This is a genomic window from Arcticibacter sp. (assembly GCF_045629565.1).
Lineage (GTDB): Bacteria > Bacteroidota > Bacteroidia > Sphingobacteriales > Sphingobacteriaceae > Arcticibacter.
In genome coordinates this window covers 1-57,671 of sequence record NZ_JAZQRL010000132.1, presented here as the reverse complement: position 1 = coordinate 57,671, position 57,671 = coordinate 1, and the positions used below count along the sequence as shown (strand labels likewise).

Genomic DNA, 57,671 nt, shown 5'->3' with positions numbered 1-57,671 from the left:
TATTGTCTGAGATCGGGGGTGGCACAATGCTCTTAAGAACATTTTCGATTTTTTCCTCTCTCGAAAGTACTTTCTCAGGAGAGCGGTTACAGGAAATAAAGTAAACAGAAACAAATAAAAGGAACAAACATCTTTTCATAATTCTTACAAATAGCAAGAACTAAGGTAAGATGTTTGTTCTTGATTAGCACAATACTGAACCGGAATTATTCAAATTGCAGCCAATCAACACCGACATCCCCTTCCCCTTTCAGACTAACAAACAGATGCTTAAGACCTGTTTGCGGCAGCTTTACTTCGGATTGCACCATTTTCCAGGAAGTATCTTTTGGAACCACGATCTCTGACATCAGGGGCCCGGAACGCGAGCCGGTACGCAGTTGCAGTGTACCCCCCCGTTTTGACGAAAGCTTGACTATAACTTTTTTAGGCGTACTTTTTCCGAAATCAACATGCGTATACTGCAGCCATGCGCCAGGGGACGAGAATTGGGCTTTCCAGCCTTTAAACCTGTCCGTGGTATCCAGAAACAGGGCAGACACCCCTCTTTCGCTAATCATACTGTAACGGTCTATCTGTATTTTTTTAAAAGCGTTGCTAACACCTACCCCCCGTAAGGTTGGCAGCACTTTCCTGATCTTACCATCAGGTTCAAAGAACAAGCTATCTATTCGGACAGAACGGTTCTTATCAAATTGAGGCGACAGGTCATTGTGATGATAAAATAAATACCATTGATCTTTAAAGTGCAAAAGGGAATGGTGGTTAGTCCAGCATCCGTCAGGTGATTCGTCCATGATAACGCCTGTGAATTTGAATGGACCGAGCGGACTACTGCCTATGGCATATTCAAGTCTCTCTGTTTTGTTTTCAACGTGCGGATAAGTCATGTAGTAGATTCCATTCCGCTCAAACAGAAATGGCCCTTCCTTTAAACCCTTTGTTGGCAGCTCTTGAAGTATGACCGGATCCGACGCAAGTTCGAGCATATTCTCTTTCAGCTTCGCTCCATATATATGACCTTGGGACCAATAGAGATACGCCTGACCGTCTTTATCAATAAAAACATTCGGATCGATGCCGTTGACGCCCTTAATTGCGGTTGGTTGAGGAATAAAGGGTCCGGAGGGTTTATCTGAAATAGCCACTCCAATTCTAAAACCCCTGCCGCCCGTGGTGTCGGAGGGAACACTTGGAAAGTAAAAGTAGTATTTCCCGTTTCTATATATGCAGTCAGGAGCCCACATGCTGTAGCTCTCGGGCTTCACCCAGGGGACTTTATTTTGATGAACGATCATTCCATGATCTTGCCAGTCAACTAAATTATCCGAAGAAAACACGTGGTAGTCTTCCATTAAAAACCAGTTGGGCCTTCCTTTCCCGGGCGACGGGGGGATATCATGGGACGGGTAGACGTATACTCTGTTTTCAAACACACGAGCAGTGGGGTCTGCAGAATACTGATCAGTGATGATGGGATTTTGAGCAATAAGGTCATTAGCGACTAAGCTAATGGCTATTGCGAGGATCATCCGGAGCTTTAATTTACACATATATAGGTGTTGTATGGGAGTTGAAAAAATGGATATCTGTTGAAACCGGCCGGACTATTTCGATTTTGTAATGCCTAAAAGCGAAAGCATCTTCGTGCCATAACGCTTTCCTAGTTCTCTATAGCCTTCTGCCGTAAAATGCAGATTGTCGGCGGCGTCCTCACATCCCTGGGATGATATTACATACGAATTAGGAATAACTGTGGGCAACCCAGCTATGATATTATTCATACTGGCGCAAATGCCCCCCTGATCCGCATGCACCACTTCGCCCGCTAAAAGAGGGACAGCATCCGGCTTAAGATTCAGGTCGTCCATCAGGTTGTCATAGACAGCTTTAACCTTCTGCGGCCATTTGCTGTCGTTTGTGTTGGATTCGCCCTGATGAAGCAGCACTCCCTTAATAACCCCTCTCTGTTGTGCCAGTCTGGCTAGCTCTAATAGGCGACCATACGGATTACCATCATATTCCTTGACGATATTCAGAAGCCAGCCCGGAGCGTCTGAAAGATAACTCTGATAGCCATCACGATCAAACAACTCAATTTTGCACCCGCCTACTGCCACATTGATGACCCCGACTTTGACATTCTCCGGTAGGTTTTCTATCAACGTGCGACCAAAATAGTCTACCGGTGTTAAGCCTGTTTTACAGCGGGTCAATGGGGGCACGGCTTTATACCAGTTACCCCTGGTTCTGTTCAATTCGGGACAGTCTACCGCCCCCATCACCTGAAAACGATCGCTAACTACCGTATCTTTCGCTTCAAACCTGGCGCTCCCTTCCATATTTGATTGGCCCAAGCACAAAAACACATAAAAATTGGGATCTTGGGAGAAAGCCTGAAGGCTGGCAAACGCAAGCGGAAGGGCAACATACAATCTTTTGAGAATTCCTTTGTAGTTCATACTGTGGTTTGATTAGTTTTTTTAGTTCAATGTTTCTCTGTTGTAATACTACTATGGTTGACTATGGCATCTGCTGTTGAAAGGTGTAGGTTTTACCGGCTTGGGTAGCAACGTCGAAGAGCAGGGTTTCACGCGTTTCGACAGGGCTGATTCTGGCTTTCGCGGATACCACAGGCTTAAGAGTTCCAGCTATTTTATAAAATGGATTGGGATTTTCTCCTGTCGCTTCGACCATAGATGCTTCTGAAAGTTCAATAGCGTTTGGCACCCTAAGCCGGAGATTACCTCCAAGGTGTGATTTCACTACCACCTTGACTAATTGAGCATCCTTCCATTTCAATTCTACTATTTCGAATCCCCCGATAGCCTTTATCCCACCGATCGAACCGGAAGCCCGCCAAACATCAGGAACGGCCGGAAGAAGATGAACAGCACCATCCGCACTTTGCATTAACATTTCGGTAATACCGGACACGCATCCAAAGTTGCCATCAATTTGAAATGGAGGATGGGCATCAAACAGGTTGTCATAGGTGCCGCCACCCCCTCTGTTTACGCCCACAGGCGTTAACTGATTTTGAATAAGCTTGTATGCATGATTTCCATCCTGCAATCTGGCCCACCAGTTGACTTTCCATCCCATACTCCAGCCTGTGGAGAGGTCGCCTCGATGAATGAGTGTCGTCTTCGCGGCCGAAAACAAGTCGGGGGTGCGATAGGCTGAAATTTGATTAGAGGGAAACAGTCCATATAAATGCGATATATGTCTATGATTATCATTAGGGTCATCAATATCGTCTAACCATTCCTGAATTTGCGCATGCTGCCCGATATGCATTGGTGCAAGGCGGTTTCTCGTGTGAACCAGTGTATCCATAAATGCCTGGTCTTTTTTCAACAGTTCAGCTGCCCGGATGGTAGAGCTGAACACATCGAAAATAATCTGGTTCGTCATTGTCACTCCTGCATCCAGAGATGAGCCCTGGTGTGCCGCAGGGGCATTTTCAGGAGACTCATCCGGATTGGCAACCAGGTAACCAAGCCTGGGGTGTTCCATTAAATAGTCGATATAGAACAGGGCGGCACCTTTCAAGATAGGATAAGCCGTTTGGAGAAAGGCGACATCTCCGGTATACAAATAATGCTCCCATAAATGCTGACTCGTCCAGCCCCCGCCGTTGGTCCATGCGCCCCAGAATGCGCCGTCTACAGCGCCCGTAATACGCCAGATATCCGTATTGTGATGTGCAACCCATCCACGTGCCCCGTACATATCTGCGGCCGTTTTTCTACCTGTAGCGGCAAGCTCTTTCACCATCTTCAAAAACGGCTCATGCAGTTCAGAAAGATTGGTTTTCTCGGCTGGCCAATAGTTCATCTGAGCATTTATATTGATGGTGTATTTGCTGTCCCATGCAGGGCGCAGGCTTCCATTCCAGATTCCCTGCAGATTTGCGGGCTGACCGCCCGGTTGGGACGACGAGATCAGGAGATACCGGCCGAACTGGTAATACAAAGCAGCAAACTCGGGATCATTGGTCGAACTGAAATTCTTCAACCGCTCATTGGTTGGAAGCTTTGCTGCTGAAGGCTCGGTCATTCCGAGATTTATTTTCACCCGGTTAAAATATTGCTGGTAGGCAGATACATGATCCCTGATGATTTTCGAGAATGGCTTTCGGGCGGCCCTGTTCAGGTATACGGCGGCCCGATTGCTTTCATCACCGGTGATGTCGTTATAGTGGTTGAAATTTGTAGCCACGGATATGTAAATCGTTACCGCATTGGCGTTTCTGACCGTAATGGAAGTGTCGGCCGAAAATATCTCTCCTCCCTCCGGATTAATTTGAGCGATTCCCTTGTATCTGACCATACCCTTAACTCCTTCATGATCGATCGTTGTACCGGCGAAGGTGAGCTGCCTGGAATGCAGGGTTTTGACCTCTACATTGGGTTGAGGTGATGAAAACGAGGCAGTGAACGAAATGCTTCGTGGACGGCTGGCTGTCAATCGAACCGCTATTATCCGCTCTGAAAGAGAGGCAATTACCTCCCTGGTATAGGTGACGCCCCCGACCGTATAGGATGTTTTGGCCACAGCCCGTTCAAGATCAAGTTCCCTGTAGTAATGGGTATAATGATCATGGCCGGGGAAAGACAAATGCACTTCGCCGGCGGGTCCGAAGATTTGTCCATGAGATTGCTTACTGATCAGGACCTTGTTGGCCAGGTTTTCTGCCTGCTTTTGTTTTCCTTCGAAGATCAATTTGCGGATCACTTCCAAAGAGTCTAGCGCCAGCAGATTATCGTTGCGGTTGGGACTACCGCTCCAAAGGGTATGCTCGTTTAACTGTATGGTTTCAGTCTGTACGTTTCCATACACCATAGCGCCTAGTCTGCCGTTCCCAACGGGCAATGCGCTTTCCCACACCTTGCCAGAAGGCTTATTATACCATAATTTCATGGAAGGCTGTGAGAGTGACGAGGGTTCGTCAGCTTTTGCTCCAGGTGTTGCGATGAAAATGGAGAAGAATCCTATTAATGTCAGGGAGTAATTTTTAGCTTGTCTGTGAAAGTACATAGGGGTTCAAAATAATGCATGAATCCTTCCAGCGCCTATTTAAACAGCACCTGGGAAAAGTTATAGAGATTATTACGCCACACGGGCCATGTATGTCCTCCCGGATATTCTGTATACGTGTATTTAAGATTCAGCGCATCAAATTTGGACATCATCTCCTTGCAGTTCTCGTAGGCTATATCCTCCTTTCCCCCCATGGCTATCCAGAGAGCTTTTAGATTACTGTTGATACGCGACTGGTTCTCCCGTATAAATTCGTACTGCGGACCAGCGAGTTCATTACGCCCCGAAAACCATCCGGAACTAAACACTCCTAAATAAGAAAACATATCAGAATTCCTGATGCCTGCATAGAGTGTTTGAAGTCCTCCCATCGACAAGCCGGCCAAAGCTCTTCGGGAAGGCTTTGGATCTGCCTTATAGTTACTTTCTATAAACGGAATAAGTCCTTTCAGTTCGCTCTCGAAGGCACGCAGCGACTGTTCGCCGAACGCGCCCTGACCAACATTTCCGTCCATCATGATAATCAGCATTGGCCTGGCTTTATTATCTGCAATCAGGTTATCCATAATCAAGTCTGTTTTACCTTGGGTTGACCAGCCTCTTTCGTCTTCACCTCCTCCATGAAGTAAATACAAAACAGGATATTTTTCAGTGGTATTTTCATGGTAACCTGGAGGCGTGTATATGAAAGCGCGGCGCCAGGAGTTAGAAACCCGGGAGAAATATCGCTTTATCCTAACCTCACCGTGCGGTACATCTTTCTCTGCATAATAGTCGCCCCCATCGAAAGGAATCTCTATTCCGCTGGCCATCCGTCCCATTCCATAGAAGGTTTCGCTGGCCGGATCGGCAACGGCAACACCATCCACCAGCAGAGAATAATAATGAAAGCCTTCTCCCATTGAATCAGTAGTAACCTGCCAAAATCCATCATTGCCTTTTGTCATGTCATATTTCTTGCCTAGATCGATCTGTACCCTTTGGGCTTCGGGAGCCTTTATTTTAAATATCACGCGGCTGTTGGGTAGTATCTGTGGATATTTGGCAGATCTTATGTTTGTAGCGGCAGGGAAGCCGAGCGCTGTGTATTTGGAGAAAGAAGCTTGATCCACCGGTTTGAAAAGAAGCTGAGAAAACATGTACAGATCGTTTTTCCAAACTTTAAAATCGTGATTGCCGGGTTCAATATAAAATATGTGAGGGACTTTCTCTTTCCTGAGATAGTCATGGGTACGTTTGCTGAACGAAATGAGATTGTCGTTGTCGCCGCATGATATCCATAGTAATTTCAGACGCCTTCTTGCTTCTTCCGGATTTGGAACAAGCAGTTGAGGGGGCTTTGTGTTTGGTGCAGAGGAGAAACCGCCAACCCAGGCGAACTTATCCAGATTTCCAAGACCAAAGTTCAAAGACTGCCCTCCACCCATAGACAGGCCGGCAATTGCACGGCTTTCTCTGTTTTTGATAACCGGGTACTTTTTTTCGACAAAAGGTATAAGATCATGGAGCAGGTCCTTTTCGAATGTAGCGAATGCCTGAACCTTCTCACTGTCCATAATATTGCCAACTGCCCGATCGTTTTTCATCGCCCTCCCGTTTGGAAGCACTACAATCATCGGTTGCAGTTTTTTCTGCGAATACAGATTATCCAGGATGACCTGAGGCTGGCCGTTATTTAACCATTCTTTTTCATCACCACCGATTCCGTGGAGGAGATAAAGCACCGGATATTTTTTATTCTTTGAAAAGCCAGGAGGCGTGTAAACCAGCGCTTTCCGGACAGAGCCAACCGTTTTTGATGTGTAGGAAAGAGTATCGATCTTCCCGCGTGGAATGTCAACACGCAAAGAATCGAAACCTATCGGTGCGGGTTGAGCATCCGTTTGGGACAAAGACGCTCCAGACACAAATAGGAGTGCTAAAGAAAAAAAAATATACTTCATAACAGGTATCGGTTTACAATTTAGGGTCAGTTGGCTTTCGCTGAAAATCAGTAAATCTCAAAACTAAGCTATGGAAGGGCTCGCATGGTATAAGAATCATTAAAAAAATAGCAGATTTGTCCAAACTCCCCTATTTTATCCTTTTATATACCACTCATCGGCGATAGACATTTATCCTATTCTTTTGGACAAGAAGATCATTGAAACGCTACCCACTTAAATAATTTAGCTCTGTACTAACTCGTCGATGTAACTACATATAGCCTAGCACATTGAACTAACCAATCATACATGAAACCTATTCAACTTGCGTGCGAGAAAAGGTACCTGTTTTTAACGTCAAGCGCCGTAACTCAGAACTCCCATTTTCTTAACAGCGCTGTCACGATCCGTGACGGATGAACGCTCCTATTAGCCTCAGGCAACAACAAACTAATCAAAAACAATCAACCCTCAACTCAAACAATATGCTAAAACTAAAACCAAGCTCAGGAGCTTTTATAGCATTCATTATAGCCATATTATCTATGCTATACCCCTGTCGAACCATGGCACAGGGGAACCAAATTACCGTTAGCGGAACCGTAAGCGACACATCGGGTGTACTGCCTGGAGTCAGTGTAAAGGTTAAAGGAACATCGGTCGGTACGATGACTGACGCAGAGGGAAGGTACCGACTTTCATCGCCCTCTACAGCTACTCTTGAATTTACCAGCATTGGCTTCACGAGTCAGGAGATTCCGGTCAGGGGCAGGAATGTCATCAATGTTGCATTAAAAGCAGACCAACGGGCCCTCGATGAGGTAGTGGTTATCGGCTACGGTACTCAGAAAAAGGTCGATCTTACTTCTTCAATTGCTACAGTAGACACGAAAGACCTCTTGAAAGTACCGGGTGGCTTTCAAGCTGCCCTGCAAAGTACTGTTCCGGGAGTGCAGGTAAATGCCGGAACGATACGTATCAGGGGTGTAGGGTCGATTAATAATACTGATCCGTTATATGTTGTGGACGGGATGATCGGCGGCGCAGTACCAGACGACAATAATATTGCAAGTATCCAGATTTTGAAAGACGCAGCTTCCAGTGCTATTTATGGATCCCGCGGAGCCAATGGTGTTATTCTGATCACCACAAAACGCGGTACATCAGGACCTGTAAAAATTGACTATTTCGGGTATGGCGGCACAAAGACTATCGCGAATAATGTGGAAACACTTAACGGGCAGCAGCTGGCGGAGTTGATTAACGAAGAAATGTACAATCAGAATCCATCAAGAACAGATTACCTTCCTGCCTTATCTAATCCTGCCAACATCGGCGAGGGATATAACATGGTTGATGCCTTACTACGGACCGGATCCTACCAGAAACACAATCTATCTCTAAGCGGGGGCAGTGAAAATGCTAACTTCCGCATCAACGGCATCTATTCAACGGATAAGCCTATCCTGATTCGTGACAACTCGAAATCCTATGGCACACAGTTCATTTCAGATTTCACAAAGGGTAAACTGAAAGTTGGAGAAACCGTTTTGTTAAGTTTTAACAGCCGGACATGGAGTGACAAAAATCTTATCGACGCGCAGAGATGGTCTTCTACGTTACCGCTTTATGATCCCAACAGTACAACGGGTTTCGCCGGCGCTGGAAACGGAACCGACGTGGCGAGTGCTTTGGCAAATGCCTACCTTAATGAGAACAACAACGAAACCTTTTTCGCTAATGGTAACATTTGGGCATCTTATGAGTTTATACCTGGTCTTAAATACAAGTTCAATCTGGGACTGGACTTGAACCGGTCCAGAAATCAGGGCTATATCTCCGCATACTCTGTAGGTCAGTATCAGAACCATGACCCGGATGAGCTGAACATATCAAGTAACCAGAACAACAGGTGGCTTTTCGAGCATACTTTGTCATATGACAAAAGCGTAGGCAAGCATAACTTCAGTGCGTTAGCTGGTATCACTTCCGAAGAGTCGCGATTCAAATCAGTCAACGCGGGTGCCAGGGCTCTGCCAAGTCCAGACTTACTGATCCTTGGGTTGAGTACCATGTCTTCATCGAGAATAGTAGGATCAGGCATCGGGCAGTTTGCCATGTATTCCATGCTTGGACGCCTTAACTATAGTTACGACAGTAAATATCTGATGACGCTAAACTTCCGCCGGGACGGATCGGCAAACTTTAGTAAGGCCCACAGATACGGTAACTTCCCTTCCATCTCTGCTGGTTGGCGGGTAAGTCAGGAAAACTTCATGAAAGATGTTTCCTTCATCAATGACTTGAAGCTGAGAGGTAGTTATGGTTTACTTGGAAATTCAGACATAGCCCAGTATCAATATCAGAGAACAGTGAGCTTTGATCACGTGTGGTATTACCTGAACGATGTAATGGTAACAGGAGCACTTCCACTTACCCCCTCTAATCCGAACGTTAAATGGGAGAGTCAATATTCAACGGACCTGGGTGTAGACCTTTCCATGTTCGGCAATAGGTTATCCCTTACCGTGGATTACTATGACAAAAAAACGGAAGACATGCTGGTTAACGTTCCTATATCTTACGTAGCCGGTTACATTGACAACTTCCCGGTGTTAAATTCAGGAAGTCTGAGAAACCGGGGTTGGGATATGCTTGCAACCTACAGGAATACGATTCGAAACTTCAGCTATTCTGCCTCTGCGAACTTTTCGCTGGTAGACAATAAAGTGTTAAGCCTGGGAAATGATAACGAAATCTTGTTTGGTAATGTGAACCCTGGCGGGGAAAATGTCACCAGAACAGCAGTTGGTCAATCCATCGGAGAGTTCTGGGGATACGTTACCAACGGACTTTATACCACTCAGGAGCAGCTGCAGCAAGACATCGCGTTTGCCCCCCGGGCTGGTTTAGGCGACATCAGATTCAGTGACTTAAACGGTGATAATGTTTTGAATGATCGTGATAAAGCCTTTATCGGCAGTCCGATTCCTGACTTCAGCTACGGCTTCAATTTCGACGCAAGCTATGCAGCCAGGTTTGGAACTTTGGATTTCTCTATGATATGGCAGGGTGTTCAGGGCAACGAAATTTATAACAACAGCAAATATTGGGGTGAAGGGATGTATCACTATTATAACAACTTCGCAACGACACTTGATCGTTACAGGGCTGAAGAGGTTGTTTTCACCAACCCGGCATCCGGTGTAAAAACCGTTTATCCTAAGAATGTCAACACCAATGTTCCGAGAGCGATACTTGGCGATCCGAATCAAAACCTTCGTGCGTCAAGCCGCTTCATTGAGGACGGTTCTTATCTGAGACTGAAGTCACTAAACCTGGGTTACTCCCTTCCGGAAGACGTTACCAGAAGGCTGAAAGTTGATCGCCTGCGCATCTATGTGGGAGCTAAAAACCTGTTAACATTTACCAAGTACTCAGGATACGATCCAGAAGTTGGATCAGATGATGCGAGATATAACCTGAGCAGAGGTATCGATGCACAAAGACCCTGGGGACGTACTTTTCCTAATTCTAAAGAATTTTTCTTGGGAGCACAGTTCACATTTTAATTGACTAAAGATGAAAAACGTAGCAAAAATTGCATATATAACATCGCTTACCCTGGCGCTGTCGTCAGGTTGTAAGCCCGATTTGGAACTGGTTAATCCGCAAGAGCTTTCTACGGATACCTATTACCAAACCGCTGACCAGCTTGAGGCATCAGTTATTCCGGCTTATCAAGCGTTAGTTGGACGAGTTCAGGGCGGTTATGGCCGGTCTTTATATTATGAACTTCTTGCACCTGGTGATGACTTTGATCATACATTCAAATGGGAACCGATGTATCAGGATACCTACAATACCCCTGCGAGTGATGGAATGGCATCCGGAACATGGAAAGATCTCTGGAATGGTGTTTCTGCATCTAACCTGGCAATTGATAGGATAACAAATTTCACAGGCACTATTGATGATCAGCGTAAGAACAGACTGTTAGGCGAAGCGCACTTCTTGAGAGCTCTTCATTACATGCATCTTGCCGCGATGTTCGGTGAGACCGTTCCGCTGATAGACAAATCTATTTCGTCGGATGCAGACTATTATCCCGGCAATTCAACCAAAGGCCAGGTTTATGCGCTGATCATAAGCGACTTTGCCAAAGCAGCAGAACTTCTGCCAGTCAGAAGTGCACTTTATGCCAACTCAGCCCAAATAGGAAGGGCTACGAAAGGGGCTGCACAGGCCTACCTCGCGAGAGCGTATATGTACCGTCCGATTCTGGAAAGTGGCCAGCGCGCTGATTTCGCCAGCGCAGAAGCAGAGCTCAGGAAAGTCATTGAGAGTAACGAGTACAGGCTGGTTGATCATTTCAGGGATAACTTCTTGGAAACAACTGAGAACAACCCGGAGTCTGTATTTGAAGTCCAGATGCACAACGGTCCAGGTTGGTTAGGAGACGATATATCCAGCTCCTGGCGCTGGCAGGAAATTGGCATGTTTGATGGAACTGGTGGCGCCTGGTGGAACCTTGCACCGAACAAGAAAACCAATGATGAGTTTGAACCGGGAGATCCAAGAAAGTTTATGACTCTATGGTGTGAAAATGGAGCTTATTTTACCCAGCTGGATGGCAAAGTGACAAACTACCAGGACTGGATTAAAAACCTGGCTACCAACAAAGACCTCTTTGGCACCAGAAAATATTGTCCGGATGTACAAATTCCCGATTTTGACAATGGCAATAACGACCGCCTGTTAAGATACTCAGACGTTTACCTGATGTACGCAGAATGCCTGAACGAGAGAGGCGATGTTAGTGGTGCGAAAACGTACATTGATTTGGTAAGAAACCGGGCAAATAACGTCGTCCCGACAGAGCAGCCTCATCTATGGTATCAGCGCTCACGAGGTACGATTCCCAATGTCGACGGCCTGCTGGCAAAAGACACGACAATTAACGGGGTGAGGTTAAATACTATTAAGAATATTATTGCCCATGAGCGTTATGTAGAGTTTACCGGTGAATATCTTCGTTATTTCGACTTGCTTCGTTGGGGAAGTGCAGACCCTCAATGGCTGGAGCCTTTAAAGAGGTTAGGTTGGACCGAGAGGGCCACATACTATCCATTCCCTCAATCCGAACTGGATAATAACAAGAATTTGGTAGGCAATGCGATGAATAATTAGATTTGGATTAGACAATAAACAAAAGAAAGGAGCGTGCGTTGCACTCTCCTTTCTTTTTCACCACTGTCATGCTTGCTCACTCTGTCGGCTGCATCTTTCTTCGATTGGCTAAATACTCAGAGGGCACCATATTATATTTAGCCTTAAAAGACCTGGCAAAATAATTCGGCGTGGAAAACCCTACATGGTAAGCAATTTGTGCGATTGAAAGATCACTCTGCTCCAACAAAACAATTGCCTTTTCGAGCTTAACAGACCGGATGAATTCGACCGGACTCATACCGGTTGTTTCCAGGATCTTATTGTATAGCGATGCTCTGCTCATCGAAAGATTACGAGCCATTGCTTCGACCGAAAGCTGTGGATTATTGAGATTCTCTTCGATATATAAAAGGACCTTTTTAATGAGTTTCTCGTTCTCAGACTCTATTTCAGCAATTGTTGACGACACCCTAACCTGCTTCACATATGTTTCCTTTAATTTCTGGTTCAAAGTAAGGAGGTTTTTCAACTTAGCGTTCAAGACAGCAAAATTGAATGGCTTGGTCATGTAATCATTTGCTCCAGACTCAAGCCCTCTGATCTGCTCATCTTCACCGGTTGAAGCTGTCAAGAGAATAACGGGAATATGGCTCGTTCTCTTATCTGATTTTATCTTTCGGCTGAGCTCAATACCATTCATCTCCGGCATATTAACATCGCACACTATAATATCGGGATGCAGCGACAAGGCTCTTTGCCAACCTTCCTTTCCGTTGGCTGCCTCATGAATTTTATATAACAATTTAAGGTTGTCCTTGATATAGAATCGGAAATCATCATCGTCTTCAATGATAAGCACGGAGGTACCGGCCTCCGGAGACCGCTGCTTGTCTTCTTGATGAATGGTGTCCGATTCTTCCAATGACCTGTTCGATGGAGACCGCTTCTCATGAATGGGTCCGAGACCCGGATCCAGTAACGTAAACGGAATGGAAACATGGAAGCTACTTCCCCTTCCCACCTCACTTTCCAACGCCACGGTTCCTCCATGCATTCTGACAAACTCTTTTACGATAGAGAGACCAATGCCGGTTCCCTGATTAATGACTGATGTGCCAGGATCATGCTGGATGAAACGTTCAAAAATCTTATCCTGGGCTTCGGTGGGAACGCCGATCCCGGAATCAGATACCGTCATATTTAACATCATCCTGCCCGCAGGTGACTCCAGTTCGGACGCTGATATTTTCAATGCTATATCACCTCCTTCCTGAGTAAATTTGAATGCGTTTGAAAGAAGGTTAAACAGGATTCTTTCTATTTTATCATGATCGAAACTCACCAATGCATTCGCGATATCAGATGAGAAAGTAAACGATATATTTTTCCTCGCGGCAACATCTCCGAACGAGTCAGCAACATCCTTGATGAAGGTAACAATATCCCCTCCCGCAAGATGGAGCCGCAACTCTTGCTCTTCCATCTTTCTAAAATCCAGCAACTGATTAACCAGATTCATCAGGCGGCGCCCGTTACGTTTGACCATGCTTAATTGACTTAAATACGCAGGCTCTTCAATTTTCTCAATCAGTGTTTCAACAGGCCCTACAATGAGAGATAATGGCGTTCTAAATTCATGACTTAGATTCGTTAGAAACTTGATTTTCATCAGATCCATCTGGTGAAGGTGTTCAGCATGCCGACGCTCCTGTTCTATAAGTTGCCTGGCTGCAATGCGTTCTTTCTCCAGGGCGAACTTCGCCTTTAACCTTTTGATTCCACGGTGTCGGATCCAAAAGATAAGACCAAGTATGCTAACGATGTAAAACAGATAAGCATAGGCGGTACGCCAAAATGGTGGAGAAACGTGGATAATTACAGAGCGCCCCTCTCGGTTCCAGACACCATCGTTATTGCTGGCTCTGACTTCGAAAATATACTTTCCCGGGTCGAGATTAGTATAATAGGCAGTATGTTCCTTTCCCGCCTGAATCCAGTCTCTATCAACGCCTTTCAGACGATACTCATACTTATTTTGTTCGGAAATGGTATAATTTAAGGCAACGAAACTAAGCGAAAAATTATCTTTATGCTTAAGATCTATTTGCTCGGAAAGCAATATTGATTGCTTTATAGGTCCATCTTCTGAAGGTGTCACCGCTGCGTTGTTCACCCTTAAGTCTGTGAGAACGACAGAGGGAACATTACGATTCATTCTAAGCATTGAAGGATCGAAGTAGTTAAATCCTTCCTGACCGCCAAAGAACACGGTTCCGTCAGGCAAACAAATGCCTGCTCCGAGTACAAACGGACTGTTCTGAAGTCCGTTATGATGTGTATAATTTTTAAATACCTTAGTTACAGGGTCGAAACTACTGATCCCGTTATTGGTGCTCACCCAAATTTTCCCGTTTTTATCTTCAACAATCTTCTGAACCGCGTCGTTTGCAAGTCCATCTTTTTCTGAATAACTAATAAATTGATTCGTTCTCCGATCTAACCGGCTAAGTCCTCCACCATAAGTCCCGACCCAGACATTGCCCTTTTTATCCTCGTGAATGGTCGTGATGTAATTCGTTGGCAACCCACTCTTCTCTCTTGTATAGAAACGAAACTTCTTTGTCAGTGGGTTCCACACGGATATACCTCCTCCAAAAGAGCCTATCCACATGTTTCCGGCTCTATCGGTTGTGAGTGCCCTGATAACGGGGTGTGAAGGATGGTTTACGTCTTCAGCATTCAGCGGATTGTTCAGCAACTTCTCCATATAGCCGGTGGTGGGATTATAGAGGTTAATACCTCCTCCATTCGTGCCTATCCATACAAAACCATCTTTATCCTCACGAATACAAAAAACATCACTGAAGTTAAGATCTCCAGGGCCATCACCCTTAATATAATGCCTACGCTTGCCAGTCGCAAGATCAATAACATGTACCCCGTCCAAAAATGTTCCGACCCATAACCTCTTATCTTTGGTAATTTCGAGGGCCAATACTGACAACGCATTATTTCTTCTGTTAGGGATATCTGGTAGAATAGAGAAATGCGAAACACTGCCGCTTAACGGATTAAATATATCGACTCCGCCACCATCTGTACCCACAAAAATGCCCTTGCCAGGATAATCAACAAATGATGTTACTACAGGGGCACTCAGGCCTTCAGCATCGAACGGATTACTTTCAACACGTTTAAATCTTGTAAAGTTGGGATCGTACTTACTAACGCCGCCCTGAAAGGTACCTACCCAGCTGATCCCGTTTTCATCGAAGCATATTGACCGTATTGACTTCGCCTTCAGGCTATTTTCGTCGCGGCGGTTTGCACGATACTTATATACCCGGCCGCTGTCAATACTAACCAGGTTTAATCCTTCCTCAGTCCCTAGCCATACAAGCCCATTTTGGGCGACTTTCACAGCATAAATAATATCGCTGCTAATTCCAGTCGAGTTATTATCACCCTTTTTCAGCGTTCTAATCCGTTTCCCCTGCGGCCCGAGAACATGTAATCCTCCTTGAGTCCCGACAAGGATATTTCCATTTCTATCCTCACTAAGGGACAGGACAAAGGCTGAAAATTGAGTCGCAGGGCCATTTTCTGAATATAAAAGCCTGGTAAAACTATCGCTGGTCCTATTGTAACGATATAACCCTGCGTCAGTTCCAACCCACATCGTCTTCCTGGAATCCCTGAATACGGAAATGATGGTATTTGTATTCAATTTGCCCCGCTTGTTGCTGTATTGATAAATGCTTTTGATCTTGCGGGTTTTCCGGTCTACCACATACAAACCACTGTAAGACGCAATCCAGATATTGCCCCTGTCATCTTCAGAAACTGAATTAGCTGCAACTCCAACAGTTAATTGGTTGTACTTGCTTAATTCGATAAATTCATCCCTGTTCCGGTCATAGATACTGACCGAGCCACCGTTAGTTGCAATCCACAAGGAACCATCAGAATCTTCGAACATGGATGTAACATGGTTTGCGGGCAACGACACCGCATTACCATTTATATGTCTGTATACCTTAAAGGTTGTACCATCAAAACGGTTAAGACCATCTTCTGTTGCGATCCAAAGGAAACCGAATCGGTCTTTATGTATGGCAAACACGGTGTTAGAGGAGAGACCATCCCTGGAGGTAAATGTAGTAAAGCTAAGATCCGGTCTTTCCCCAAACAGTTGAACAGATAAAATCAAACCCAAGACCAATAGGCTGGTTCTTTTTAAAAACAGTTTATTCCACATGTAGAGGTGTTATCGATATAATTGGTTTATATAAAGTTAAACATCCTCATACAGAACCCAAAAGGTCTGTTGGAATAAATTTGTTATTTATTAGCTCTCTTCTGGCGAAATTGCCTCATACAAGAGATCGTTTGAAATGGCTGGGGGATTTTGATCATCCCCCAACCATTTCTTAGTTTCCTTGAAATGCTTCCAGCACGCCGATGTATGCAGGTTTTCTTTGATAGCCTGCATTGACGGTACTGCCTGAAGTGAACCTGGTCCATAACCCAACCGGCTCATTTGGCCGCCAGCTATCTCCGGATGCCCGATCATGTGGGCTTCTGAAAGTGATTCCTGCCCGTTGGGCGGCAGGAATCGCACTGTTATATGCTTTAACAAACCACTTATACATTTCAGCTTGCTCCTGGTATAAAGCTGGCGTAGCCTGCGGTGTAGCCCCCCCCGTACCAATATCTAATGCAGATATTTTAATCAGCTTTCCTGTACCGGCCAGGCCTTGAAGCATTGTCTCCACCTTCGTCTTGTCTTGGCCAACGTTGAGTGCCAATTCCGTAGCTATGCCATCAACTTGAGCTCCTTTTTCCTCTGTGTAGACGATAAAATCCTTTAAGCCCTGAATTTTGCTGGGGTTGTCTACCAGGTTGGTTTCTGTGAAGAATATCTTAGCATCCGCATTGGCATATTGTTTCACCATACCGACAGCTATAGCGCCATAATCTTTACCTAGGTAATCTTGCCAATAGAAGGTGTTCGCAGGTGGCGTGCCGGTTGCAGGACCACTCCTCAATTGTGATGGATTAGCTTCATCCATGGGTTGATAGACAACACTCCAGGATTTCACTTTGTCTTTACCCGATCCGGCAATTGCCTTTATCCATTTATCCAGTTCTGCAGTGATAATTGTTTTCTTCTCGGCCGGTGTTTTAACAATGGTTTCGCCTGGGGTTTCCCATTTGAAGGTGAGGTTGTCTAACAGGTAATCGGCAGAACCTGTTTGAGAGCCAATAGTAACGATGAAAGTCGTTAACTCTTTTTGTTGCTCTGTCAAATTCAGGTTCGCAAGAGGCAGGACGATCGTTCCACGTCCCCAAACATTATCAGCTACTCCAAATGAAGAAGGGCCACCGTAGCCGGTAAGTGCCGGATCACCTAAGGAAGAAGTTATAGCTAGTCGCATCCCTGAGCCGAACAAACCAAAGCTGCCACCACCTTTAAAATCTATCGTCGCAGATTTATACTGTCCAAGGGTCCTTCCTGCCGGTAACGTAACAGTAAACTGAGGAAAAGCGGTTCCGGTGGTTTTCAAAACCCGTAACGCATTACCACTTTTACCGTCTGGATCCGCCACGACTTTTGCTGACGCGCCGCTGTTTGTAGTGGGATATGCTGTCCCGATGGCATCGTTGTCAAAGTTTACCAAAACATCAGAACCTGATTGACCAGGAAGAGTAACATTAGCTATTAAACCTCTCATATAGGCATCCCGTTGCTTCTCATGCCACACCAGGTGCCCCGCATGAATAGGCATCGCTGCCGACATATTGGCTTCCAGGGCACTGCTAAAATTGGTTGTCACTGGAGTATTGTCTGCTACGAAATCCATGTGGTTCAATCTGGTTAAGTTAACCTCATCAAAATGACTTTGCATCAATCGGTACAAAGGACTGTTACTGGTAACCTCATTCAGATCGAGCTCGACACCTAATTTGAAATTAGGTTGGTCACTATAGTTGATATAGGTTTTCAACTCCTTGTAGGCATCACGGACTTCCTGATCAATTAAGCTCTGAGGTTTATCAATGGTAAACTCCCGGTTTTCAAAGCTAGAACAAGCAACAAAGATGGAAGACATCGCTATGCATATCGTAATCCCACCAGTCCATTTTCTAATCATATTCATAATTTCTTTCGTTTATGTGATTATTGAATCACTGGTGTAAACAATTCATGTTTCACTGCACGGTCGCGCATTACCAAAGTATCTTTAGTCGCGATGTTACCACTTATAACACGCGTACTGGTTCCACTGCCAACTGTTACCCCCGCATAGCTCACCTGATAATCAAGATAGAGTGCATCGCGGTCTGTGTCGCCCCAACTCTTTTTGTCGCCTTTCTTTACAAAAGAACCGGTTCCCGTGGCGGTGAAAAGTGGAGAGTTTGGACTGCTTGAGATAGTACACTTCCCTGCGTTATCAAACGATAATAATAATGTACATGAAAAATTATCGCCCTGATCTTTAAAAACTACGGGGAAATCTATTTGCGTAAACGACTTCGTAGACAACATATTCACCTCATCATTTTCCACATAACGAGCATGTCTGGAAACATTACGGGTTGCAGTCCCATTAGTCATTACATCAACGCCCCTTCTGAGGTAATACCCGTGCCATTGGTTAACAAACTTTATTGCATAGAGAACAAAATCCTTGCGCTCTAAAATAGAATCTGCGTTCTGCACGCTTTCCATCTTTAGAGGAAGAACATATGTGTTTTTTATTGCCAAAGGATCCTCAAAAAAGGCATCAGTTAATTGCACCTGAACTCCGCCCAGAATATTGCGCTTGGGAATTATGATTTGATTGGAAGCCAAGCTGTAATAGTTGGAAGGCAACATCTGTATTTTACCGCCATTGCCTGAAAAATGCAAGTTGGCTAGAAGTGAACCATCAATATTGAAATTAATAGCCACATCATTCTTGTTTTCTCGTGTACCGCCAAGTGTAGCTTTGACTTCGAACTTATGCTCGTTATCCAGGGAATTGTCTATAAACAAATCCTCTCCCAGGACTATGGTACGTACAGGGTACTGGTAAGCAAAGTAGACCGACTGATGATCAAAATCAGGATGATCAATATCGCTATTCTTCATACATCCCGTTACAGTGCTCAAAGCAACTGCCAATCCAATAAATATCTTATACTTTTTCATTTTAAATCTATAAGTTAAATCACCTTGATGACTACCAACCCTGGTTTTGCATTAGCTTATTGTATTTCAAAACTTCAGAGTTAGGAACTGGTCCATAAATCATGTAATCTTGAAACACCCGCTCCTGTACTGTTATCGGAGTAAACACATTGCCATTGACGTCCATACCACGGGCTGTTTCATTCAATTTCGTCTGGCTTTCTTTCCAGCGGCGCAGGTCCCAGAAACGGAATCCTTCAAAAGAAAGCTCCAGGCGACGCTCATTTTTAATCAATTCCCGCATTTTTGCTTTATCACCAGCACACTCTTCCAGATATGCATGGTTGTTGGCTATTCCTACTGATGCCCGGGTACGGATTGCCTTAACAATGTCGTATGCCGAGAACACATTTGGGCCGGTACCCTTAGGCCCCCAGGCTTCGTTAGCCGCTTCAGCATAATTTAAGAACATCTCTGTATAACGAATACGCGGGGTATACCGGTTTCTTCCTGTTACAGATCCTGGAGTCAAGTTCACGTCCCAACGGAGCGTTTTTCTCATATAGTAACCGGTAAGTGTTGATGTATTCCTCACGTTGATTCCATCTGCAGAGCCCGAACGGCTTCCTGTTCTCAAACTGGTAAGATCTGGATGCCCGTCATACATAATATAAGCACGGAGTCTCACATCCCTGTTCGCATAAGGGCTGTTTGCATTGTAGGTGCTGCTACCATGATCAATAGGATACCCGTTAGCCATAGGGAAAGCCTCTACCAGATTTTCTGTAGGGTTAATCAACCCGTTGCCGAACAAGCTTGGAGGGAAGTTATCTGTCTCCCTGGCAGAAACCGTATTCTGACGGACTTCACGCCAGATAATTTCTGACGGATTGTTTCCTAATGATAGACCATCGATTTCAGTCCGGTTATCGTAAAATGTATAGCCGTTAGCTGGTAGCGAATTTGGACCACCCTTATATTGGATGATAGCTGCAGCGGCATTTGCCGCCTGTTCCCACGTTGCCGGGTTGGTTGCATGCTGAAACGCAGGACTAGCAGCAAGTAAAGCTGTCCTCGCCCTGAAGGATTTGGCGATCAAACCGTTAAACAACTGTCTGAACTTTTCGCCCATCGCCTGATTATAGATTTCAGGGATTTGAGTAATAGACATATATTGTGTCGGAATCTGGTTAACGGAGGTGATTTGCCTATACTCAACAGGAAGATAATACTCAGCACTGTCGAGATCCTTGTAGATTTGCTTTACGCATGCATCGAATGTAGCGCGCGGCTGATTAAAGTCTGCTGATGTAGGTTCCTGAAACTCGGTGATGATTGGCACTCCCATCAGTTGCCCATCTGATGTTACACCCGCATGGTTTCGTAACAAATTATACATATGCAGGGCTCGTAAACCGAATGCTTCACCTCTCATCCTAAAATTCAACAGCTTGTTGGCTGAAGAATCATTCGCCCACTTAACCTTGTTGGAATGCTCTAAAAACTGGTTAACGTACAGGATGCCAGCGTACGACTGGTTCCAAACACTAAGCGAAGGATTTGTAGGTGTCCAGGAGCCTGTAGCTAATTGGCTGAAGGCATTTGCACGAACATTCGCAACAGCATCGTCCGTTGCCAAATCACTATTGTTGTAATAGGCCGGGATTAATCGGTAGGATTGTAAAACGAAACCCTGGGCGAATATCGGATCAGTATACATATTCTCCTCCGACCGGATATTTTGCAGATCCGCATCTAAGAGCTTCTTACAACCACTAAAGGTTAAAATAATCAGCCCGAGCATTATCAATTTTATCTTCATGATCTCTTTCGTTATTGTCGTTTAAAAAGTGGCCTTGATCCCAAGATTGTAGAAGCGGGTCTGGGGAGCAGTTCCAATATTAGTTTCCATTAATTTACGTTCGTTCGATAGAACCAGCAGATCGTCTCCAGTCACATAAACACTTAATCCATGGATGAATGAAGCATTACTCAAGGCAGTTTGATTGAAATCATAAGTGATCTGAACTCTGCGAAGGTCGAATCGATTGTTCTTAAACATCCAATAAGTTGAATTCCGGAAATTGTTCGTTGTACTATTGGTGCTTAGGCGAGGGTAAGTCGCCGTTGCAGCTGTCTCTGGAGTCCAGCGACCCAAGACAACCTCAGAATATTTACCAGATCCGGTAACCCAATATTCTGAGCTGTTTTTGAAACCGATAGCTCCTACTTGCCCTGAGCCGAGAGCAAGGAGGCTAACGTTTTTCCATTTAAGGGTCAGGTTTAACCCATAGTTAAACGGCGATGCACCAAAGCCATTTTTTCCCAGGTCAACTTCATCACGGTTATCAATGATATTGTCTCCATTGACATCCCGGTACTTAATATCGCCGGGTTTAACCGTGCCACCAAACGTTTGTCTGGCGTGGTTGTCGATTTCTGTCTGGTCTTGAAACAGACCTTCGGCGATATAACCCCAATAGGCATCTAGAGGCCTTCCTGTGCGATTTTGGTATCCGTTTTCATAAACCTCATCGCGCTTAGTTACCTCAGAATCATAAAACATTCCAACGAAACCAAGTGAATATTTGAATTTTCCAACGTTGTTGGTATAACTTGCCGAAAAATCAATACCAGTACGCCTTTCATTGTTGAAATTAATCCAGGGCTGAAAAGAACCGTTCCCGGTAAAGTAAGATGGATAAATGGTTGCCGTGCCCTGCGATAATAGGCCATTGGTGTTTTGACGGAAATAATTTACATTCAGGTTGAAAGCTCGGTTGAAAAGCGTGGCATCTAAACCAGCCCTGAGTTCTTCCCGGTCGACAAAGGTTAGCTTAGGATTTGCACCGCCCGCAGCAAGAACATAATCTCCGGCAGATGTTCCATCCTGCCATTGAACCCAACTAGTTGATGTGTAGTTTCCCTCGTACAGATAATAATCCGTAGTTGCCGTAGTAATATCCAGATCTTGTTTTAGGGACGAATAAGTAGCGCTAATCTTCAAGTCGTCAATAAAAGAAGCTCCATTTTTGAAGAAATCTTCTTCACTAATACGCCATCCCAATGTAGCAGCAGGAGACAAAGCACTTCGGTTGCCCTTTGGTAATTTTGCTGAATGGATGACGGCACCCGTTAAATCAACATAGTACTTATGCCTGTAATTGTATGACGCCTGGATGCCGACATTGGTATTTCTTATTGGTTGGTAATCACTACCTCCATCGGTGTCAGGGTCGCTTGATATCCGTGTCATATAACCCCACCCTACCAAAGCGCCGCTAACGTTGTGCTTCTCATTAAAGGTACGTTTATAGTTAAACTGCGGATTTAGGGATATCGTCTGGTTATACAATGATGTACCTATAAATTCATTTGTGCTGATTTGGTCAACTCCAAACTGTTGCAGATTGGTGATGATCTCTTTACCATCAATTGTTTCCCAAGTTGGTTGATAGGTGGCGTAAGGCACAGAGTATCCCTCGGTATATCTTGACGTATAGTCCAGGCTAAACCGGGTACTAAACGTTAATCCTTGCGTAACTCCGCCCAGATCAGCCTCTGCACCAACATTGAACATAAACGTGCGCTGTCTGTTCTTGATATATCCTGAAGCCAGTATCTGTGACAATTCATTGGTCTGTCGGTTTGACAAACCACCTAAAAGATATTGCCCATCAATAAGCTGATTACTGTTATTGACAATCGCCTGTAACTGGGGGTTGTCTGGATCCAGCTTGTCGATAGGGATCAGATAAGAAAACCACTCGTCGTTTGGACGCAGAGTTGCCGCTGCTCCGAAGAAATTTCCCCTGGCAGAATAGTTGTTATCTACACGCACGACTGCATCTGTCGTCGCTTTGAGCCATCGCGTGATGTTCATGTCGACATTCGTCCGGAGATTGAAATTCATATCGTTATTATTCTTGGAATCACCTAATCTCAACAGGCTATTATTGTAGCCTAGTCCGATGTTCGAATAATAAGTGGCATCTTCATTACCGCCGGAAATTTCCGCATTAACATCTGTGCGATAGCTTACCTTTCTCAGATATTCAGAAGACAATAAATTGAGATCTGGGTAACGGAAAGGGTTCGTGCCGAGTTGGGTATTATACAATTCCTCAGCAGTAAATCTCTCCGGCAGACCGTCATTACGCAGAGCCTCATTGTAAAGGGTCATATACTCACCTGAATTAAGGTAATTTGCATAGCCTTTAGGAACCATCAATCCACCATTGGCGCGCACGTCAACGGTAAGAGGCTTAGCTGATCCCCTTTTTGTTGTAATGAGCACTGCGCCTTTCGAAGCACGGCTACCGTACAAAGCAACACTACTTGCATCCTTCAAGACAGTGATGGATTCTACTTCAACCATATTCACGTCGAACGACCTGCGCGGAATTCCATCTACAAGGATTAATGGACTTTGTCCCCATACATTCCCATTATATCCCGACACAAAACTTTGAAGATTGTCTAAACTCCCCCTGCCATAACTGGTCTTCATGATTTCCGCCACATTAACGCTGGATATCGCGCCCAGGGCATCTCGTCTGGCGACTTTTCCGAAGGCAACATTAACCAGACTGTCTTTATTGATATTGGGAAGGCTATCTATGGATCCTTGCGCTTGTGTTCCCAGAGCACTTAAAGAAATGGCCAAAAGAATACAATAAGATTTTATATTTTTTTTCTTCATTTTGTATGTTTTAAAGATTACCAACCTGGATTCTGTTTAAATCCCTCGTAGATATTAACATCCGCTACCGGGAATGGAAACCAATAATGGCGGCTGGTAAAATTTCTCTGAAGTAATACTGTTTCCCTAAAATTTTGAACACGAGCATTTTTGGGATCAGCATAAACCTGCGCATTTGCAGTTACCCGATCAAATTGAACAGCCGTTTTAAGTGTATAAGGCAACTTGTCAATTAACTTCCAGCGACGCAGATCCACAAACCGGTGTCCCTCATATGCCAGTTCCACGGCGCGTTCCCTTCTGTATTCCTCTCTAAACATGTCCTGAGAAGCTGTGAATTTCTCTGCTACATGCCCGACTTCCAGACCTGGCCTGTCTCTTACAAAGTTCACTGCGTCAACCGCAGTTTTGCTATAGCCCGGAGCTTTTCCCTGAGGTGAATTATAACCTTCTGAGGCAGCCTCAGCATACATCAGATACATGTCAGATAGGCGTAGGAAACTTAGTAAAAACACATTATTATCCCCATTATAAGGATCCCAGTCGTTCAATAATTTGTTAGTGAACTTCGAAAGCATGTAGCCTGTGAACGCTGCGCTCGGCCCATCCGCCACTCTCATATGTCCGTTTGTAAACAAGCTGGCGTACTGTCTGAACTCGTTATTACCTACATTGCCCGCATTCGTTACGGCTTTCTCGCCATCGAACATGATGTCATGATAAAAGCGGGGATCGCGGTTTCTCCATGGATATTGAGGGTCCCAACCCGATTCCGCATCTGCCTGAGTAGGAACTGGAATAGGAAGGCCATTCTTCATTCCGTAATAATTGATGTAATTTGCAGTGGGGTAAACCTTTAGACCTGTGCTTTTGATAGTTTGAGGACGATAATCATTAATCTGATTCCAGCGAAATCTCGTGGGTTCCAAAGGATTCTCCTGGAAGATGGCCTCAACGTACCTGTGACCATTTACAACAGGTGCACCTGGCGAAAGATTAGACTTGGCGTAAGTGTAGAATATCTCACTATAGTTGGAGAATGGCACTAGTTCGTATCTTTTTGTAGCTTCAATAATTGTCAAGGCTTCTCCGAAAACATCCGCAGCCTGTTTACAATATTCTGCATTGTATCCGTTAACACCCGTCGATTCCTCGTTCATCAGGGGACTTCCTGCTAGTAGAAGATTTTTTCCCAGAAAGCCGAGAGCCATGATTTTATTGATACGACGGTCATTATTACCCTGTGTGGCCCTGCCTGCAGGAATCTGGTCCCAATCCAAGGGTAACAGATCCGCTGCCTTTCTTAGATCCGCAGATACTTTGTCAGCCGTTTGCTGATAGTTCAGACGCTGAATCCGCGGAGCCTGATCAGCTGGGAGCACAACATCAACATAAGGAAGACCTCCCCAGTATTGCATCAACATGAAATGAAACCAGCCACGGAAGAAATATAGTTGTCCTTCGATTAACTGCTTCTCCTCAGCTGTAGCGTCAACCAGTAACTCCAGGTTATCCAAACCGATATTTGCCTTCCTGATCCCGTACCATGCCAGGCCGTACAGTCTACCTTTATCACCTCTATTTGTATTATTGGCATTACCTCCTGTGTTAAACCAGGAACCAAATATGGAATTGTTCCATCCCCAAAAATCTCCCCTGTCGATTCTGTACCCCAGTAATCTGTCATCATTCGTTTGCCACAATTCATCTTCTCCAAAATTCCAGCTGTTGTGTGAGGTTGATCCCGTAGCTATAGGTACAGCGTTATACAATTCCTCAGTAAATCCCTGGAAATTTCGATAATTCTTAAATGCTTCCGCATCATCAATAGAGGTTGCAGGAGCCGCATCGAGATACTTTCTGCACGAACTCATGCCCATGCTAATAACCGCTATCGTCAGAGACAATAATATCAGTCTGTTATATTTTTTCATCTTAGTTATCTTAAAATGTTAGATCTATACCTAGATTGTAACGTCTTGTACTCGGGTAAGCTCCCTGGAGTGAAGCACCGCCACTGGCAAAGTTTGACTCACGATCATCGGGCAACTTGGTCCATACCCATAAGTTGTTTCCGTTAACGTAGAGCCTGAAAGCCTTCACGCCCATTCTCGCGACTGCCTTTCCACTGAAGGTGTAAGCCACCTCGGCATTTCGCAGGCGTATGTATGATCCGTCATATTGATAGCGTGTACCCGCACCGCCACTAGGTAAGGCACCCCAGCGAGGAAGAGGCACATCACCCCCGGCTTCTTTCGACCAGTAGATGCCTTCCACATAAGCCGTATTAGAGGCAGAATAGGTATCGAAAGTCGGGAATGTTACGTTACGGGTTACATTATTTACCGCGTAGAACTGAGCGAAGACGCTTAAGCCTTTCCAGTCAAAACCGAATGAAGCATTATAGGTATTCTGAGGCGAACCAGAATATTGGTACGGAGCTGAATCGAAATCATCAATAATGCCATCAGCATTGAAATCGATAATATTATAGTCCCCCGGAAGCTTAAATGCATCGTTCGTATTTCGTTGCGTGCTGCCATATACATCGTCCCATGACCGCAAATAGCCATATTCCATATGTGAGCGTACCTGTCCTAGTTGCCAACCGGCCTGCTTTTGATAATCTGGAAGCAGCTCACCGTCGTCACGGGATAGAACGGTATTAACTGCGCGGGTCATATTTGTATTGAGCCACGCTCGCATGTTATTATTCAACTTAAAGTTGAAGCGTAAATCCAACTCAAATCCTTTCCCTTCAACACTACCGATATTGGCATTCGGTGCAGCTTGCCCGAAATAGCTTGGAATAGCCCGTGAATTTCCGGCAATAATAATGTCGGTTCTCAAATCCTTAAATACATCCAAACTTCCTCCCAGTATGCCGTTGAATAACTCAAAATCTACTGCGATATTCCGCTTTTCAACATTTTCCCAGGCGATGTTCGGATTACCTAACTGTGTCATCCTGTAAAATGTATAAGGCGAATTTTGTGCCAGTGTACCCATTGGCGCATTCCCTGAAAAATCCCACAGATCTCTATAGAGATATCGGTTATCAAACTCGTTCCAACCGAGCCGATCACTACCTATTTTACCCCATGATCCGCGTAGCTTAAGTGAATTGACAAAGTTCAATTTTTCCATGAACCGTTCTTTACTGATCACCCAGCCTGCAGAGACCGATGGAAAGAATGCGAAACGATAGTCAGGACCAAATTGCTCTGATCCGTTATAAGCACCGTTGGCCTCGAACAAATATTTAGAATCAAAGGCATAGGTTGTGCGGAAAACCCAGTCTTCTCTGTACTTGGGAAAGACACTCCCTCTCGCAATCTGTTCACGCATAAAGAGTCCCATCAAACCAAGGTCGTGCTTCGAGAAACTGCGATCATAGTTCAACTGGCCGGAATAATTTTTCCTGCGGTACGTTTGACCCTTATCAACTGACCCAGCTTCTGTTACCCAGTTCTGGCGCCCGAAATAATCCAATCCGGTGTTAGGATTGGTCACCTGTGTATAAGTGACCTGCCCGTTTATCGGGTTGATATATTTTCGTTGGGTTGCAGCCGGATCCCTGATGCCTCGGTCAATCTCTAGGAAAGTATTGTCAAAAGAATAATTCAGCCTCAAACTCAGGCCCGGCGTGATCATTTTAAGGTCCTGATTAAGGATAAAATCAGTAGTTAACTGGGTATTAGTATTTTGCTCATACCCGGCAGTTGCCAGGTTAGCAACTGAATTAGGCACGTCAAAGGCCAGGGGAAACTCACCAAAGGTTCCGTCTGAATACACAGGACGTACGGCGTCCGGAGCAGACCTGTAAGCAGCTGTCCAGGGGAAAGTTGCAGAATAATTATTATTCGACGGCTGATCCCAGGGAAACTGACGAACACCATTCGATCCGAAAATCTTGGTAGCAAATTTGGTTGTTTTCGTTACATTGAAATCGAGGTTACTGCGAAAGTTGATCCGGTCATAACCATAACCTGAAGAGTAACCCCGGTTGTTTTCAAAGGTCTTGAATATATCTCCCTCACGAACATAGTCAGCAGATGCGAAGTACTTAACCGACTTCGTTCCACCAGACACGCTTGCATTGGCGCCATAAGACATGGCATAGTCAGCGATCAGTTCCTTTTCCCAATCAACGTTGGGATAACGATCCCATTCTGCATCGTTAGCAGGAAAACGATATTTCAAGAGAACTTCTTCCGGTGTAAAGTTCGATGGCCAAATGTTAAGATCTGTAGACAACTCCCTTTCTGAAACTCTATTCTTAAGAGATAGTGCGTCATAAGAATCATATTTCCGCGGCAACCGGGAAACAGTTTTTACCGTCGAATTTAATCGTCCTTTAACCACGGCCCTTCCTTCAGCACCCGTTTTTGTAGTGATGAGGATAACACCGTTTGCGCCTTTAACCCCGAATACAGCAGTAGCTGACGCATCTTTTAGCACCGAAATACTCTCTACTGAAGCAATATCAACAGTACCTATAGGTCGTTCAATACCATCGACGAGGATCAAAGGAGAACTGTTATTCCAGGTAGTCTGAGCACGGATGAGGATTTCCGGGTCTTCCCCCCCAGGCATACCTGTGGATGACGTCGTGACTACTCCCGGCAAATTTCCCGTTAGGGCCATACCCAGGTTAGTAACGCCACCGGTACGTTCCAATACTTTCCCACTTGTTTGTGTTATGGCGCCTACAAGTGTTTCTTTCTTCTGCTGACCGTACCCTACAATCACAACCTGCTCCAACTCCGAAGTTTGATCCTTCATAGATACAGTTACTGTGGTTTTTCCATTGATGTCAACTTCTTGAGTAGCCATCCCTAGATAAGAGATAACCAGAAATCTCGCTTCTGCTGGAACGTTAATTGCGAATGCACCGTTCACATCGCTCACTGCCCTTTGCGTCCCATCTTTAACAGCAACTCCAGCTCCTATAACAGGTTGCTGTTGCTGATCTAGTATCTTTCCTCTCACTACCCGACTCTGTTGACCGAAGACGACACTCATTGTGAAAAAAAATAGAATTGCAAAGCCCAGTTTTAATGTTCGCCCTTGGGTACTTTGCTTAACATGTGCGACATTACAGGATAAGTTAGTTTTTTCCATTATTTAATTTCTAAATACCATTGGATGAGTTAGGTTCGTTTTCTTGCATTAAGCCCGGAGAATTCAATACAGGAAATAGCATGCGTAAGAGAATGCAGACATTCTTTGATGAATTAAGAGATTTGTTCATACGTGAGGTTTAATTATGGTGGTTTGGTTAGTACGTGCTCATTAAGTCGGAATATAAAGCCGAGATATACTGTATGGAATGAGTATGCCAAATGCCGGGATTATCCGCTTCTTAATGGGGAAATGCAAGTGGAGACACGTTCAGAAAATACGGTCGATGGTTTTGGTTGTAAAAGTTTCAGCATATAATAGTAATTAATTGTTTTGTACAAGTCCACCAAAAGAATCGGTGTGTTTCCTCATCATTTGGCTTAGTTTTATTAGTCAGTTTAACGTCTATGGATATTTCTTTCCTTCGACAGTTTGAGTTTAAAGGTAGGCTCAGGGATGTTTCTCAAATAGCACATTTGTGCATATTCATATCTTATATGTTCATGAAATCAAGCTCGCAGCCACCTACGGTCTGAATCCATCTTCTTTGTGTAGTTTTCTTAAATTACTTTTCGAAAGAAAAGATCAGCAATCCGCTTCTTTCCCACCATCACCGTGCAGGACTTCCTATTCATAGGCACAAGGTGGTCCATATTAAACGTCGGCGATAGCTTGATACCGGCACAAACAAGTTGGCTTAAAGGATTGGAATCTTGTTGCAGAACTAACGCAAATGCGGGAAGGATTCGCGGCTTTTTTTAAAAGAAGTCAGTCGATACCGACGTAACTCATCCCACACGACCGGACATTTCTATGGTCAAAGGCAAAATGCGCCAGCGAAACTATTGGAGTCCTTAACCGCTTTTAGCGACTGGATCAAGGTCCGATGCAAAAGATTGGCTGTTATACTTGGAAAGTTTAGGCTTTAAAATCTCACGACAAGCTCTGTGGCCTGGCAAGACTTTAAAGTTACTTCAGATAGGAGAATCTATCAATGCATCAGCAAAGTCCTTTAACGCCAGGAAAAAGCATTCTGAAGCCAGTTTAGAGGAGTGAGAAGCACCAGGTTCTTTAAGTACCCCCTTACAGAACTTGATGCTCAAAAAAACATCAGTCCACAAGTTTTCGACTTGGTCCTATAGTAGTGTATGCAATAGTGAAGGTAGTCTTAAAAAAAGCCCTGTAACTGTTAAATTACAGGGCTTTATTGTTGTTAATCGTACCCAGCGCCGGAGTCGAACCGGCACGGTTTCCCACAGGTGTTTGAGACCAGCGCGTCTACCAATTCCGCCAGCTGGGCATTCCTTCGTTAACGGGATGCAAATCTATTCAATACACCCCAGATTTACAACAAAAAAACGGAATATTTTTAGCGACCTGATATTCAGCAATGTAACTAGTTGAGCACATATTTAAAGATATCGTTACCTAAGACAAATACCATTAAAGCAACGATAATAACAAAACCTACTAGTTGAGCACGCTCCATGAATTTATCGCTTAGTGGGCTTCCCTTCACCATCTCAATAATCAGAAAAACTGCATGACCACCATCCAAAGCAGGAATAGGCAATAAGTTCATCAATGCTAAAGCCATAGAAAGCAGTCCTACAAGCGTCCAGAACTTCAACCAGTTTACCTCTGCGCCAAACATATTGGCTATACCTACAGGTCCTGTGAATGCTTTCTGGGCCTTAACCTGGCCGGTAACGACTTTACCTATCCCCTTGGCATTGTCCGTGAACATACCCCAGGCCTTTGAAGCGCCTATCGGTAAAGAAGCCCATAAGCCATGATTAAGACTTTCCGTTGGAACATTCATATTAAGTGAAACACCGATAGTTCCGTCCTCACCGACGACAGGCATCAACGTCACTACCTGGCTATTTCGGTAGACATTCACGTTAATCTTATTGTTCTTTTTAGCCATCAACTGCTGCTGGAATTCATCAAAATAAGTGATCTGCTTTCCGTTTACACTCAATATGCTATCTCCTTTTTCGAAACCCGCCGCGGCAGCCTTACTGCCTGGCAATACCTCCGCCACACTGCTGATTGATGTTCTTGGCTGCACAAACTCTGTAACACCATGATCGGCAACTTCATCAAGAATATTTCCAGGTACATGGATATCCTTCGATTCTCCGTTTCTGTTAATGGTCAGTGTGCCTCCACCCATCAACACCTTTGAACTGGTTATTTCGTCAAACCTGACAACCTTGGTTCCATTAACAGCAACGATCCGGTCTCCTGTCTCAATCCCAATGGCTTTACCCACCTTTCCTGGGACAACGCCGCTAACAAGCTTCTCATTTGGAATATAAGTCTCGCCCATTTTGAAAGTAAGCATCCAGAAGATAAACATCCCCAGAACGATATTCACGGCCACTCCTCCTAACATTACAATCAGGCGTTGCCAAGCTGGTTTTGACCGAAATTCCCATGGCTGCGGTGGACCAGCAAGCTGCTCTGTATCCATAGATTCATCAATCATGCCTGCGATCTTCACATAACCACCCAATGGCAGCCATCCCATTCCATATTCACACCCTTTATATTTAAAACTAAAAAGTTTAAATCCCCAGGCGTCAAAGAACAAGTAAAATTTCTCAACCTTTATACCGAAAGCACGCGCTGCAAAAAAATGGCCTGCCTCGTGTAGTATAATCAATATTGATAGGCCCAGCAAAAGCTGGCCGGTCATAACCAATCCATCCATAGTACTTATAAAATCTATTAGAATAATTCTTTAATAATTTGTTACCAATTGACTGGCAAACTTCCTCGTTTCAGTATCCGTCTCGATGAAATCCTCCAGATTCGGATCACGAATATAGGAAACTTCGCTCATACACTTTTCGATGATGTCACTCATCTCCAGAAAGCCTAACCGATCATCCAGGAATGCCTGGACAACGATTTCATTTGCAGCATTAAGCACACAAGGGCTATTGCCCCCCTTTTCCATTGCGTCAAAAGCAAATTGCAGGTTGCGAAAAGTCCGGCGGTCAGGCTGCTCGAACGTCATTTCAGTATGTTTCAAGAAATCAAAACGTGGAAAACTGTTTAATATTCTGTCTGGATATCCCAGTGCATATTGAATTGGAAGTTTCATATCAGGTAAACCCATCTGCGCTTTCATAGAACCATCCTCAAATTGAGCGATTGAATGAATGATCGACTGAGGATGAACAATCACATCGATCTGTGCAGGTTTCAAGTCAAAAAGCCATTTAGCCTCTATTACTTCCAGTCCTTTATTCATCAGAGAAGCCGAGTCAATGGTAATTTTCGCTCCCATCACCCAATTCGGATGCTGGAGAGCCTGGCCTTTCGTTACAGTTGATAGAAATTCTTTACTTTTCCCTCTAAATGGCCCACCTGACGCTGTAAGGTAAATTTTCTCCACCTTATTGCCTTGCTCACCTTGCAAACATTGAAATATAGCTGAGTGCTCAGAGTCCACGGGGAAAATAGAAACTTTATGCTTCTTGGCCAGTGCATTCACCAGCTCGCCCGCTACAACCATTGTCTCCTTGTTTGCCAGGGCAATATCCTTTCCAGCCTTAATTGCAGCTATAGTAGGTCGCAGTCCACAAAATCCAACAACAGCAGTTAACACCACATCGATCGACGGAAGCTGTACTACTTCTGTCAACGCTTTTTCACCGGCAAACACTTCAATACCTAAATCTTCAAGAGCCGAACGAACTTCTGCATGCTGCCGTTCGTCACCTATTACCACTTGTAGGGGCTTAAACTCTCGCGCCTGCTCAATAAGTAGCCGGCCATTATTTCCGGCAGTCAATACCGAAATCTTAAACCGATCAGGATTATCCCTGATCACTTCAAGAGCCTGAGTACCGATGCTACCAGAAGATCCTAATATTGCTATATGTTTCAATTGTAATAATTCTATTGTGTAATAAAAGGTGTCAGTCCGTCTGCAATGTTACGATCATTTGATAATCGCGGTACTTTGTTCTGACCACCCAATTTACCCTTGCTTTTCATATATTGCTGAAAAGCTCCCTTAACCAGAGATCGGATTATGAGCGGCCTCAAGATATTTCCAGTTATCAGGTCAAAGTAATAAATATTTTTCTTTTGCATGGCTACGTCCACTCGCTTGCTGAATGCATCCATGTCGTGCGGCGGGTTTGCGAATTCAACGAACCACTCGTGGTACGGAAGCTCACCAGCCAAAGGAGTGACTTGCGGCGCTACTGTAAACTCAGTCACTTCCACGTCGTATTCTGACGCCGCTTCCAATAAAGCGCTCTCTACTTCCTCTCCTATAACATGCTCACCGAAAGCGGAAATATAGTGTTTAATCCGACCGGTCACCACAATTCGATAGGGATTTTTGGAAACAAACCTGATCGTATCACCAATACTGTACCCCCAAAGTCCGGCATTCGTATTTAAAATCAAGGCATAGTTGGTACCAAGTTCTACCTCCGCTAAACTTAAACGACGGCGGTTTTCACTAAAATACTCTTCAGAAGGAATAAACTCATAAAACATTCCTGCATTTGTCAGAAGCAGCAAACCTTTTTCTTCCTGCGAATCTTGATAGGCGATGAAACCTTCTGAAGCCGGGTAAGTTTCGATGGAATCAATCTTTCTGCCAATCACCTCCTCCATCCTCTGGCGATATGGCTCATAGTTAACCCCACCGTACACAAACAGGCCAAAGTTTTTAAAAATATCCTTGATCTTCTTTCCGTCCGCTTTAGCGGACAAACGATCGAAATACATCTGAACCCAGGGAGGTATGCCAGATATCAGTGTCATATCCTCATGAAAGGTCTCCTCCACTATTGCGTCTACCTTTTCCTCCCAATCTTCAATGCAGTTTGTTTCATATGTCGGAAGTCGGTTCTTCTGCAAATATTGCGGAATATGATGGGCAACAATACCGGAGAGCCGACCCGTGGCAACACCATGTTTCTCTGAAAGCACCGGACTTCCTTGTAAGAAAATCATCTTTCCATTCACGAAGTCAGTTTTACCCGTTTCATGTATGTAAGTTAGCAGCGCATTGCGGGCGGCCTTGATATGCTCAGGCATAGATTCTTTTGAAATAGGAATGTATTTTACGCCTGATGTAGTGCCGGAGGTTTTGGCAAGATAAGCAGGCTTACCTTTCCACAAGATATCCGCTTCTCCATTTACTATCCTGTCTACGTACGGTCTCAAATCTTCGTAGTCGCGAATAGGGACGTTCTTTTTAAAATCTTCATAGGTCTGGATCTGATTAAAATTATGATCCCGCCCAAAAACCGTATACCTTGCCTGACGGACTAAGGTAGACATAATCCGGTTCTGCACTTCTATTGACCTGTTTTTCCATTTGTTAATCCGGTAAACTGCCAACGCAGCAAAGGGCTTGCTAAGTTTCGCCTTAAGTCCCATACTAATTAAATGATATTGCCCATTAAGCCCGGATCTTCCTCTCCGTGATACTCATTCATCATCTGACGATAAGCCACAGCTATAGCCACGCTCGACAGAGGAATGATAAGCAAAGAGTTGACAAGGTTAATCATCGCAGCCGAAATAAGATCCTGTTCAGAATAGATCTTTAAATAAAGTGCCTGACAAATTGCAAGAAGCATCAACAGCATCAACAATTTAGTAAAATTGCCCCTAGTAATAGCCATACTCAATCTGATAGACTTAAAGGGTGAACAATTTCTATCTATTATAAAGAAGGGAAAAAAAGAAATCCGGATCCAGGTAAAAATGATACCCAGAACTCCTAACGATGTCGCGACCTGAGTGAGAATATCCATCGGTATGCGTACATAGGCGAATGGGAGTATTACCAGGATGATGAGACCATAAACTACCAGAATACAAAGCACAAAATAAAACGTCGCCAATAGAAATCTCAGAATCTGCCTTGTGGTTGGAAAGGAATCCTTAACGTAGACGTCCTCATCGGGCTTATCAAGTACCCGAAGCACAAATTTGAACAGTGTCAGCTGAAATCCGAAGTATGCAGCGATAAAGATAAGCATCATAAGAATACTCAATCCTATGTTAAAACCTCCGATATACATAGCCAGGATGCCGGAAAGGTTGAATATAACAAACATAAGAAGGCACAAACCCAATATCTTGAAATATTGGCGTTTCAGCACTCTCCATGCCGTCGTAACTACATCATTTACGCCAAATGTGCTTTCCTTTAGAAATTCAATCATGAATGTTTAAGAATTATTCGCTTCCAAAAATCCTGCATAAAACCTAAGCCATAAGCGATTAGCTGAACAAAGGCTGCTACTATGCTTAAAAACGCAACCTTTGCTGATTTGTTCGCATTCCATGAATGAAAGAACAATAGCAAAATGTATACAGCAATCAGAAAATTGCATACATCTGCCAGTTTGATGCTTAGCGCGTTAGCAAGCGCCGTAAAAATAACAAATAATGTAAACAATGCCGGAAAGAAATGAACAGCTTTCAACTGAGACGGAAAAAATGTATAAATATTTATCCTCGCACGTCCAAAAAAATGAAGTTGCTTATAAAATTGCTTAAAATTTGTACGTCGTTTATGAAATACTTTTGCCTCAGGGATCAGACCGGTCTTAAAACCCATCGACTGTATGCGGATACTAAATTCGATATCTTCCCCAAGACGGGTTAGAATAAAACCATGCGTCGCTTCCCAAACTCTTCGGGAAATCCCCATATTAAAACTTCTTGGATGAAAGGCCCCCCCTATTCGCTTCTTATTACCGCGGATACCACCGGTGGTAAAAGGTGATGTCATTGCATAACTGATAGCTTTCTGAACCGGAGTGAAAGATGAGTGCGCTGCATCAGGGCCTCCATAAGCATCCAGCTGATGCTTCAATAGATGACGATGAACGATTTCCAGATAATCCGAAGGAATAAGACAATCGGAATCAAACATGATAAAGTAGTCGCCCTTGGCTAATTTAAAAGCGTAGTTCCGCGTGAAGCCTTGTCCTTCATTATGCTTGAAGTAATACCTGACATCCAGCTTGTCCCGGTAACTTTCAACGATTTCCCGGGCATCTTTGACGGACCCGTCTTCAATAACCAGAACTTCAAACTGTGTATACGTCTGAAGCGTAAGCGTATACAGAAGCTCGTCTATCTCCTGTGGTCTGTTGTATAAGGGAATAATTATCGAAAAGAACATCAGGCCTCTCTTTCTATCTGGTAAGCGTTACGTTCAGACGAATTTCGGGCAACCAGCTCCGCAACGAACCCGGTGAGAAACAACTGAAAACCTACGATTATGGCTACGAGGGCGATAAAGAACAGCGGCTGATCGGTCACGTTTCTAAATTTCAAACCATGCGAGATATCATAGAGTTTCTCAGCAATTAACCACACCGAAATCGCTGTTCCTGCGAAAAAACTCAGAACGCCTAATGCACCAAAGAAGTGCATAGGACGCTTGCCAAACTTTCCTACAAAAATAATGGAAAGCAAGTCAAGAAAACCATTTATAAACCTGCTCAGACCAAACTTGGTAGTACCGTATTTCCTTGGACGATGTTCTACAACTTGTTCCCCTATTTTCTTAAATCCAGCCCATTTTGCAAGCACCGGTATATAGCGGTGCATCTCCCCATAGACCTCGATGCTTTTAACCACTTCCCGGCGATAAGCCTTCAATCCACAGTTGAAGTCATGAAGATTGTGAATGCCAGACATCTTCCTCGTGGCCGAGTTGAACAGCTTGGTTGGTACAGTTTTAGTGATCGGATCATGCCGTTTTTTCTTCCATCCGGAAACAAGATCAAATTTATCGTCGACAATACGACTGTAAAGAGTCGGTATTTCATCCGGACTGTCCTGAAGGTCTGCGTCCATCGTGATTACCACCCTGCCCTGCGCCGCTTCAAACCCCACATTTAATGCAGCTGACTTACCATAATTTCTTCTGAATTTAATCCCTCGGATATGCGGATTCTGTTTCTTAAGACCTTCAATTACTTCCCAGGAGTGATCGGTGCTGCCGTCGTCCACCAGAATTATCTCGTAAGAATAGTTATGGGCCTCCATAACACGCCGGTTCCATTCAACCAGCTCCGGCAGAGATTCTTCTTCGTTATATAGTGGTACGACTACGGATATATCCATATTTGAGTTCAACATATTATTAGTCCTCTTCTCTTACAAAGACCGGAGGCTCTTTTTTAAATATCGCTGCAAAGATAAGGGCAACTACAAAAATAATGATGATAGCCTGCAAATATCCCTGAACCATTTGTCCGGTAGTCAAAACAGCTCCTTCTGCGAAACCGGCATTTACTTTGTCTACAGATGCGTCAATCTCATCCTGATTTGCTCCCTGCCTTTCGAGGAACGAGGTGGTCACCCTAACCAGGTTTTCCTTCGTCTTAGCTTTCAAAGCGGGCCCACTTACTTCATAAAACACGAAATTCCCCACGGTCGAAAAAGTGTAGGCCACGATGAACATAATAAATATCCCGGTAGTTGCCTGTCTCAAAGTCCAGTACCCCCCTACTCGCTTTCTCAAACTAAGCGCTAAAAAAACCGCAGCTCCGAGTGGAACGAGTAATGACACGATCAAGGGCGTTGCAACAACCAGGGCAAAATTCGCTGTATTTGCCAGCATATAAACGGAAATAATACCAGCAAGCAAGACGATAATACCAAAGATGAGGCCATTAATGGCCCCACCTTTTTTTAATTCTCTTTGATTTATTGATACTTCGGCCACCTATTCTCCTTCATTAAACGCCACTAACATGGAGTATACTACGGCATCAAAGTCTGGTTCCTGACTGTAGTTAATAACCTCCTGAACCTCGTCTTCTTCCGGAGTGGTCTGTAAAAAGAAACACATCACCGGATAAAATAAATCCCCTATTTCCGATTCCTCAGACAAGCTCGCAGCAACCTTGCTGATCTCCTCAACATTGCTTTCCATCAATACCTGGTTGGCTATCATATCCTCATAGATACGGTGCTCATCCTGAAACTCATCCTCATCAACGAGCAAGAACTCCTTCAGGAAGTCTTCGAGTTCCGGCTGAATGTCCTCATCCTCGCACTCCTGAATATAGAGCAAGACGTTCAGTAGTTCTGTACCACGATCAATCGTTTGATTTTCAATTTCTTCCCACTCTGGAGTCTCCAGATAATCTTCCTCCAGCTTATGCACATCTTCCGAAAAGAAATTGACCATTAGCAGATCAAAAAACACCTCACGAAGATTCTCCAGCGACGGCTCATCGTCAAATGCGGCATCCAGGTCCGCAACCTTATCCATAAAACCCTTCTCAGAATCGAAGACAGTACTGATCTTGTCCTGGAACTCGCCAACTGATTTTCCTGAGATACTCTCAAATTGCGCTAACGCGGCATTTACTGCCTTTTCGATCTGTTTTTCCATAGTCCTTATTGTTGATAATAAAACTGTTCATTGTTACACACGGCCAGAACCCTTCCTTTCAGTGTTTGACCTATAAAAGGTGAATTGGCCGCTTTAGATTTATTGCTGCCCGGGTCAAAGACCCATTCTAAATCCTCACTAAAGAGAACTAAGTTGGCAACATCTCCCTTCTCTAATGAAGGCAAAGGCAAATTCAATATTTTTCGCGGGTTAACAGACAGCTTCTCCACTAGTAGATCAACCGGCAATCCGGTTTTCAAAGCCAGCGGTAGAACGGTTTGAAGACCTATAATCCCAAATGACGCTATTTCAAACTCAACATCTTTGAACTCAATTTCGTGCGGTGTATGTTGGGATACGATCGCGTCAATCGTTCCGTCAGTCAATCCTTCCAGGAGAGCATCTACGTCTTCCATACCTCTCAATGGAGGTTTAACTTTGTAATTGGTATCGAAGCCCTTCAGAACCTCATCGGTAAGTACGAGATGATGGGCCGCAACGTCACAGGTAACGCGAACCCCCTTCGCTTTCGCTTCCCGAATCAGCCTTACACTGCCCGCTGAAGAAATGGTGCTGAAGTGGATCCTTGAGTCATTGTATTCTGCTAAGTATAAATCTCTCGAAATAGCGATTTCTTCGGCAAGGCTCGGAATACCTTTCATTCCCAAAAAAGTACTAACAACTCCTTCGTTCATTTTACCCTTCCCTGCTACTGAGCTGTCCTCCGGATAAGAAAACACAAGGCCGTCAAATCCCTTTGCATAAAGTAAGGCCCTGCTCATCAGTCCAGAGTCATTTATAGGCCGGTTACCGTCTGTAAAGGCCACGGCTCCCGCAAGTTTCATATCGTATAGCTCTGCCAGATCTTTGCCTTCTCTTCCATAGCTTATACATCCGAGCGGATGAACATCCGTTAGGAAGCTGGAACTGCGGTTTACTATATAAGAAACTTCCGACTTCGAATGTATAGGCGGATTAGTAGATGGTTGAATAGCCACTCCCGTAAATCCTCCGGCCATAGCGGCCAGGGCTCCACTTATCAAGTCCTCCCGTGTCTCATATCCAGGTTCACCAAAACTGGCGTTAAGATCAAAAAATCCAGGGGCCAGGTAGCAACCTTTTGCATTTATCACCTGCAACCCTTCTTTACCAGCGTCAATGTTTCCAGACAGCTCTTCAATCTTGCCGTCCTTTATCAATACATCAACAGACTTTTTATGATATTCGGAATTTGGACAGATAAGTGTGGCTGAGCGAAAGAGTAGTGTATTCATTTGATCGTTAATCTTTTAAGTCTTCTGCCCGTAGTAACGCAAGAGCAGGATTTCCGCAGCAAGGCAAATCAGGGATAAAATTAGACAAAGTTTCCACAACTGCACACCATAATTTGCGGCTTTTATTTCTGATGCCAATGTATTGTCACCTGTATCATAGAGGTTGAAAGCTCCTTTTGGAAACACCTCCTCAAGCATGTCATCATCTAAATAGCTTAAGTCCGATTCGGATGGATTGGTATTGAAGGCTACCTTACTTATTAAATGGCTCCCACGTATCAGATCGTAAATTCCAGGCTTCATTGCCTCGTCTGAGATAAACAACCTGATACCGCTTTCTGTTTGCCTGATGTCTGGAATGATTTCCCTGTCTCCAGCTCTCAGTCTCAGCCCCTCCCTGGTACCTGAATCCGAATTCTGAATATTGATCAGTTCCTCTCTACCAAGCGTGTAATAAAGAGGCTGATCACGCAAACTTGAAAAGGCCGACTGATACATGATAGGGACGAATAACGGATGTCTAACTAAATTCGAACTGCCTTCCTCGGCGGCTACCGCTGACAAGAACACCTGTCCCGCTCCTACAGTATAATGAGCAAGAAAGAAGTCTTCGTTCTCGAATTTGAGTAAAACGCGACGGCTGCTTCTTATTAAATTTGAGTACCGCACATAGGATTTCGCTGAGGGAAGATTCATATTCCTCGGTAAGGACTGGAAAACATCACCAAAGATCGGATGGCGAGTATCCATGTAGTCAGCCCTTACTGCTTCATTGATCCGTCCTAGGGGTTGGTCAATACCGAGACGGGAATTAAGGCTCGTCAAATCAGACAAGTCTCCCTCCTGCGGAGGAAATAGGAAAAGAGTGCCCCCTTTACGAACATATTCTGACAGTTGTTGACTGAGTCCTTCACTAATGCTTGACAGGCCAGCCAAGACAATCATTGGATAAGCGTCGAGACCTGAATAGTTTACACTTCCAACATCTGCATGCTCCACTTCAAAAAATGGTTCAGATTGATATACTGCGTTAATATACAGATTGGCCTCCTTCTTATCCAGTATAAGAAGCGGCAAAGATTCCCTGACAGGATATGTAAAGAAATACTTGTCATCAAAGTTGAAAGGATTATCAACAATTTCTACACTTGCTTCCTGCCAACCGCTTTCTTGCGAATTAAAAGTTAATGTATCCATTACCTGCCGCCTGCCTTCAATATCAACAGTTGACAGTGCTTTCTGCTGACCTGCCACCTGCAATCTGACAGACACCTGCTCCGCCATATTATCTGAATTATTGCTTAAGCTCACCACTAGTTGCTCTGATTCCCCGGGTTTATGCAATGGCGATAAAAACCATAAAGAATCAATTGAGATATTCGTAAGCCCTTCCGCTCTTAATTTGACTAATGAGTAGCGGTTGGAAGTGTCGGCACTTATCCTCTGCCCGTCCCGAAGGTTACGTTGAAAATCCGATAAAAAGTAGGTAACCTTTGATTGAGCTGCTTTTCCGCTGAACAACATATTTTGCCTGTCAAGCACCTGCCTGAAGTTACGACTGCGTGGACTTATCCGGATAGTGTCGACAGCATCCTGAAATTCTTCTTTTGTCATCAAACGCTGATGAATGCCCTCGAAATCGTTGGTCACCAGCTGAATCCTGATGTTTGGCCCGTACATTGACACAATATCCTTAGCCTTGCTCTTTGCCTCTTCAAGTAAGCTGCCCTCCCTGCTGATTGCTTCCATGCTATATGAATTATCGACATAGACGCTGACATATTCAGCATTAATATCACTATCACTTCCGTTATCAGCTATATATGGCCGTGCAAAAGCAAGCACCAAAAAGATTACCGCCAGTGAGCGGCACACCAGTAAAGCATAGCGCTTGACCTGGCGCGATCCCGTGGTCTGCAGTTCAACTTTCTTCAGCAACGATATGTTCGAAAAATACACCTTTTTAAATCGCCTGAAATTAAAAAGGTGAACAATTACAGGAACTGCAATTAAGCCAAGCGCAAACAGAAACTCGGGAACAATGAATCGCATCAGTCAAAAATACACATAAATAACCCTATTTGTCCCTCCACATATTATCATTGACATTCGCGTCCATAAAAAGATCACCGTCCAGTTTGATCTCTCGGATCGACTTACGGGATCTGAGATTAACAATAACTTCCTTTCCATTCTGCTCCCAAATAGCAGGCGTTTGGTGTACAGTTTCGAGTGTACCATCACCGTAGCTGATCACTATGTCGAATGGCACAATGAAACCACCAGTATTGCGTATATACAGAATGTATCCATTATCAGATCTCTCAACCTTCCTAAGCGAGAGATCAATATAATTCCTGGAGAAAAACCAGCTCTTCCAAAACCAATTTAATGATCTGCCCGAGACGTCATTGAACGTGTAAAAGAAATCCCATGGCATTGGATGCTTTCCGTTCCACCTTCCCATATATTCCAAAAGACATTTTTTGAAAAGATTTTCACCTAACAGATCAATAAGCGCTAGATAGGCGAGCGACGGCTTGTTATATGCATTAAACCGGTATGCTGCTTTCAGCTCATTGGAAGGGGTGATAACTGGCACCTCTCCTCCCCGACGCGCGCTTTCGATCCAGGGTTTTACGCGCTTCAGCTTGTAAAGATCATAAATTACATCTCTCTCCGCGTAACTGCGACCTATGAGCAGTTCAAGCGTGCTGGCCCAGCCCTCGTCCATAAAGGCATAGCGCGTTTCATTAGTACCCATGTAAAAGGGAAACCAGGAATGCGCAATCTCGTGGTTCGTCACCCTTCTTCCATTCGGGCCTTCAATGGAGGTATCATTAATCATCATCGGATACTCCATGTCGGCGTTACCCTCAAATGCTGTCATTTTCGGATAAGGATATGGTACACCCGGCAAGTGATGAGAAAACCAGTTCAGCGCATATCTTCCGTCCTGCACCATTTCTCTATAAGCAGAAGCCGTATCCGAATATGCCGCATGCATCTCAGCCCTTCTGCCAGTCGTGCTGTCTACAATAACACTGGAGGCATCCCAGATATAATGATCACTTAATCCTGCAGCTACATCCGGAACATTTGAGGCTTCAAAGTGCCAGGTATTTATCTTGTTCTGCTTCGTGATCTCCTGTCCTTTGAGGTCTTCCAGGCTAGCTATCGAAATCGTCGAGTCCGACTCAGCCGCCTGCTTCAACCGATCTATGACTCCCGCCTGCAAGACCTGCTCAGCATTCTTCAAGACACCGGTAGCCCAAACAACATAATTTGCAGGAACTGAAATCTTTAAATTATAGTCATTGAAATCATTGTAGAACTCTGGTCCTCCGTTAAAATCCGATTTATCCCAGCCTGCATAATCGTCATAGACGGCTACCCTGGGATAAAAATAAGCGAGAAAAAAAGTTGTCGGGTCGAGCATACCTTCCCGACCTGCTTTACGTGAAATGGGATAATTCCAGTCAATCTCCATCTTCACCTTTGCACCGGGCAGCAGTGGCTCCGCCAGAGGCAGCTCCTGCCATGTGCCCTTTCCCATATTCCTTGTCCATCGGCTCTTTTTTCCATCAATCAGCAACTTTTCTATCTTAATGCCAGTCGTTAAATAATCTTTATCGACGCGTCCAAAACGTGCCGCGCCCGGTTTGTGCTCATTAAGAATTAGCTTAATAACGATGGACATTAACGTGTCCGGACTGTTATTCTGATAGGTAATCGTTTCTGATCCGCTGATAGTCCGCGAAGGCGGCAAGACGTTGATAGAGATATCATATGCGGCGCTGTTCTGCCAATATTTCTCCCCCGGCTTCCCGGATAGCGACCGTGTTGCCTTTCCATATGCCCCTATTATATCCCTCGTTTCATCGAGCGTTTGAGACCGAAGTTCTGCAAAACCTAGCACCATAGAAATAAAAAAAACACCGACCAGCCTTGACATGTTTGTCCTAAGAAACATTGATGTATACATTTGCGGGGAAAATTACTGCAAAAGCATCAAAAAAAGAACTTCACACATGGAAAAACAGGATATCAATAATCACATCCGCTTCTACGCCCCTCACCATTTCATTTTTTATCCGGTGATTTTGCTTTTAATCATATCCGCGGCCTTTTATACAATTACAGACGCTGAGAATAGAGTAGTCTTCTCCTTTATCACTGCCATTCTGATCCTCCTTTGCTGGTTATCCTACATGACCCGGCAGCATTATGCCCTGACGAATCAAAATCGTACGGTAAGACTGGAAATGCGTCTTCGTTACTTTCAGTTAACTGGTGTCCCTTTCGATCAGGTTGAAAACCGGCTATCGTTCTCGCAGCTGGCAGCTTTACGATTCGCATCAGATCCAGAACTTGTCGCGTTAATCCAAAGAGCCCTTGACCAGAACCTTGATCCCGGCGCGATTAAAAACGCCATCCAGAACTGGCACCCCGACCACATGAGGGTGTAAGTCCAATCGCGCATAGATGTAGGATCCAAAAACTTAACTAGCCAATATCGGTTTATTAAGAAACCGAACTTAATGGAGCAAGAACATATCATTTCAGGAGAAACAGAAGATCAGATCTGGGCACAACTAAACTCAGACTATATTACAAATAAGGACCTTCTTGATTACCACGTAGTACTGGACCAGGCAGGCCGCAGGGTAGTGCTTGACATAGGAATTGATCTTGGCGGCGGATTCGAAAGCGGAACCGCTTTTACAACCTTCAGCTCCTACTTATACAGTCGCGATGCCTTTCGCTTCTCCATACACAAACAAGGATTTATTGATGAGATCGGTAAGTTCTTTGGCATGCAGGATGCTGTGCTCGGTTATGTCGAGTTCGACGAGAAATTCATCGTAAAAACGAATAGTGAATTAAAAACGGCTACCCTTTTTGCGGATGACCAGTTGAGGCGAATCCTTCTGGCATACGAGGACCTTAGTTTTGGTATTGTCGACTATGCTCTCGAAGAAAACGACGAGAAGGCCCCGTTCCTGGAGTTAAAGATTCAGGCAGGGATCACAGATCCTGCCCTTTTAAGGGAAATATATACCGTCTTTATGCGCGCTCTTCAAACTCTCGATTAATCGACCTTGCCTGGCATACTGGCTATAATCTTATTCACCTCATCTTCAGTAGAGCGGAGTCTGGTCTGGCAAAATTCAATCAGCACAGCCGCCCGCTTTACTTTTTCTGCAAGCAGATCCACCGATACCTCCTCATTGTTTATTTCCTGATAGATCTTATCCAATTCAGCAAATGCACTCTCGTATGTCATCTCTTCAGTCATAGCTATAATTTTCTTGTGATAGCAGCTTCGTAGCTCTCTTTGTGTAGTACAATTTCAACGTTATCCCCCTCATTCAATTCACTTCCAACAACATAACTACCGTCTTTTCGAATCATGGCGAATCCTCTTCTTAGCAAACGATCGGGACTAAGGCTCTGTATATGTTCCTTCAAATGCAGGAGATTTTTCTGTGTGGCAGCGAAATAAAAAGGCAGACGAAAACTGATTTGAGCAGACTTCATCATGATCTTTGAATCTTGATTTTTCAAAAGTCGAAAGGTTGCCGGATACAGACCCGACTCTACATTCCGGAGCTGATAACATTTATGCTGAAGGGCCTCTTTCGTCGCCGAGCCGAGCCTTGACTGCAACATCATAAAGCGGCTGTTTTTATACGCCATCAGGGATGTAGCTGTTTGGTTAATAGCTCCTGACATCATACTAAGCCTCTTTTCAAACAAGTGGTTATGGTCTATCAGGAACTGGGCTGCCATGGTCGGTGTCTTCATATGAACCCTGGCGAAGAAGTCAGCAATTCCCTGATTCATCTGGTGTCCAATACCCGTAAGGATTGGCGTTGGGAACAATGCGATGTTCAGAGCCAGATCGTAGTCATCAAAGGGTAGAAAATCCGCCGGAGCGCCTCCTCCTCTGGTCAGTATAACCACATCGTAGCGGATGCCAGAAGCCTTGATCTTTCCAAGAGCTTCCATTATAGATGCCGCCGCATTATATCCATGAACCAGCGCTTCATAAAGCTCCGTATGAAACCGGTAGCCGTGATCATTTGTCTCCAGACAATGCATCAGGTCCGCATATGCATCTGATGTTTTTGATGTAATAATCGCAACCTTTTGAACAACCGGGGGTAATGGCAGCAGCTTATTAGGGGTAATGTATACCCCATCTTGTAGAGACAAAAGCATTGCGTTGTTACGTAACAGCAAGTCAAGGGTCTGCTTCCGTTGCAGCTCGATACCACCAATCGTCAGCTCTGCATCCAACTCCAGGAGATTCAGGCTCAGTCCATAGACGGGATGGTAGCTCACAGCAGCTCTCAATCCTATCTTGATTCCTTCCGTAAACCTTTGGCCTGTCGTTTGCTCGAAGGCGTGAATCGCTTGTGTACCCTCACCATAGAAAGCCGTACCCTTAATCTGCGCAACCTTTTGGCCGCTGCTGATCTGTATCAGTTCAAAGTAAACATGACTCCCTACACGCCTCACCCCGGCAAGCTCTGCCTTGATCCAGTAACTTCCGGGGAAAGCCTGACGGAGCTGCCCCTGGATGTTCAGCAATAGCTGTTGAAGTGTGAGATAGGTATTCATAGAGCAACTAGTTAGCCTTCGCTGCTGCCTCCGATTCCGGAAGGAGAATCAGCTTGATCATGTTTTTTCCGCTCAAATATTTGTTCGCTGCAGCTTTTAAGCTCTGGGGAGTAATTTTTTTTAATGAATCCAGATAAGTCAGGATCTCTTCGGGATCGTCTTTAAGCTGATAAGCTGAGCTCAGGTAGCTTGCCCAGAAGCTATTTTGCTTCAACTGCAATTCCGTAGTCCGTCTTTCTTCTGCCAGGAACTTCTCCACATCTGACGCATCTGCCCCGTTGGATTTTATTTTCTCAATTTCATCCAGCGTAGCGGCAATCAGGCGGTCTACGTTCTCAGGTGCGCAACCGAAAGATACCGTAAATGAATACTTGTTCTTTGGGAACTTGCTATATCCTGCTCTTGCGCCCGGGCTATACACTCCACTTTCTAACTCACGCAGGCGCTCAATCAGCTTAATCTGTAGAACTTCGCCCAATGCCTGGATCTGATTATTATTATCTTCATTATATTCATAGAAGCCACTGAATACCAGTCGTACTGTAGCTTTAGGCTCTTGCCCTTTATATACCTTCTTCGTGATAACCCCTTCCGGTGTGTTAATATTCAGGTCTCTGGCCTCTTCAACACGCTTTGTAGACGGCAACGATCCTAGATAAGTGGCCAGAAGAGGCTTGATCTGCTCAAGTTCAAAATTGCCTACAAATGTGAACGTAAAATCACTGGCGTCAGCGAAACGATCCTTATAAATATCCAGCAGCTTACCCTCTCTAACCATATTTAGTTTTTCAACACTCGGCCCTGTACGACGGATATTATAATTGCCCAGCACTGCGGCAATGGTATCACCAAATACGCTGTTGGGATCATTGGCGCGATTAGCCAAAGCTCCCCGCTGCTGCTGCATGATTGACTGGAAAATATCCTTATCCATCCTCGGTTCGGTAAAGTAGAGATGAATCAGCTGCATAGCAATTTCCAGATCCTGCGGAGCGGCGAAAGCAGATATACCTTCCGCCCGTTCGGTAATGTACGGACTTACGCTCACTCGCTTTCCGTTAAGTAGCTTGGGCAATTGAATAGAGTTAAACGATGATATGCCACTTCTCGCTACGATAGAACTGGCAAAAGATGCCGTTTCATATAACGAATCCGGATATAGCGATGTGCCGCCGGGACTGAAAGCGTTAATCAGTATCTCGTCATTCTTGAAGTCAGTAGGCTTAAGAACAACTTTGACACCATTACTCAGCGTTAATTCAGTAAAACCAAGCTTTTCATTTTTCTTTTCAGAGACAACTTTTCCTGGTGCAGGCGCTTGCCCCATCAATGGCTTATCTGAAACCTGGTCAACATAAGCGGCAATACTTGAATTAGCGATCGACTGAATCCATGAACGGACAGTCTCCTCTTTTGGAAGACTTTCCTTTTCCTTGTCCGGAGCCATAATAATCACGTCCCTGTTAATTTCCGTCAGGTACTGCTTGGTAAGGCTGTTAACTTCATTCAATGAAATACCGGGAATTTCCGTTTTCGCAAAATTGTATTCATAATCTATACCCGGACTTGCAGTTCCCTTCAAAAACAACTGAAGGTATTCCTGAACATAAGATGCCGAATTGGTCTTATCTTTTTCCTTCAGTGCAGCTTCCATTCCGCTCATATACGAAGCCTTTGCCCGCTCGAGTTCGGTTGCTGTAAATCCATGTTTCCTAACGCGCTCGACCTCCGTAAACACGGCTTTAAATCCTTTTTCAAGCTCGCCCGGTTTTGCCACAACAACGGCACTTGCGGCATCAAGACCCGCCAAAAACGAACTGATGCTGCTCCCACCCTGCAGAAAAGGAGGTTCAGCCTGTTTCATAAGCTCTCCGAATCGGGCTCCCATCATCTCGTTATAAAGGGAACGGATGATATTGTGTCTAAGATCAGACGTAGTCTTAATTTCTCTTTCCGGATGCTTAATAATAACCTGAGCAACCGTATATTGCATCTCCTTGTCGGTAACAGCAACAAACTGATTTTTATTTAACAGGGGAATCTTGTACTCAATCCTCTTACGTTCTTTAGGAGGATTTTTCAGATCAGAAAACTTATCCTTTATCATTTGTTCAATCTGTGCAACGTCAATATCTCCCACCACAATTAATGCCTGAAGGTTCGGCCGATACCAGTCTTTATAAAACTGAGTGATCGTCTCGGGCTTAAACCCTTTTAGCACCTCATCCGTACCTATCGGAAGGCGGTTTGCGTAACGGGAGCTGTTCAGAATTGTTGGCAGATATTTATCCTGCATCCTCTGCTGTGCGCCTTTTCCTAATCGTTTTTCTTCCAGCACAACACCCCTCTCCTTTTCGATCTCATCTGTGTCCAGCAACGCATCCTGCGCCCAGTCCCGCATGATCTGCATCCCGTTCTTCAGCAGCTCGGGATCATCTGTAGGTAAGGGAAGTTGGTAGACTGTCTCGTCGAAGCTGGTATAGGCATTGAGATCTGCGCCAAAGCGAACTCCTGACTTCTGCAAATAATTAACAAGCTCGTTCTTAGGGAAGTTCTTGGTTCCATTAAAACTCATATGCTCCATGAAATGCGCCAGTCCTCGCTGGTCTTCATTTTCAAGAATAGAACCGGCTTTAATGGCAAGATAGAGCTGTACCCGGGCTTTAGGTTCTGTGTTTTTTCGTATATAATAAGTAAAGCCGTTAGCTAGCTTGCCTGTTTTAACCTGCGAATCCAATGGCAGCTTTTTTTGAGCCGATGACGGCAAAGCGCTTGAGCCTAGGGCAACAAGCATGATAACGATACGGTTAAAATATTTCATTGATGTTGGATAAAGTAACGGCCAGAAAGATACGATTTTTACACCAGAGAGAAATCAATAGTAAGAAGGAAAAACGAGGTAACGGAGAGAAGGCTGATTGTTCCTGGTCGACCCTATAGTTGCTTCGTAGCCTTAAATGGTCGCCTGGTCGAAACGATTAACTACAGACTTTTCAGTGTTCTATCTTGGACATGAATATGTTAATATCGAATGCAATGACTTGGTTAAGATCCACACAAATATCCGCCTATGTTGTAGTCGTCACTACAATGGCCATGACTTCACCGTCCTCACAAGCGCAATCTATCCTGAAAAAAATAAAAGACCGCGCAGCACAAACAGCCACCGGAAAAATTTTGGATAAAACCGAGAAGGCAATTTCAAAAGGCATAGATAAGACCGTCGAAAAAACAAGTGCTGAACAAGACAAGCCAACGAGTGGAGAGTCCAAAACCCGAACATTTGACGGTAGCCTGCAGCCCGCAAGTACAGTAAAGGCATTTAGTAAATTCGATTTCATTGCGGGAGACTCTATCTTGTATGTGAACGACTTTTCCGATGAGGCCTTTAGTGAGTTACCAGCCGGATGGAACAGTAATGGAAGCGCTGTTCTGGTGAAGCTTGATGGCCTGGAGGGACAGTGGCTGCGTATGGCCCAACGGACAGTCTGTCTATCTGACAACAAGAAGATGCTGGGCGATGATTTCACCGTAGAGTTTGATATGTTCCTGCAAATTGACTTCAAAGGATGGTTACCACCATCGATCCGGTTCGGGCTTCTGGCTACCGGAAAGGCAGATCCTGCCGGCAATAGTTTGCTCTCCGATCCGAAGGGCGACAAATCTCTTTATATGGAAATCTCGCCACTTTCAACCGGAGCTAACATAGCAATGGAGAGCTATATAAATCATAAAAGGTATTTCAACAGCCCGACACAGAGCAGCAGTTTGGCAAAAAAATGGTATGGAAAGGTGGTGCATGTATCGTTACAAGGCCAAAAAGAACGACTACGCATATGGGTGGACGAGGATAAAATATACGACGTTCCAAAAGCCATCCCTCTCGAAGGAATGTTTAATCAGTTGTTCTTTCAGTTAAGCAGTAGTCCCTACCAGGATGATCAGATAGGGGTATACTTCACGAACATCAAGATAGCGAAAGGAATGCCCGATCTGAGACATAAATGGATAGAGGAAGGCAAATTCAGCACTACAGGTATTCTTTTCGACACCGGCTCGGCTACCATTAGAGCGGAATCAGCTGGCGTTCTAAAATCAATCGCTGATGTATTGAATCAAAATAAAGACACGAAGATCCGGATCGTTGGCCATACAGATGCTGTGGGTGAAGAAAAAACTAACCAACAGCTGAGCGAACGCCGGGCGTTGGCTGTAAAAGCAGTCCTCCACAACACTTTTGGCATCTCCGAGGAGCGGCTTGAAGCAATGGGAAAAGGCGAATCAAGTCCAGCTTCAACAGAAAAAACTAAAGAAGCTATGGCGAGAAACAGAAGAGTCGAATTTGTACGTCTTTAGTAAAACACTAATCGGTATATTTATAAGTAAGCCTTAGTTAATTTGTTACGCTTATAATCATACCATGACTTTTGATAAAGTTTGTGCATACCTACAGTCAAGGGAAATATTCCTAAGCCCTGACGATATCCGCATGATTTCTACCGTCACCACCCATCGGATAATACCGAAACACACCATTGTCATGCATCAGGGGAAAAAAGTAAACAGGCTATTTTTCCTTAATCAAGGAATCGTGAGACTATTCCGGGTATATGAAGGAAATGACTATACCCTTGGCCTGGTATCATTAAACGATTTTATCTCAACTCCCCTTTTCTTGCTCAACGGTGCACCCTCTAATTGCGGGCTGGAAACGCTCACTGATATCGATGTACTCGAATGGTCCCAAGCAGACGTGATGGCTATCAAACAGCATGTCGACAAGGCCTACGCAATAGAACAGGCGATTATGCACCGCCTGCTGATCTGGTTGCAAGATATGCAGATCGATGCCGTTTGCCTTACCGCTGAGGAGCGTTACCAGAAGATCCTTATGCAACAACCCCAAATCATCCAAACTATTCCTTTGAAATATATAGCCTCGTTTCTTGGTATTCATCAGGATAGTCTCAGCAGAATCCGCAAACAAGTTAATCAGCGCTACGGATTAAGTTCCTGACATATGTCAGGTTCAGGCACCTCACATGCCGTTATCTTTGCTGTGAAATTCAACATCTTAATGAAAAAAATATCTGTCGTTATTGCTGATGCCGATCATGAACAGCGCCGTCGCACGTCAAAAATCCTCAGATGTTCCCCTTCCTTTTTCTTAGCGGGAGAATGCACCAATGGAATAGAAGCGTTGAAAGACATAAATGCGCTGGAGCCACAGCTATTGTTAATCGATGTCGACCTCCCGGGGAAAAATGCGTGGACTGTGCTCGAAAGCGCCAGCCACCTGCCAGCGCTAATCTTCATTGCAAGAAGCGGTATTCACGCGTTAAAAGCTTTTGAACATAACGCATTGGACTACATATTGAAGCCTATTCGAAAGGAGCGTTTACATCAGGCCTTAGATAAGTATATAAAATGGCACGATCTGAAAATAGACAATGGAAATCTTGAAATCTCCATCAACAAATCCGAACTTCCTAATCGCATCCTTGTAGAAAATGGCAGAAGACTGGAAAGTATTTCCCTTAATAATGTAACGTACTTCAAAGCCGACCGTGATTATACCTGGATATATACGGATAATAACGATGCTTACTTAAGCTCATTGGGCATCAGCAGTATTGAACGTAAACTCGATAAAAACCGCTTCATACGCATACATCGCTCCTATATAATCAACATCGAACATATTAAGACCCTGCACCGGGAAATTACCCGACTGTTCGTGACGCTGCCTAACCAGGTTGAAATTAACGTCGGCCGAAATTATATGCCTTCCATCAAGCAACTGATTTTATGAACTAAACAACCAGGTTCTTCCTGCTTTCAGCAGACATTTTTCTGTGCTGAATGGCTGCCATCACAGAAATAAGCAACAGGACAGCAACCGCCCAGTATACCCAGACGGGAACGGGAACAGGATCTCCTGCTGCATAGGAATGTAATCCAGAAAGATAGTAGTTTACGCCAAAGGATGTCATAATGATCGATGCAAATGCCCACAAGCTCGCCAGATTATAAACAATCGCACTTTTGAGAGCCGGAATGAGCCTCAAATGCAATACAAAGGCGTAGATTATCACGGAGATAAGTGCCCAGGTCTCTTTTGGATCCCATGCCCAATATCTTCCCCAACTCTCGTTCGCCCACACACCTCCCAGGAAAGTACCTATTGCAAGGAGAAACAACCCTATCGTTATGGCAAGCTCGTTCACTATTGTCAACTCCTGCATGCTTATCCACCAGTTAACAGTAGGCGTCTTCGGTTTGAAAATAATAAGTATAAGGCTCAGCAACGCCAATATTGCCGCAAGGGCGAGAGGCGCATATGAACTGACAATTATCGCCACGTGGATCTTAAGCCAGTAGGAATGCAGTACCGGCATAAGATTGGTAATTTCCGGATTCAGCCAGTCCAGGAAACTCACAAACAACAGCGTACCCGAAAACAATAAGCCTAAGGGAACCGTAAATCGGGACTTACCCGAGAATAGCAGACCGAAAAGCAAGACACCCCAGGCGACAAAAACGAGCATTTCAAAGCCGTCACTCCATGGCGGATGCTTGGCGATATACCATCTCAATACAAGATGAAATGTAAAAACGATAAGCCCGGTCCATGCCAACCACTTACCTATAGTCCATAGCCGCTCCATCAGACCCGACTCCCTGAAAAGCATAACAATTCCGAGCACCAGCAGTAGGGCACCTAGGACCCAGAAAGCTCCAAAAAGCTTATTTCCAAGGTTCAGCTTATTATATAAAAGTTCAGCCTCTATTAACTGCTCCGACGGATAAACGCGCTCGCCAGCTTTCTGCTGAAACAGATGTATATACTCCAGAGCATCGTCACCTTGCTTCCAGTCGTTCTTTTGAAGGCCTTTTTGAAGTCCTGTAAGGTAGAGCGACGTAATATTTTTCACGAAAGTGGCATCCTCTTCTTCAAACCCGCTTTGTGACTGCTGGCTGGTAAACCAGGTATTGTTCTGGTCACTTCTATTAGGAAATATTCGCAAGAAATCTCCAGTCAACAAGGCATAGAAGATATTAAAACGTTCGTCGGTCTTCAGCAATTCCTTATGTCCCTCATTCCGTTCCGCAGGCTTCATCTTGTTCGCTTCCTCTACGAGGTCGTGCAGCAGATAGTCACCCTTGTCATTCAAGAAAGCTTTAAAACTGATTCGGTCAGCTGGTTCGATCCCAAGAGCCTTGAACGCAAGCACAGATTTCTTCCTGTCTATACGTATCACGGGCATCTGACTAAAAAGTACTGGGTCTAACTGAACGGCTAGCAGAAACTGTTCGGAAGACATTTGAATATCTCCGTCAGCCGACGGGACAGTTATACGAGACTTCCCATTAAGCTTGCGTACGATCTCATTGGCCAATGTATTAAGAGGCTTCATACGTCCGTCCAAATCCTGAACGATTAACCGCCCATAATGGTTCGCCTTTTCCAGAGGTACAACCGCAATCTTCGGAACCTGCGGCGTCTGTGCATGCACTAAGCCAGCCAGAAAAATCAGAGCCAAAACACCCGCAGCACCTGAACTCCTTCGTATGCTCCGTAGCTTCTTATTCAGCATGGTGAATCTGCTCCCCCTGGCGAAAAGTGTAAAAAACATACCAACGGTCAGCAAGGTATAGCCAAGATAAGTTAGATAAGTGCCAGGCCGGTCGCGGCTCACTGAAAGAACCGTTCCCTTTTCATCGGTATCATAAGATGATTGATAAAACCGGAAACCTTTATAATCAAGCACGTTATTCATAAACACACGATATGGAAATTCCTTTTCGCCATCCATTACAGTAAGTTCACTGGCGTAACTCTCCGGACTCTGACTACCCGGATATCTCTTTAACTCGAATTCCCTCAGATAAAGACCGAACGGCAATACCTCTGCTTTTGGTCCGTAGGTCACTGAATATTGTCTTCCATTGGCGGTAAAAGGATGCCATGTCGGATCAAGACTGGATAATTTTATATAGTCAGACATCACGGTCTTACCACTGCCGTCTGTTATCTTCAACTTGACCACATCCGGTAAGCCCTTTGCCATCTGTTCATCATCTTCCCTGCTATACTTGATAGAAGCATTCTCGTGAATAGCCTTCACAATAAATGCCCCTCCATCCCATTGATAAAGTGACCTGAGTTGCAACTCCTTATCTTCACCCGCATGAAGAACACCAATCTTCTGAGTGGCCATCTCCATCACTTGAAGATGAACATCCGACTTGATGACCCACATACTATCCCTTTTAAAAATCTTAATCGTACTTTTCGCTTGCTCATTCGTACCCAGAACCATCGCACCCATCTGCAATGCACTCCCTAAGGTGATGAGATGGTCTGTCCGTCCTTCTCCCATTGCAACGGCAACATCTAAGTAAGTATCCTTTCCCGGGACGATCTCCTCTTTCGCCTTGGTTATAAATTTCTCAAAAGTCACCTTAAAGTCTTCATCACCAAACGCAGCGCCTACGGTCACAGGTTCAAAATTATGCCCGATCAAATTCATTGGCTTCTCCAATCGCTTACTATCTGTAACACCCGACTGCTTAATCTGCAAATAGCGTGCATTTGTAAAAAAGGTATTTTCTTTCTGCTTTTCCCGAATATGTATCAGGCCCTCTTCGCTGAAATATCTGGTCACACCGGCCCCAAAAATGATAATCACAAAGGCAATATGAAATAAGCCCACCGGCCAGCGGTTCTTATGAAACAATTTATACTTGTCAATATGGGCCAGAAAATTAACCGCCAACCAAAGCATAATCAATTCAAACCACCAGGCTTCGTACACCAGTCCTCTGGCGACAGCTGTTCCATGATCGTTTTCGATAAACGTAGCTACTGCATTTGAAAAGGCAAATGCTATAAGAAGAATGAGGGAGATACGAGTTGAGAGAAGAAATTTCAGATAAGTCATGCTTGGTCGTGTAAATGCCCGCGGTTATTTAAAACCCGGGCATGGAGATAATTTTCAATTCTCTCCAGAAGATGATAAATGATTGCTTAGCTGAGCTCAGTTATTGAATCATATTTACTTTAAGTTTTGCTTCGCGTTCTTTACCCTCTTTCAGCCATTTGGGAACAACCTGCTCCAGGAAGTTTGCTTTTTGGATTTTTTCCTTTTCCAAATCTATTCCTATATAAGCCTGAAGCGCAGATTTACTGCTTAAATTCGGCATTTGTACCGGTTCATTATGACCAAGTGAAGCAAGCACCCTTGCCAGCTCAACACGGGCATCCTGAATAATCGCCGAGCCGGAAGCTATAATACGGCTTGACTCCAATGGAGCATGAAAACCAGCCCCATGTGAAGCAGATACATAGTCCCATCTCCATTGTGCGTTCCTGATTCCTTTTAAAATCTTAGCCATCTTAGCCTCAGTTGCTCCCAGCTTCCACGCTTTTTCAGCCTCCAGATGAGCCATCGCGATGTGACGTTGAAGCTGCATCACACCCTGCTTTACCTTACCCTGACGCTCATAAACATCATTAACAAGATCGGATACTTTTTCGCGGTGACACACGAAGCACGAATTCTCGACGTTTGCCAATGGCGAGCCGATATGATGGTCGGTAAATTTTTGTCCTCCTTCTGTACCGTATGGCATATGACAGTCGGCACACGACACTCCTCGCTTGGCATGTACTCCAAAGGAATATATTTCATAATCAGGATGTTGTGCCTTCAGCATGCGGGCTTTACTTAACGGGTGCACCCAATCTGCAAAATCTATACTGTCATAATACTTCTCCATATCTTCAGCGGTAAAGCCATCCTTCCACGGAAAGGTAACATACGCTGCGCCTTTTGCATCAGGCTTATTCTTGTCAAAGTAATATTCAACGTGGCACTGAGCACAAACCAGCGAACGCATTTCCTGGTGAGACGCTTTATTGATGTCTTTGCCCATAGCTTGATACGCTTCTATCAAAGCAGGCCTGGTTATCGTTAAGTTCATCGTCTTTGGATCATGACAATCCGCACAACCGATAGGATTGATGATTTCGCTGCCAAAATCCGAGAGTTTCTTACTGTAGAATTCTGTCACCCCAAGTTCACTCATCAGGCGGGGAACATCAGGGCTTTTACATGTCCAGCAGGTGCTCGGCATATTGTCTTCTTCGGGATCCTTTGGTGCGCCAATCCGCACAGAACTAAGCACGTCACGTATAGCATGATTGTGGCCTCTCGGCTGGTTATATCCCTTACTGAAAGCATATCCTGCCCAAAGGATGATCGATTCCGGATTCTCTTCCAATGCATCACGAAAACCGCTTGTATTATACTTACTCTTAAAGGTGGTATCAAGCGTTTTTTGGTAAGACTGGTATTGCCTCGGGTAGTTCATTCCCCAAAGAGAATCACGAGGCTCAATACCTTCGATAGCGACCTGAGGATGATAAGCAAACCTGGCTTCTGTCTTTCTATCCATTATCGAATAGACAAGCATAGAAAGCAGAAACACAACGACAATTGTTGCAGTAAATAGTATCCAGTTTTTCATCGATTTATATTTTTTACTCAGTTTTTCTTTTTTTCCTTCTTTTGATTCATCGATTGCTCCAGCCAATCCGGCACTACTTTGGTTCCCGGCGGCGCATGCGCCCGAATCGGCTCAATCTGTAAGCCCGTAGAAGATAAACCCTTCACCCTTCCGTGCGGAACTTCGCGGTGACAATCCCAGCAGGTCCTGTCCGTTCGCTTTTCGAAATGATCCGCCACAAAACCAACCAACTTAGCATCTGTAACCTGATCGCTATGACAGCGAATGCAATTATCCTGAATGACCTCAACTGAAGGTTCTTTAGCTTTTATCACCTGTGGCTCAGCCCTCAGCGTAAAGATTGAAGCGTGATACAAGCCATCCTTCGCTTTAAAATAATATTTATTGAAAACATTGTTGTGAGGAACATGACAGTCGTTGCAATTTGCCACCTCGCGATGAGAACTATGGTTCCAGGTAATATACTGAGGAGTCATTAAATGACAGTTGACACATGCCTGGGGATCATCGGACAAATATGAAGCGGCATTGCTCAGCCTTACTATGTATAACCCCAAACCCACGAACGACGCAACGGCCACAATGGCTGCCGGACGCCACTTCTTTGTCGGTATCAGATTGTACCTGAAGAGAAAGCGCTTAAATTTTCGAAATCTCGTCATATTTCGGGTTTGTAGATTAGCAC

Annotated in this window: 36 protein-coding genes and 1 tRNA gene (1 of these 37 running past the window's edge); 7 read left to right on the top strand and 30 right to left on the bottom strand. The window is 44.5% G+C overall.

What is annotated here, in order from left to right:
* The 5 genes from ACKI5J_RS19485 to ACKI5J_RS19465 all read right to left on the bottom strand — a co-directional run.
* Nucleotides 1-139: the 5' portion of a glycoside hydrolase family 28 protein gene (locus ACKI5J_RS19485; protein ID WP_407431547.1), read on the bottom strand. 1,220 nt of this gene lie to the left of the window's left edge; only the first 139 of its 1,359 coding nucleotides appear in the window; it begins with the start codon at nucleotides 137-139; its stop codon lies beyond the left edge, outside the window.
* Nucleotides 140-206: 67 nt separating this feature from the next.
* Nucleotides 207-1,553: a family 43 glycosylhydrolase gene (locus ACKI5J_RS19480; protein ID WP_407431545.1), complete on the bottom strand. Its 1,347-nt coding sequence runs from the start codon at nucleotides 1,551-1,553 to the stop codon at nucleotides 207-209.
* A gap of 54 nt (nucleotides 1,554-1,607) precedes the next feature.
* Nucleotides 1,608-2,462, bottom strand: coding sequence for a sialate O-acetylesterase (locus ACKI5J_RS19475; RefSeq protein WP_407431543.1), 855 nt, complete (start codon nucleotides 2,460-2,462; stop codon nucleotides 1,608-1,610).
* 61 nt (nucleotides 2,463-2,523) lie between these two features.
* Nucleotides 2,524-5,043 (bottom strand): glycosyl hydrolase family 95 catalytic domain-containing protein, encoded by a 2,520-nt coding sequence (locus ACKI5J_RS19470; RefSeq protein WP_407431541.1) that lies wholly within the window; start codon nucleotides 5,041-5,043, stop codon nucleotides 2,524-2,526.
* Between the two features lie 35 nt (nucleotides 5,044-5,078).
* Complete coding sequence (locus tag ACKI5J_RS19465; RefSeq protein WP_407431539.1) at nucleotides 5,079-6,989, bottom strand: alpha/beta hydrolase-fold protein; 1,911 nt, start codon at nucleotides 6,987-6,989, stop codon at nucleotides 5,079-5,081.
* Nucleotides 6,990-7,456: 467 nt separating this feature from the next.
* On the opposite strand from ACKI5J_RS19465, the gene ACKI5J_RS19460 reads away from it, so the two are divergent.
* The gene (locus ACKI5J_RS19460) at nucleotides 7,457-10,543 is read left to right on the top strand and encodes a SusC/RagA family TonB-linked outer membrane protein (protein ID WP_407431537.1); all 3,087 of its coding nucleotides are present in this window, start codon (nucleotides 7,457-7,459) and stop codon (nucleotides 10,541-10,543) included.
* A 10-nt stretch (nucleotides 10,544-10,553) separates the two neighbouring features.
* Complete coding sequence (locus tag ACKI5J_RS19455) at nucleotides 10,554-12,161, top strand: RagB/SusD family nutrient uptake outer membrane protein (protein WP_407431535.1); 1,608 nt, start codon at nucleotides 10,554-10,556, stop codon at nucleotides 12,159-12,161.
* Nucleotides 12,162-12,237: 76 nt separating this feature from the next.
* On the opposite strand, the gene ACKI5J_RS19450 is transcribed toward ACKI5J_RS19455, so the two are convergent.
* The 19 genes from ACKI5J_RS19450 to ACKI5J_RS19360 all read right to left on the bottom strand — a co-directional run bounded on the left by ACKI5J_RS19450 (nucleotide 12,238) and on the right by ACKI5J_RS19360 (nucleotide 43,748).
* Nucleotides 12,238-16,401 carry a two-component regulator propeller domain-containing protein gene (locus ACKI5J_RS19450; RefSeq protein ID WP_407431533.1) on the bottom strand — a complete coding sequence of 1,388 codons (4,164 nt, stop codon included), beginning with the start codon at nucleotides 16,399-16,401 and terminating at the stop codon, nucleotides 12,238-12,240.
* 172 nt (nucleotides 16,402-16,573) lie between these two features.
* On the bottom strand, nucleotides 16,574-18,304 hold the full coding sequence (locus tag ACKI5J_RS19445; protein ID WP_407431531.1) for an endo-1,4-beta-xylanase: 1,731 nt from the start codon (nucleotides 18,302-18,304) through the stop codon (nucleotides 16,574-16,576).
* Between the two features lie 20 nt (nucleotides 18,305-18,324).
* Nucleotides 18,325-19,338, bottom strand: coding sequence for a DUF5627 domain-containing protein (locus ACKI5J_RS19440; protein ID WP_407431529.1), 1,014 nt, complete (start codon nucleotides 19,336-19,338; stop codon nucleotides 18,325-18,327).
* A 31-nt stretch (nucleotides 19,339-19,369) separates the two neighbouring features.
* Complete coding sequence (locus tag ACKI5J_RS19435; protein WP_407431527.1) at nucleotides 19,370-21,139, bottom strand: RagB/SusD family nutrient uptake outer membrane protein; 1,770 nt, start codon at nucleotides 21,137-21,139, stop codon at nucleotides 19,370-19,372.
* 21 nt (nucleotides 21,140-21,160) lie between these two features.
* On the bottom strand, nucleotides 21,161-24,019 hold the full coding sequence (locus ACKI5J_RS19430; RefSeq protein WP_407431525.1) for a SusC/RagA family TonB-linked outer membrane protein: 2,859 nt from the start codon (nucleotides 24,017-24,019) through the stop codon (nucleotides 21,161-21,163).
* Between the two features lie 17 nt (nucleotides 24,020-24,036).
* Nucleotides 24,037-25,953: a RagB/SusD family nutrient uptake outer membrane protein gene (locus ACKI5J_RS19425; RefSeq protein ID WP_407431523.1), complete on the bottom strand. Its 1,917-nt coding sequence runs from the start codon at nucleotides 25,951-25,953 to the stop codon at nucleotides 24,037-24,039.
* Nucleotides 25,954-25,963: 10 nt separating this feature from the next.
* Entirely contained in the window at nucleotides 25,964-29,044 is a 3,081-nt protein-coding gene (locus ACKI5J_RS19420) for a SusC/RagA family TonB-linked outer membrane protein (RefSeq protein ID WP_407431521.1), read from the bottom strand.
* Nucleotides 29,045-30,363: 1,319 nt separating this feature from the next.
* Nucleotides 30,364-30,443 (bottom strand) — tRNA-Leu (locus ACKI5J_RS19415).
* 96 nt (nucleotides 30,444-30,539) lie between these two features.
* Nucleotides 30,540-31,862 carry an RIP metalloprotease RseP gene (gene rseP, locus ACKI5J_RS19410; protein ID WP_407431519.1) on the bottom strand — a complete coding sequence of 441 codons (1,323 nt, stop codon included), beginning with the start codon at nucleotides 31,860-31,862 and terminating at the stop codon, nucleotides 30,540-30,542.
* A gap of 30 nt (nucleotides 31,863-31,892) precedes the next feature.
* The gene (locus tag ACKI5J_RS19405) at nucleotides 31,893-33,047 is read right to left on the bottom strand and encodes a 1-deoxy-D-xylulose-5-phosphate reductoisomerase (RefSeq protein ID WP_407431517.1); all 1,155 of its coding nucleotides are present in this window, start codon (nucleotides 33,045-33,047) and stop codon (nucleotides 31,893-31,895) included.
* 11 nt (nucleotides 33,048-33,058) lie between these two features.
* Nucleotides 33,059-34,561, bottom strand: a complete 1,503-nt coding sequence (locus tag ACKI5J_RS19400) for a GH3 auxin-responsive promoter family protein (protein ID WP_407431516.1) — start codon at nucleotides 34,559-34,561, stop codon at nucleotides 33,059-33,061.
* 5 nt (nucleotides 34,562-34,566) lie between these two features.
* The gene (locus ACKI5J_RS19395; RefSeq protein ID WP_407431514.1) at nucleotides 34,567-35,355 is read right to left on the bottom strand and encodes a hypothetical protein; all 789 of its coding nucleotides are present in this window, start codon (nucleotides 35,353-35,355) and stop codon (nucleotides 34,567-34,569) included.
* The gene (locus ACKI5J_RS19390; RefSeq protein ID WP_407431512.1) at nucleotides 35,352-36,323 is read right to left on the bottom strand and encodes a glycosyltransferase; all 972 of its coding nucleotides are present in this window, start codon (nucleotides 36,321-36,323) and stop codon (nucleotides 35,352-35,354) included. The genes ACKI5J_RS19395 and ACKI5J_RS19390 overlap by 4 nt, the downstream gene beginning before the upstream one ends.
* Nucleotides 36,323-37,273: a glycosyltransferase family 2 protein gene (locus ACKI5J_RS19385; RefSeq protein ID WP_407431568.1), complete on the bottom strand. Its 951-nt coding sequence runs from the start codon at nucleotides 37,271-37,273 to the stop codon at nucleotides 36,323-36,325. Before ACKI5J_RS19385 ends, ACKI5J_RS19390 begins: the two co-directional genes overlap by 1 nt.
* Before the next feature lie 19 nt (nucleotides 37,274-37,292).
* Complete coding sequence (locus ACKI5J_RS19380; protein WP_407431510.1) at nucleotides 37,293-37,877, bottom strand: DUF4199 domain-containing protein; 585 nt, start codon at nucleotides 37,875-37,877, stop codon at nucleotides 37,293-37,295.
* Entirely contained in the window at nucleotides 37,878-38,552 is a 675-nt protein-coding gene (locus ACKI5J_RS19375) for a hypothetical protein (RefSeq protein ID WP_407431508.1), read from the bottom strand.
* A 5-nt stretch (nucleotides 38,553-38,557) separates the two neighbouring features.
* Complete coding sequence (locus tag ACKI5J_RS19370; protein WP_407431506.1) at nucleotides 38,558-39,826, bottom strand: dihydroorotase; 1,269 nt, start codon at nucleotides 39,824-39,826, stop codon at nucleotides 38,558-38,560.
* A gap of 15 nt (nucleotides 39,827-39,841) precedes the next feature.
* Entirely contained in the window at nucleotides 39,842-41,878 is a 2,037-nt protein-coding gene (locus ACKI5J_RS19365) for a BatA domain-containing protein (protein ID WP_407431504.1), read from the bottom strand.
* A gap of 25 nt (nucleotides 41,879-41,903) precedes the next feature.
* On the bottom strand, nucleotides 41,904-43,748 hold the full coding sequence (locus ACKI5J_RS19360; protein ID WP_407431502.1) for a M1 family metallopeptidase: 1,845 nt from the start codon (nucleotides 43,746-43,748) through the stop codon (nucleotides 41,904-41,906).
* A 109-nt stretch (nucleotides 43,749-43,857) separates the two neighbouring features.
* On the opposite strand from ACKI5J_RS19360, the gene ACKI5J_RS19355 reads away from it, so the two are divergent.
* Nucleotides 43,858-44,295 (top strand): DUF6526 family protein, encoded by a 438-nt coding sequence (locus ACKI5J_RS19355; RefSeq protein WP_407431500.1) that lies wholly within the window; start codon nucleotides 43,858-43,860, stop codon nucleotides 44,293-44,295.
* A 72-nt stretch (nucleotides 44,296-44,367) separates the two neighbouring features.
* Nucleotides 44,368-44,922, top strand: coding sequence for a hypothetical protein (locus ACKI5J_RS19350; RefSeq protein ID WP_407431498.1), 555 nt, complete (start codon nucleotides 44,368-44,370; stop codon nucleotides 44,920-44,922).
* On the opposite strand, the gene xseB is transcribed toward ACKI5J_RS19350, so the two are convergent.
* Genes xseB through ACKI5J_RS19335 form a run of 3 tightly spaced genes read right to left on the bottom strand, consistent with a single transcriptional unit; the run spans nucleotide 44,919 to nucleotide 49,274 of the window.
* The gene (gene xseB / locus ACKI5J_RS19345) at nucleotides 44,919-45,125 is read right to left on the bottom strand and encodes an exodeoxyribonuclease VII small subunit (RefSeq protein WP_407431496.1); all 207 of its coding nucleotides are present in this window, start codon (nucleotides 45,123-45,125) and stop codon (nucleotides 44,919-44,921) included. The genes ACKI5J_RS19350 and xseB overlap by 4 nt on opposite strands.
* A gap of 2 nt (nucleotides 45,126-45,127) precedes the next feature.
* On the bottom strand, nucleotides 45,128-46,453 hold the full coding sequence (xseA, locus tag ACKI5J_RS19340) for an exodeoxyribonuclease VII large subunit (protein WP_407431495.1): 1,326 nt from the start codon (nucleotides 46,451-46,453) through the stop codon (nucleotides 45,128-45,130).
* Nucleotides 46,454-46,460: 7 nt separating this feature from the next.
* Nucleotides 46,461-49,274, bottom strand: a complete 2,814-nt coding sequence (locus ACKI5J_RS19335; protein ID WP_407431493.1) for a M16 family metallopeptidase — start codon at nucleotides 49,272-49,274, stop codon at nucleotides 46,461-46,463.
* 215 nt (nucleotides 49,275-49,489) lie between these two features.
* On the opposite strand from ACKI5J_RS19335, the gene ACKI5J_RS19330 reads away from it, so the two are divergent.
* From ACKI5J_RS19330 to ACKI5J_RS19320, 3 genes are all read left to right on the top strand, one after another.
* The gene (locus ACKI5J_RS19330; RefSeq protein WP_407431491.1) at nucleotides 49,490-50,809 is read left to right on the top strand and encodes an OmpA family protein; all 1,320 of its coding nucleotides are present in this window, start codon (nucleotides 49,490-49,492) and stop codon (nucleotides 50,807-50,809) included.
* Between the two features lie 64 nt (nucleotides 50,810-50,873).
* Nucleotides 50,874-51,470: a Crp/Fnr family transcriptional regulator gene (locus ACKI5J_RS19325; RefSeq protein WP_407431489.1), complete on the top strand. Its 597-nt coding sequence runs from the start codon at nucleotides 50,874-50,876 to the stop codon at nucleotides 51,468-51,470.
* Nucleotides 51,471-51,530: 60 nt separating this feature from the next.
* Nucleotides 51,531-52,265, top strand: coding sequence for a LytR/AlgR family response regulator transcription factor (locus tag ACKI5J_RS19320; protein WP_407431487.1), 735 nt, complete (start codon nucleotides 51,531-51,533; stop codon nucleotides 52,263-52,265).
* 1 nt (nucleotide 52,266) lies between these two features.
* Here ACKI5J_RS19320 and ccsA read toward each other — a convergent pair whose 3' ends face one another.
* The 3 genes from ccsA to nrfH all read right to left on the bottom strand — a co-directional run.
* Nucleotides 52,267-55,398 (bottom strand): cytochrome c biogenesis protein CcsA, encoded by a 3,132-nt coding sequence (ccsA, locus tag ACKI5J_RS19315; protein ID WP_407431485.1) that lies wholly within the window; start codon nucleotides 55,396-55,398, stop codon nucleotides 52,267-52,269.
* 100 nt (nucleotides 55,399-55,498) lie between these two features.
* Nucleotides 55,499-56,986, bottom strand: coding sequence for an ammonia-forming cytochrome c nitrite reductase (gene nrfA / locus ACKI5J_RS19310; RefSeq protein ID WP_407431483.1), 1,488 nt, complete (start codon nucleotides 56,984-56,986; stop codon nucleotides 55,499-55,501).
* A 17-nt stretch (nucleotides 56,987-57,003) separates the two neighbouring features.
* Nucleotides 57,004-57,671: cytochrome c nitrite reductase small subunit (nrfH, locus tag ACKI5J_RS19305; protein WP_407431481.1), on the bottom strand; the 668-nt coding region annotated here is incomplete at its 5' end.

Coding starts and splice junctions, on each gene's coding strand:
- ACKI5J_RS19395 (WP_407431514.1), bottom strand. CDS start 35,355: ATGATTGAATTTCTAAAGGAAAGCACATTTGGCGTAAATGATGTAGTT.
- ACKI5J_RS19420 (WP_407431521.1), bottom strand. CDS start 29,044: ATGAGTGTCGTCTTCGGTCAACAGAGTCGGGTAGTGAGAGGAAAGATA.
- ACKI5J_RS19365 (WP_407431504.1), bottom strand. CDS start 41,878: ATGCGATTCATTGTTCCCGAGTTTCTGTTTGCGCTTGGCTTAATTGCA.
- ACKI5J_RS19450 (WP_407431533.1), bottom strand. CDS start 16,401: ATGTGGAATAAACTGTTTTTAAAAAGAACCAGCCTATTGGTCTTGGGT.
- ACKI5J_RS19480 (WP_407431545.1), bottom strand. CDS start 1,553: ATGTGTAAATTAAAGCTCCGGATGATCCTCGCAATAGCCATTAGCTTA.
- ACKI5J_RS19455 (WP_407431535.1), top strand. CDS start 10,554: ATGAAAAACGTAGCAAAAATTGCATATATAACATCGCTTACCCTGGCG.
- ccsA (WP_407431485.1), bottom strand. CDS start 55,398: ATGACTTATCTGAAATTTCTTCTCTCAACTCGTATCTCCCTCATTCTT.
- ACKI5J_RS19445 (WP_407431531.1), bottom strand. CDS start 18,304: ATGAATATGATTAGAAAATGGACTGGTGGGATTACGATATGCATAGCG.
- ACKI5J_RS19470 (WP_407431541.1), bottom strand. CDS start 5,043: ATGTACTTTCACAGACAAGCTAAAAATTACTCCCTGACATTAATAGGA.
- ACKI5J_RS19355 (WP_407431500.1), top strand. CDS start 43,858: ATGGAAAAACAGGATATCAATAATCACATCCGCTTCTACGCCCCTCAC.
- rseP (WP_407431519.1), bottom strand. CDS start 31,862: ATGGATGGATTGGTTATGACCGGCCAGCTTTTGCTGGGCCTATCAATA.
- ACKI5J_RS19385 (WP_407431568.1), bottom strand. CDS start 37,273: ATGGATATATCCGTAGTCGTACCACTATATAACGAAGAAGAATCTCTG.
- ACKI5J_RS19435 (WP_407431527.1), bottom strand. CDS start 21,139: ATGAAGATAAAATTGATAATGCTCGGGCTGATTATTTTAACCTTTAGT.
- ACKI5J_RS19330 (WP_407431491.1), top strand. CDS start 49,490: ATGACTTGGTTAAGATCCACACAAATATCCGCCTATGTTGTAGTCGTC.
- xseB (WP_407431496.1), bottom strand. CDS start 45,125: ATGACTGAAGAGATGACATACGAGAGTGCATTTGCTGAATTGGATAAG.
- ACKI5J_RS19465 (WP_407431539.1), bottom strand. CDS start 6,989: ATGAAGTATATTTTTTTTTCTTTAGCACTCCTATTTGTGTCTGGAGCG.
- ACKI5J_RS19390 (WP_407431512.1), bottom strand. CDS start 36,323: ATGTTCTTTTCGATAATTATTCCCTTATACAACAGACCACAGGAGATA.
- nrfA (WP_407431483.1), bottom strand. CDS start 56,986: ATGAAAAACTGGATACTATTTACTGCAACAATTGTCGTTGTGTTTCTG.
- xseA (WP_407431495.1), bottom strand. CDS start 46,453: ATGAATACCTATCTCACACTTCAACAGCTATTGCTGAACATCCAGGGG.
- ACKI5J_RS19430 (WP_407431525.1), bottom strand. CDS start 24,019: ATGAAGAAAAAAAATATAAAATCTTATTGTATTCTTTTGGCCATTTCT.
- ACKI5J_RS19350 (WP_407431498.1), top strand. CDS start 44,368: ATGGAGCAAGAACATATCATTTCAGGAGAAACAGAAGATCAGATCTGG.
- ACKI5J_RS19370 (WP_407431506.1), bottom strand. CDS start 39,826: ATGAATACACTACTCTTTCGCTCAGCCACACTTATCTGTCCAAATTCC.
- ACKI5J_RS19360 (WP_407431502.1), bottom strand. CDS start 43,748: ATGGTGCTAGGTTTTGCAGAACTTCGGTCTCAAACGCTCGATGAAACG.
- ACKI5J_RS19400 (WP_407431516.1), bottom strand. CDS start 34,561: ATGGGACTTAAGGCGAAACTTAGCAAGCCCTTTGCTGCGTTGGCAGTT.
- ACKI5J_RS19475 (WP_407431543.1), bottom strand. CDS start 2,462: ATGAACTACAAAGGAATTCTCAAAAGATTGTATGTTGCCCTTCCGCTT.
- ACKI5J_RS19440 (WP_407431529.1), bottom strand. CDS start 19,338: ATGAAAAAGTATAAGATATTTATTGGATTGGCAGTTGCTTTGAGCACT.
- ACKI5J_RS19335 (WP_407431493.1), bottom strand. CDS start 49,274: ATGAAATATTTTAACCGTATCGTTATCATGCTTGTTGCCCTAGGCTCA.
- ACKI5J_RS19460 (WP_407431537.1), top strand. CDS start 7,457: ATGCTAAAACTAAAACCAAGCTCAGGAGCTTTTATAGCATTCATTATA.
- ACKI5J_RS19320 (WP_407431487.1), top strand. CDS start 51,531: ATGAAAAAAATATCTGTCGTTATTGCTGATGCCGATCATGAACAGCGC.
- ACKI5J_RS19325 (WP_407431489.1), top strand. CDS start 50,874: ATGACTTTTGATAAAGTTTGTGCATACCTACAGTCAAGGGAAATATTC.
- ACKI5J_RS19375 (WP_407431508.1), bottom strand. CDS start 38,552: ATGGAAAAACAGATCGAAAAGGCAGTAAATGCCGCGTTAGCGCAATTT.
- ACKI5J_RS19425 (WP_407431523.1), bottom strand. CDS start 25,953: ATGAAAAAATATAACAGACTGATATTATTGTCTCTGACGATAGCGGTT.